Here is a 47,944-nt window from a genome sequence, read left to right on the forward strand (position 1 = left end):
CCTGGTCGATGCCGAGGCACCAGTGGCGCGCATGGTCCATCAGCTTGTAGTACTTACCGTCGGTCCGGGTCGGATTGTTCTCGCCGCACAGTGTCCACTGCTGGTGGGCGGCGTCCTGCCACGGCTCCTGGACGATCGAGCCGTTGTCCCACGACGCATGGGACCAGCCGAGCACCATCCGGTCGCTCGCATAGGTGTACGGGGTGAAGATGCGGTACCCGCCGCTCTCGCAGGTGAAGCCGTCCAGCGGATTCGCCGCGTGCGCGGCCGGCGCCGCGACGGTCAGCAGCGAGCCGACGAAGGCGACGCTGCCGAGCACGGCTCCGAGTCGGTGGGTGGAGCGCTTGCCGGACTTCGCCATGGTCTTCCCTCCTGGGTGGGACGCGGTCACGGGTCAGTGCTTGCAGAGTTCGAGGCGGGCCGCCTCGCGGACGGTCCCCGCCGGCTCGGGGTACGAGCAGAGCACCACGCCCTCGCTCGCCGCCCCGTACGTCGTGTAGTAGCCGGTGCCGTTCGGGTTGGCTTTGATCCAGTACCCGGTGCCCTGGCCCGAGCGGGCGCACAGGTAGCGGGTCCACTCGCCGTCGACGCGCAGGAACCCGCGGAAGATCCCGTAGTTGCCCGGCGCGTTGATGTTCACCGTCCGGGAGGTGTCCGTGGTCCGGGTGTTGGCCCGGCTGGTCTCGACCTGGAATCCGGTCTTGAGGCCGACCTGCCCCAGGGCGGAGCTGTAGCTGAGGTTGAAATCGGCACTGTTGTTGATCTTGGTGGTGATCATCGCCACCTGGGTGAGCCGTTGCTGCTGCTGCCCCGTCGTCCCGGGGACGACGTTGAAGGACGTGAACTCGGTGACCACCGGGGTGACGGTGGCCGTCACGATGTCGTCCCAGACCTGCTCGATCTCGGGGTTGCAGGTGGCGCGCGGCGGCGCGTCGGCCTGCGCGGGGGCGGCGGTGAGGCCCAACCCGGCGACGGCGAAGAGGGCGGCCAACCCCGAGGTGAAGACGGTCCGTCGACGCCTGGGTGATGCTGTCATGAGGAGATCCCTCCGGTAGGGGGAATGGTTCCGGTCCGACCTCCCGGAAGCCTCGCGTGCGGCCTGACGCCCTGTCCATCCGAGATATCTAGGGGGGTCCTGCGCACACGATGGTTTTCGGCCGGGGGACCCGGCGGGTCTGCGGGACGGCATCGGGGATCGGCAGGGGCGGCAGCGGGTCCCAGGCGGCGGCCGTCGTGGGCGGCTCCCAGCCGTCGCCGCTTGCCGGTTCGTGGGGTAGGAATGGGGGCTGTACGAACCGGGGGAGGGGTGCGGATGAGAGCGGCGCGAATCGCCGTGGTGGTGGCGGGCGCGGTGGCGCTGGTCGCGGGGTGCGCTTCGGGAGGTGCGGGGGGTTCCGGGGGATCCGGGGAGCCCGGGGGGATGTCGGCGCAGGCGCACGGCTACCTGTCGGAGGCGTTGGACCTGTTGCAGCGGGAGTCGTTGAACACCGGGACGGTGGACTGGCCGAAGCTGCGGGGCGAGGCGTTCGCGCGGGCGGCCGGGGCGCGGACGGCGGCCGACACCCATCGGGCGGTCGGCGGCGCGGTGGCGGCGCTCGGGGACGGCCACAGCCGGTTCTACCCGCCCGGTGAGGCGGCGGCCGTGGACGCCGACCCCGCGACGGTCGACGCCCCGACGGTCGAACAACTTCCGGGCGGCATCGCCAGGTTGAACCTTCCGGCGGTGAACGGCTCGGAGCGCACCTACGCCGAGTACGTCGCCCGCGGCCGCTCCGCCGTCGCCGGGGCGAGCGCCTGCGGCTGGGTGGTGGACCTCCGCCGGGAGAGCGGCGGCGGGATGTGGGCGCCGCTGGCCGTGGCGGCTCCGCTGCTCGGGGACGGTCCGGTGGGGGCCTTCGTCACGGCGGACGGCACCCGCAGCGTCTGGTCGGTGCGCGGGGGCGTGCCGTTCCTGGACGGGGCCCCGCAGGCGGAGCCCCCCGGGGACGGCGCGGACGCGTGGCCGGGCGCGCCCGTCGCCGTCCTCACCGGCCCGGGGACGGGCAGCGCGGGCGAGGCCGTCACCATCGCGTTCATCGGCCGCCCGGACACCCGCAGCTTCGGCGCGCGCACCTACGGGGTGCCCACCGGCAACGCCGCGCACCGGTTGTCGGACGGTGCGGTCGTCCTGCTCACGGGCGCCGCCGAGGCGGACCGCACGGGCCGGATCCACGCGGGGCCGATCGAGCCGGACGAGGCCGTGGACACCCGTAAGGAGGGGGATCCGTCACTCTCCGCCGCGACCGGCTGGCTCGGGCGGCAGGCGTCCTGCCGGAGCACCCCGTAGTACCCCGTTGTCCCGTGGCAGCCGGAGCGATCGTCCGTGTCCGTCATGGCGCGGCCGGGGCCGTACGGGACGCGCGGTGCCGTGCGCCGGTGACGACGAGGGAGACGTTCTGCCCGCCGAAGCCGAAGGAGTTGCTGAGCACGGCCTCCTGGGGGACGTCCCGTCGCTCCGCGACGACGTCGAGACCGATGTCGGGGCCGATGCCCGCCGCGGTGAGGTTGCGGGTCGGCGGGATGACGCCGTGCTCCACGCTGAGGACGGCGATGAGCGCCTCGATCGCGCCGGCGGCGCCGAAGAGGTGGCCGAGAGCGGCCTTGGGGGCCGTGACGGTGGCGCGGCCGAAGACCTCCCTGATCGCGTGCGCCTCGGCGGCGTCGCCGACCGGCGTTCCGGTGGCGTGGGCGTTGATGTGACCGATCTGCCCGGGGGTCAGACCGGCCTGGGCGAGGGCCTTGCGCATGGCGGAGACCTGACCGGCACCGTCGGGGGCGGGCGCCGTGATGTGGTGGGCGTCGGCGGCGATGCCGGCGCCCGCGAGCACCGCGTGGACGCGCGCGCCCCGGGCGGCGGCGTGCTCGGCGCTTTCGAGCACCAGGACGGCGGCGCCTTCGCTGAGGACGAATCCGCTGCGGTCCGCCGCGAACGGCCGGGACGCCGAGGCGGGATCGGCGGTGTGCCCCGACAGTGCCTGGGCCCGGGCGAACCCGGCGACGGTGATCGGGGTGGTCGCGGCCTCGGTCCCGCCCGCGATGACCACGTCCGCCTCGCCGGCCCGGATGAGACGGGCCGCCAGCGCGATCGCCTCGGCCCCGGAGGAGCACGCCGAGACGGGCGTATAGACCCCGGCCCGCGCGCCGTACTCGATGCTGATCAGCGCCGCCGCCGCATTGGGCATGAGCATCGGCACCGTGCGGGGTGAGACGCGCCGGGCTCCGGCCGTCTCCAGGACGTCGTCCTCCCTCAGCAGCGTGCCCACGCCGCCGATGCCCGTGCCGATCGCGGAGGCGAGCCGGTCCGGGTCCACCTCCGGGGCTCCGGCATCGGCCCAGGCTTGGGCCGCCGCGGCGAGGGCTGCCTGCTGCGAGCGGTCGAGCCGCCTCGCCTGTACCGGCGGCAGCAACGTGGCGGGGTCGACCGCCATCGTCCCCGCGACGGTGTCGGGGAGGCCGAGTCCCTCGTGGGCGCGCAGGACGCCCCCGCGGATGCCCGACTCTCCGGCGAGCAGGGCTTCCCAGGTGGACGCCACGTCGGCCCCGAGCGGGGTGATCGCGCCGAGTCCGGTCACGACGACTTCGGTCCGGTTCATGCTCCTCAGCCTTTCTTGTATGCGATACAAGTGAACGCGGGGCAAGTTGTATCACATACAATTCCGGGATGGAGAACGAGCGAGTGGAGAAGGGGCGCGTGGAGGAGACGGAGCGCGTGGGGAAGAAGCGAACCGGAGCCCGACCGGCCCCGGGCCGCTCGCGGGACCGCGGTCGCGCGACGAGGATCCGGCTGATCGAGGCGACCGCGGAGCTCTGCAAGGAGCGGCCCGGCGCCGAGCTGAGCGTCGCGGAGATCGCGGGCGCGGCAGGCGTCTTCCCCAACCAGGTCACCTACCACTTTGGTTCCAAGGACTCACTGCTCGTGCACGCCGCCTTCCTCGGCCTGCTGCACGACGCCCGACGGATCGAGCGCATCGGCCGCCAAGCCCCCGACGCGGCGACGTTCCGGCGCAACATCGCCCGCGCCGTCCTGGCCATGCCCTCGCTCCCGTCCGTCACGCGGGCACTCGCCGCCGGGATCTCCAAGCCCGAACTCGCCCCCGTGGTCGACCGGCACCTCCAGCTGCTGTTCCGGCAGTCCGAACGCTTCGTCGGCCAGCTCGTCGACAGCCGCGGCTGGACGGCCCGCCGACCGCTCGCCGTGGAGGCCAGGACGTTCTGGAGCACCGCGCTCGGCGCCGTGCTGCTCGTCCGCGCCGGAGCGCACGGCACCGTCGCCGACCTCGACCTCGCCGGATCACTGACCATCCACGACGAGCCCGGTCCCGGCTGAGCGGGCGTGTCGTCCGGGACGGCTACGCTTCCGGACCATGTGGAGACAAGCGGCCCGCGAGGCGTTCCCCGACGCCGGTTTCGCGGAGCCCGCCGACGCGTCGGTCCTGGCGGCGGCCGAGCGCAAGCTGGGGGAGGAACTACCCTCCGAGCTCAGGCAGTTGCTGCTGGAGAGCAACGGAATCATCGGGCGGACCAGCGTGGACACCGTCTGGACCGTCGAGCAGATCGCCGAGCAGAACCTCCACTTCCGTACGGACGGTTCCTTCGCCCGGCCGTATATGCCGTTCGACGCACTCCTGTTCTTCGGGGACAACGGTGGCGGCGACCAGTTCGCCTTCGTGCGGACGCCGCGGAGGCCGGACGTCTTCGTCTGGGAGCACGAGACCGACAGCCGCCGCTGGGTGGCCGGCGGTCTCCGGGACTACCTCGGACGCTCGCTCGCCTTCCCTGTCAAGTGAGCGTGTTGGGAAGCGAAGCCATCTGCTGACTCAAGGTCGCTGGACCGAGTAGTGCTTTGTTAGGTCGGGGCTGGTCTTGGTCTGGGCAGTGGTCGTTGGCAGGTTGGAAACCCAGTGGTGGGACGGCTTCGGCAGGTGGGCGGGCCACTGGGCCGGCAGTCGGCACGCGGGAACGGTGCCGTCCTCCTCGATCCGGGGCCGGTGTCCGGCCAGCCGGACCCGTAGAACGATGAAGTCGCTGGTCAGGTGGTCGCGGGAGCCGTGTCGCCAGGTGATCGTGCGGGCCGCCGCTCGGCCGGCGGCCCGCACGTGCCCGGCCGGCGGGACAGGTCGGGTGCGGTAGCGGGGTTTGGGGCGGGGGCCGAGTCCGCCGTAGGGCGGCTGGCGGGGGACCGCGTCCGGCGGGTGGGCGGTTGCCAGGCCCTTGACCCGCACGATCCAGTGCAGGCCCGGTTCGTCGAGGGCGTTGCGGAAGTGGGCGTTGTCACCGTGGTCGGCATCGGCGACCACGACTGGCGGGGTGAGGTGCCGGGCGGCGAGCTCGTCGAGCATCTCCACCGCCAGGCGCCGCTTCGGCCGGTGGTCCTCATCCGCCGGGATGCGGCAGTGGGCCCGCCGCCGCCCGGTGCGGGCGGCGGCGGCCTCATCCGCAGCATGTTCCGGGTCCCGGGCAGCGGGCAGGAACAGGCGCCGGTCGAGCGGACAGGACGCCGTGTCAGTGACCGCGTGGACACTCACCCCGATCTGGCAGTTGCCGATCTTGCCGAGTGTTCCGGAGTACTGGCGGGCGACCCCGGGCGAGGCCGTGCCGTCCTTCGGGAACCCGGTGTCGTCGATCACCCAGGCGGCCGGTGTCAGCGCCTGCACGGCCCGCCGGGTGATCCGGGCGCGGGCCTCCTCGACCGGCCAGGTCGAGGAGGAGATGAACTGCTGCAAGCGCTGGTGGTCGACGCCCAGGCGCTCGGCCATCGGCTGCATCGACTTGCGCCGCCCGTCCAGCAACAGGCCACGCAGGTAGCTGGCGCTGACGTTGCTAAAGGTTCTTCCTCGGTCCGATCCTCCTCGACCCGTGAAGCGGGCTACCACGCTCTCGACACCCGCGCCGGTCCGTGACTTCCTGAACAACCTCGGCTCGAATCCCGCCGCGGCCAGGTGGGTGAGCTCGCGCGTCTGGCGAACGTGGCGAACTCGTGGTCGGTGATCGTTCTTCTCACCCTGCCCTACCGTCCACCTGGCGCGAGTCCGGCCCCGAAGGCGATGATCGCCAGGTGGACGCGGTCCCGGGCCTCGAGCTTGGCGAACAGACGCGCGACATGGGTCTTCGCCGTCGCCGCGCTGATCACCAGCCGCTCGGCTATCTCAGCGTTCGACAGCCCCTGTCCGACCAGTGCCAGTACCTCGCGCTCCCGGTCGGTGATCCCCGCGATGGGACTCGAGTCCGCGGCGGCCTCGGTGTCCGGTTCGGGGGCCGTGGGGGTGGCGGGGGTGGCGGAGGTTCCGGCGAAGTCGGCGATCAGCCGTCGGGTGACGCTCGGCGCGATCAACGCGTCGCCGGCCGCCACCACACGGATCGCGTCCAGGATCGCGTCCAGGGCCATGCTCTTGAGTAGGAATCCGCTGGCGCCGGCGCGCAGAGCGCCGTAGACGTACTCGTCGTCGTCGAAGGTCGTCAGCACCAGCACCTTGGGCGGGTCCGGCTCGGCGGTTGCCTGCCGGGTCGCCTCGATCCCGTCCATGCCCGGCATCCGGATGTCCATCACCACGACGTCCGGCCGCAGCTCACGCACCAGGCGCACCGCCTCGCGGCCGTCGCCGGCCTCGCCCACCACCTCCAGGTCGTCGGTGTCGCCGATCAGGATCCCGAGCCCGACCAGCATCAGCGGCTGGTCATCGACCAGCAGCACCCGCACGCTCATGCCGGGAGCCTCGCCGTCACCCGGAATCCGCCCTCCGGACGCCTGCCCGCGCTGAACTGGCCGGACAGCAACGTCACTCGCTCGCGCATGCCGAGCAGGCCGAAGCCGCTCCCGCCGGCCGCCGCCCAGGGCCTCGGACGGCCGGGCCCGCCGGGACCGTCGTCCCCGTCGTCCACCACCTCGATCCTCACTCCTTCCGGCTCGTAACCGACCTCGACCCTGCACGTCCGCGCACCGGAATGCCGCACCACGTTCGTCACCGACTCCTGGATGATCCGAAATGCCGACAGTTCGATCTCCGGCGGCAGCGGACGCCGCTCGCCCCGCCAGTCCACGTGGACCCGCACCCCGGCGTCGGCCGTACGTTCGGCGAGCCGCGGGACATCGGCCAGGCTGCCGGCCGGCGCCAGCGGAGCGGCCCCCGGCATGGCCTCGTCCGGCTCGGCGCGGCGCAGCGCCCCGAGCATGCGCTGCAGCTCCAGCAGCGTCTGGCGGCTGGTGGACTCGATGCCGCTCAGCGCCTGCCGCGTCTGCTCGGGCTTGGTGTCCACGACCCGCGCCGCCGCTCCCGACAGCACCGTGATGATCCCGATGCTGTGCGCGACACTGTCGTGCAGTTCGCGGGCGATCCGCAGCCGCTCGGCCATGACGGCGCGGGCCGCCTTCTCCTCGTGCAGGGCTCCGAGGTACTCACGGCGCTTGCGGTACACCCCTCCGAAGATCCACGCGACCGCGAACCACAACGCGAACCCCCCGGCCCACTGGACCGCGTCGCCGACGGACTGCTCGCGGTCGTGGATGTCGTTGACGAAAGCGGCCACGACGCCCGCGACGGAGCCGACGGCGGCAACCTTCGGCCGCCGGGCGGCGAGGTACCCGCCCAAGGCGACGAGCAGGACCAACATGATGACGGGCCGGGCGCCGAAGGCGTCGCCGAGGACCGATTCGCCCAGGATCACCGCGAAGACGGTCGCCGGCAGACGGCGCACCAGCAGAACCGGAAGGGCGAGCACGACATACAGACCTAGCATCTGGACGGGCTCAAGGTCGGGGAACCCGAACAGGGAGTGCTCAGGATCCGGGGTCCCCATCGTCAAGGGGATCATCAGCGCGTACAGGCCGGCGGTGGCCAGCACCACGGCCTGTGACGTCAGCCAGGTCACGCGCTTCGATGTCGAGAGACGTTGGAGGAGCTCTTCCACGCGGAGATCGTATTCAGTGGCGTGGGCTCCGCGCGTCGCCCCGGGGATGTACGCGGGGTACACCCCCGGGCCGACGGCCTGGGGAACGCGAAATCCACCGGCCGACGCGATGGATCATGGTCCGTTCCTAGGTTCATGGCCATGACGAATCCGCCGATGATCGCTCTCCAAGACGCGATAAAGCAGTACGACGACGGCCCGCCCGCGGTGGCCGGTGTGACCTTGTCCGTGGCGTCCGGTGGTTGTGTGGCGATCCTCGGCCATTCCGGCAGTGGGAAGTCCACGCTGCTGGACCTGAACGCCGAGGGCCAGACCATCGTGCTGGTGACCCACGACGTGCAGCTGGCCGCCACCACCGCGCACCGCACCATCGAGTTGGTGGACGGTGCGGTCGCGCGGGACGTCGTCAACAGTGGCAGCGGTGCCGGCCTGGCCGCCCACGCGCGGCTGACCCGTCCGGCGGGAGCGCTCGGATGACGCTGCGCAAGCCGCCGATGCCCCGACGCCTCTTCGAGGCCGGATTCCACGCCATGGCCCGCATGCTGCCGCCGGTGAGCCGGTGAGCGCGCTCGGCAAGGTCGTACGCTCCGGCGTGGGCCGGCGTCGGGCCCATTCCCTCGTCATGGCCTTGACGACGTTCACCGCGATGTTGTCATCAGTACTCTCCCTCGGCCTGCTGACCGGCGTTCATTCGCTCCGTCTGGTCCGCGTGGACGCCGGTTCGGGCTCCGGTGTCCCGCGGATCCTTCCGAAGGCCGCGGCCGCTTCCACGTTCCCTCTGCTGCTTCGCCGGGCGGCCACGGTCCTCACCGTGCTCGGGCTGGCGATGATTCCCTGGCTGGTCTTCCTGCACACCGGGCTGCCGGCCACAGCCCAGGCCTCGCACTGGGCCTGGACGTGGACGGGTCTGGACAGCTTTGAGGCGCTCGGCCTGCTCTCCACCGGACTGCTCCTCAGGCGCGGCGACTGCCGGGCCTGCCTGACCTCCGCCGCGACCTCGGCCGTGCTGCTGGTCGACGCCTGGTTCGACACCATGACGGCTGCCCCGGGTTCGGACTTCAAGCTGGCGGCGCTGATGACGGTCTTCGCCGAGTTGCCGCTGGCGGTGGCCTGCGCGGCTCTCGCGACCAGGACCTTCCCTCGGCCGGGCCGCTGAGCGGAAGAGCTCGTGACGTGAGCCCGTCGACGACCAGGTGGAGTTTGCCGGTCAGCCCGCCTCGGGAGCGGCCGAGCGCCTGGTTCTGGGTTCCCCTTTTCGTGCCCCGGCGGCACTCTGGCGGGCTCGCACGACGGTGGAGTCGACCGATACGAGCCAGTCGATGTCGCCGGCCGCGTCCGCCTGCGCTTGCGCGGCCCGCAACATCCGCTCGAAGGTTCCGTCCTCGGCCCAGCGCCGGAATCGGGTGTGCAGGGTGGCCCAGGAGCCGTACCGCGGCGGCACATCCCGCCAGGCCACCCCGGTCCGGAACCGTCGTAGGTCCAGCGGTAGGGCTTGGCGTCGTGTTCGTCGTAGGCCAAGACGAAGGTGGCGCTCGACGATGCCGGCGAAGGGAACCCCGCGCCGCACGACATACTCCCGGCGGATTACTCCGGTACCTCGCCGGGGCTACGAACGACACCAGAATGGTTACATCCACGGGCCGATTCGATACGGAGCCGCGGAACCTAGCGTCGATCCCATGAAACGCAATCGCCGTATCAGCGCCGTCGCGGCGCTGGCGCTCGCCGCCCTCGTCACCGGAACCGGCGCCGGTTTCGCCGCCACGATCACACCGTCGGCCACACCGATGGCCACGCACGCGTTCGACACCGCACCGGCCACGGCCACGGCACCCGCGCGGACCTTCCAAGGCACGCTCCCCGCGCCGACCGGCCCCTACGCCGCCGGCGAGGACGTCATCCACCTCACCGACGCGAGCCGTCCCGACCCGTGGATGCCGTCATCCGGCCCCCGCCAACTGACCGTCACGATGGTCTACCCGGCCGTCCCCGGGACCGGGACTCCGGCCCCTTACATGACCCTCGCCGAGGCAGCCGGAGCCATCCAGCTCCGGAAGATACCGGCGAGCTCTGGCATCACCCCACAGAACCTTTCCAGCGTCGCCACTCACGCCTTCGACGGCGCGCGGCCGCGGAGCGGCAAGTATCCGCTGGTAGTCCTCTCGCCCGGGTTCGAGCACCCGCGCATGATGCTCACCTCGCTCGCGACCGACCTGGCCAGTCACGGCTACGTCGTCGCACTCGTCGGCCACACCTACGAGGACAGCGGCGAGACGCTGGCGAACGGCCAGACGCCGCCGTGCGCGATCTGCGATGACCCGAACCTCGACATGGGCACGGTCACCGCCAGCCGCGCGCTGGACGTGTCCTTCGTGATCGACCAGTTGACGCATGGCAATACCGCGTGGCGCCTGGCACACCTCATCGACGAGCACGAGATCGGCATGGCCGGACACTCCCTCGGCGGAGCGGCGGCCGCCACCACGATGATCGCCGACCCGCGCGTACGGGCCGGCGTGAACATGGACGGCACCTTCGCCCCGGCCCCGATGCCCGGCCAGATCAACCGGCCGTTCCTCATGCTGAGTTCGCCCGGCAACCACCCGGCCGGCGGCGGCGACACCACGTGGGGGCAGGCCTGGGACGCCCTCGGCGGCTACAAGAAGTGGCTGACGGTCGCCGGCGCCGACCACACCAGCTTCACCGACCTGGACCTGCTTCTGGAGGAGGCCGGGTTCCCGACGCCGCCCCTCTCCCCGGCACGCGGGGTGGAGATCACCCGCGAGTACGTGACAGCGTTCTTCGACCGGACGCTGAAGGGGATCCACAGTCCGCTGCTGGACGGCCCCTCGCCGAACAATCCGGAAGTACTCTTCCAGCACTGGTGCAGCGCCGCGTCCGCTTGCCGTTGACCGACAAGGTCCGGATGGTGACGGTGGCTTCCTGGGTTGCGATCTCCACGTCGGGAGAACGCCGGACAGGGCGGTCGGCTGCGGCTGTCGGTCCGGGTTCGCGCGTTCAGGTGACGGTTCTAACGCGGAGGGCGCTGGCCGATGGGGACGACCGTAGGGTCGTCGGCGACCACACGGGCGCGCAGGCTCTGGTTCTCGGGCACGGTCCGGGTCGGCGGGCGACGGCGCCGGTGAGGTCGTGGGTCTTGTTCATCGCGTCGAGCTGCTTGCCGGAGGCGCCGGTGCGGGCGAGGACGTATTCGCGGGCCAGCCGGATCGCCCCGTTCTCCTCGTTCGCGGGCAGGGAAGTCCGGCGGCCAGCAGCGGTTCGAAGAAGGAGCGCAGTGCGGCCTTGCCGGCCGGGGTGGACCTGTTGGACCTGGCGGTCCTGCTGCGCAGGTGTTCGCCCTCGCACCAGGCCGCCAGGATGTCGTCGGAGAGGTCCTCGACCATCCGGACGGCCCAGACCAGCAGGGGACCCATGGTCTCCGCGGCCAGCGGCTCGCGCGCGTTCTCCCCACCCAGTGAGCCCGCGGCCGGCAGGTAGTCGTCAACGCCGAACTCGTCCCACGGGGGCCGGGCGATGCCGGCCGGGAACCCGCTGAGTCCGTCGAACACCCACAGCCGGACCAGCGCGGTGAGCGGCCTGGTCGCGGCCTTGCGTGACGTGGCGCTCTCCCGCAGGTGGAGCCCGTAGTCGTGCAGCACCTGCTGGTCGCACGCGGCCAGCGACTGGATGCCGCGTTCGTCGAGCCAGGTGGCGAGGTGCCGCCATGTGTCGATGGTCTCGCGCACGAGCGCGGGGGACAGGCGGGTGCGCATCTTGATGCCGCGCTGCTTGACGAAGGTGGGCCGCAGCTCACCGTTGATCAGCGTCCACGCGGCCAGCCGGATCTCCTCGCGCAGGTGGATGGGGAACTGCTGCCAGGTGACGGAGCGCAGGCTCTCGCCCGGGTTGGCGATCAGCGGGGCGAGAGACCATACCCGGTCCGCATAGCGCGAGTTGAAGTGGGCGTGCTCGGGCGTGCTCGGGCGTGATCAGGTGGTCGGGCACGACGGGCGTGGCCGGGCCGGGTACGGCGAGGCGGAAGCGGTCGGTGGCGGCCTCGGTGGTCACGGGTCGAGGTCTCCGGCGAGCAGGTGGTCGATGATGGTACGGCCGCCTTCGGTAAGGCCGGTCAGTGCCTGTTGCCAGGCCGGGGCGCCGACCTGCTGGCGAAGGTCTTCGAGACGGGCGTGGGCGTCGCCCCACCCTCGGCCCACACGTCGGCGGGCAGCACCGAACGGGCGTTGCCGAGGGCCTGGTGCAGGTGGGCCAGCCGGGGATGATGCCCCGGGTGGACACGGGCGTTGCGGCAGCCCAGGCAGAGCAGGAACGAGGCGGCGCAGCCGCCGGCCGCGTCGGGGGTCGGAACTGGCCGACCGCTTCGCCACACGCCGCCCGGTCAGCAACGACCCCGCCTCCTGCTTCCGCAGCCCCGACGACGTCACCGTCCGCACGAACGCCACGTTCCGGTCCTCCAGCCGCCCGGCCCAGCCGTACGCCGGCCGGCTGTCCCCGTCGAGCCCCGCAAGCCGATGTCCGTCCACAGTCGCCAGGTCCGCGGCGTCAGCCACCGCACGTTCGACGACCGCGCGTCCTTCGCCCGCGCCTGTGGAACCTCCGCCACCGAGCCGTCCCGGCCGACAACCTCCCGCATCTCCACCGGATTGGAGGCGATCCACCCCGCCCACTTCGCCCAGCGGAACAGCGCCGTGAACGCCGCAAGCTCGCGATTCCACTTGGCCCCGCCGATCTGACCGAGGTTCTCCGGAGCACAGGTCCGCCAGAACTCGTAGTCGTTCAGATCTCGTCCCTCCGCCCGGAGCCACGACTTGCCCCGCCCCCACAGAAAGGTCAGAAGCAATGCGATGTCCGTCGCGTAGTTCCTCTTCGTCTCCACCTCGTAGAACCGGAACGCCCTCGACTGCACGTAGAGGCTCAGTACCGGATCGACCTGGTGGTCCGGCGACAGGGAGATCGGGTCCCCCGGGTGAATCCCGCTCGCCGCCTCCCGCGCGCTCAGGTCGTCCCAGCCGGCCAGCAGCTTCGACCGGACACCGGCACGGTTGCGGGCGTCTGGGACCCAGAACACCTTCCAGCCTGTCAACGAGCACCCCTTCGGATCGCCTTCAACAGGCACACTCCAGTAGGGAAATGGACGACGGCGGAGATGACTGGTACCGGTAGCCCTCCGGCTCACCGGGACATCGGCGTCCCGGCGCCTCTTCCCCAACGCCACCGCCCCGGCCTCCCGAGTGGTGGGAGGCCGGGGCGGTGGTGCGGTGCGGGTGCGCGGGTGCGCGGTGTCAGCGCGCGTCGCGCAGGAAGACGGAGCGCTGGACGGACTGGTGGCCGTTCGACTCCGCGCTCACCCGGATGTCCACGTCGGCGCCGTACTTCGGGGCCTCCTTGAACGTGGCCCGGAAGGTGTACTCGACCGTGTTGCCGTCACGGACGCCCGGCACGTTCGGGTCGACCGTGACCAGGCCGCACTCGTCCTTCAGCTCGACCGGCTTCCACACGTCGCCGACCCGGGCCTCCACCGTGACGTCGTTCGGCGTCGGCCCCTCGGAGCTCCAGACGGTCACCCGGGGGCGCAGGCCCGCGGTGCCGTCCGGCGAGGAGACCCGGAAGCTGAACGGGATCGGGTCCGTGGTGATCACGCCCTTGGCCGGCGGCATCACCGAGAGCATCTCCGGGCTGTGGCTGTCGACGACCGTGGCGTTCAGCTCGGCCTTCGCCATGTCCAGGTAGTTCTTGGAGTGCGGCACGGGGGCGTCCGCCTCGATCGTGATCTGCCCCGGGCGGTTGGCCAGGGACAGTCGCATCCGGAACTCGATGGTCCGGCTCTCGCCGGCAGCCAGGGTGAAGGCCGCGTCGTCGGCGGTACCCGCGTAGTCCATCCCGCCGCCCTGGCTGAGGTGGTCCAGCGTCTTCCAGCCGGAGGCGTCCTTGCGCTCCAGGGTGCCGTCCGCCATCGCGAGCACCATGGTGCAGGGCGCGCCCTCGTACTGCTGGGTGGCCACCACCGGGGCCACGCTGCGGGTGCCGGTGGCGTCGTTGTTCTTCCAGGTGACGGTGAAGGGGACCAGGTCGTTCAGCCCGATCTTCCCGCCCTCGCTCAGGCCGCCGAAGGTGATGCCGATACCGCTTCCGCCGGACGGGGCGGGGGCCTTCGGCGCGGCGGGCTTGGCCGCGGCCTTCGCGGCGGCCTTGACGTCGGTCTTGGCCGTCGCGGCCCCGGCGGCGGGGGCCTGCCCGGCCGGGGTGGCGGCGGCCGGGGCCGCCTCGGCGGTCGGCGCGGCCGGGGCGGGGACGGTCGGGACGGCGCCCGCACCGGGGGTGGCCGAGGAGGTGGTGGCCGGGGCGGAGGCGGGAGCGGAGGCGGCGACGGAGGCCCCGCCCTCGGTCGGGCCGCAGGCGGTGACGCCGACGGCGGCGACAACGGCCAGCGGGACGATCTTCGCAATACGGGCGATAACGGACGCGTTCATGTGACAGTCCCCCCAAGGACATGGTGATGGTGGTGATCGGATGAGCGGGCGCCTACTGTCGCGCCCCGAGGAGTCGGCCCGAGCCCCCCGGCTCCGCCGGCTCGCTCTCCCCGCCTCTCACCCTGATAGACGTCCATCCCGCCGGGGGGTTGCAGCCGGGTTCGAAGAAATTTTTCCCGGCCCCGCACCCGCCCCCGCCCCTGGACCGAGGGCGGCGTCCAACGCCCCGGCCCGCGACGCGTTCGCGCAGGTCCTGGACGCGGTGCGAGCGGAGCCCGGCGCCGACCCGGCTGCCGCCACCGCCATCCAACAGCCTGTGCGAGTTCGCCCTGACCAACCCTGCCGGGGGCCATCCGCCCAAGCACGGCGGTGAGTTCACCTTCGGCGCCCCCGGCACCCGGGGCGACGGGCAGGCTGTCACCTCCACCGCGCCCCACCGCCGTATGGAGGTCCTATGTCAGCCGGAGCACCGGAGCCTCCTCCGGTCTCTGAGCCTCATCGATGACCGGGTCAAGTCTCGACGCCAACGGTTCCGGAACGCGCGCGCCCGGCGCCTCCCTGCGGGACGCCGGGCGAGCACCTGGGCCCCGAGGCTCAGTAGACCCGGTCGCACCGCTGGGAGCCGTAGCCGAAGCTCCCGTCCGGATGCTTGTACATCATCTGGACGCACACGAGGCCCGCGCCACGGCCGCCGAAGGTACTCGTGTTCTCGAAGTCGTACCACCGCTTGGTCTCGGTGTCGGCGTGGAGCCCCGGGCCGCTGAAAGCGAAGAAGCCCTCGAAGGTGGAGGCGCCGGCGGCCGAACTGCGCTTGTAGGCATGCGTTGCGTACCCGTCAGGGCCGCCGGTGACGAACGGGCACACCAGTTCGGTGCACTGCATGGACTCCGCCTGGGCCGGAGCGGACAGCAGCCCGACCGAGGACACCGCAACCAGTCCCGCCGCGGCCAGGCCGCTCTTCAACCTGGTTGACCACTGACGGATGGCTGTTCGGGATGATCCAGTGCGCATCGCTCGTCTTCCTCTCCTGGACCCGGCACCGCAGTACCGGGAGGAAAGCCCTGCCTCGACGCGAAACAGGGCTCGGATCCTAGAAGTTGATGAATCGCCACCGCTGATCGGCAGGAGGGTTGGTGCTGTAGTCGCAGGTGGCCTGCAGGATCGGGACGTTCAGGTTCGTGTTCTGGGGGACCAGACACGTGCCTGTCGCCCTGTTCACGAGACGCTTCCACTGCGGGTCGGCCGCATTGATGGTGTCTATGTACCAGTCGGCATCCGCTCCGGCGGCCCCGCAGTCTATCTGGCGTGCCTCTTGTTGGGATCGTGCGAGCAGGCAGAGCCGACTGTTCACGTTGGCGAGGAAGTAATAGTTCTCGCCGAGGTACTGGTGCTTCTCCCACTTCTGGTCCGCATACCCGGCACACTCCACCTGTGCGAGGCCGGTCTCGCTTCCATGGCCGGGCCCGAGAATGCACCGCTCACTGTTGTAGTTCTGGATGTTGTACGGGGTCCAGGACGACACAGCCGCCGGAGCGGCAGCGGTCGTGCCGGGAACGCCGAGGACCGCCAGTGCCCCTGAACCGAATACTGCCAGTACCGCCGTGAGTCTCTTCATGACGTACCCCTTTCGGAAGGAAATCCGCCCGCCCGGCACGCCCGCGGAACCCGTCCGGTGCCCTTCCGGCACCGCGGAACCGTCCTTCGTAGCCGCCTCATCGAGCACGGGACTTGCCGGGCCATGGGCAGTCTCTCCGGGAACTCAAGGGAATCCCAAGGCGCAATCAGGCCAACGTGACAAGTCCTTTGCTTACGTTTCGGAATGACACCCAATCCCCGTGGGATGCAAAGTGGACCGAACCAGCGGGAGTAAGAGGCGGTGCAGGCGGCAGCCGTATGCGTGGCGCGCGATCAGCGCCCTGAGTAGACCCCGTTGGACCCCGGCACACGTGGTGGCGCCGCACGCCGCCGATCATCCGGTGAGGGCGCACTGCGTCAGTTCGCCCTGGCGAACTCCAGTCACCCGAACCACACGGTCCAGAGCCGTGTGCTGCCCGCCTGTCTACGGTGGCGTGACGCCAACGCCCGCCACCACGACGTCCCGGCCGCCCAAACACAAGGGGCGAGCCCGCATCCGCGGCGAGAAGGGCCTGCGCCGGGGCGGCAGGCCCTCCTCGCCGCGTGATCAAGCAACCCGGCGAACGAACTCGCAGTGCTAGAGCTGGCTCAGGATCGTCGGGTCCGTGATCTTCGTGTCCTCGGCCAGCATCATCGCCTTGCTGAGGATCACGGCCAGCAGGCGGTCGCCCTCGAAGGGGAGGTAGCCGGTCTGCGGGGCGGCCGCGGCGGACTTCGGGACGATGCACAGGTACTGGTCGTTCGGCGTCATCAGGATGTTCCCCGAGCCGAGGTGGATCTTGTACGTGTGGCGCTCGCCCTTCACGTGGAGGAAGCGGCCCTCGAGGGTGCAGCGGTCGGCTATCGCCAGCCGGGGCACGAGCCGCTCCAGCAGCATGCGGCGCGTCTCGGCACCCTGGCCGAGCTCACCGAAGCCGTACGACCTCCAGTAGTCCCTGAAGCGGCCCTCCGGTCCGCCGTCCTGCCAGGCCGGGTCGTTGCCGATGCTGGCCACGCCCACGAACAGGTCCACGTCGCGCAGGACTTCGGACAGCACGAGCGGCGGGACCTCGGCGAGCTGGACGGGCTCCACCGGCCCGGCGCCGGCCTCCGGCCACATGCGGTACTCACCGCCGTAGCAGTCCGCCGCGTTCTCCGGCGCGTCGATCGGGTAGAAGCGGACCTGGTCGGTGGCCAGACGCAGGTAACTGCCCGACTCGGTGGTGTCGTCCCCGTACTCGTCGCCCTCCCCGTGGATCCAGTACTCGGCGCGCAACCCCCACTGCGGCAGCGCACGGGTGGCGGGCGGGGCCGAGTCGTCGACCATCAGGCGCAGCTTGTTGCGCCACCCCCGGGCCGACGTCAGGGAGTGGAACTGGTGCTGGCGCAGGACGTGCGCGGCGAAACGGTTGGAGTACGTCCCCGTCGCGCGCTCGGCGTCGGTCAGCAGGTACACCTCGCGGTGGGCCTGCTTGAACGGCTGGGTGATCTCGTGCCGCTCCAGCCAGTCACGCCAGGCCACGACCTGGGCGGGCTCGTGGCCCACCGGGTGCCAGAGCCGGACCTCGGCCCCTTCCCGCACCGGGTCGTCGGCGAGGGTGCGCAGCTCGCCGTCCGCGAATCCGACGGTCGTGCCGTCGACCGTCCACAGCAGCCGTCGGGCCAGGGTGCCGACCAGGGGGTGGTCGAGGTACCGCTCGCGCCAGGCGGTGTACGGCCAGGTGCGGCGGCCGAGGAACTGCCGGTCCAGACGCTCGCTCTGGGCGGAGAGCATCTTGTCGATGTCCTTGACCGCCGTCTTCAGCTCCTTGAGCTGCTCGGCGTGGTCGCGCTTGACGGCGGCGGGCACGCTCTTGACCTCCTTGCCCGCGGCGTTGCGCCAGCCGAGGAACACCCTGGTGCCCCGGACCTCCAGGACCGCCGTGGCCTCGCCCAGACGCGGCTCGGCCCGGCCGACCCCGGTCAGCCCGTAGGCGGGGACGGCGATCTCCTCGACCTCCTCGCGGGACAGGCCCAGCGCCTCGGCCCGGGTCCGGAGCGCGGTGTCGAGCAGCTTGAGCGTGCCCTTGTACGTCACGCGGGTGGCCAGGCGGGCGAGTTCGGCGAGGGCCGCTTCGCCGTCGATGCGGGAGAGCGCGGTCGTGGCGGCGTTGGCGACCTTCGGGTTGCGCGGGCCGAGCCCGGGGATCTTCCTGAGGGAGGTCTCGACCAGCGCGCCGAGGGCGCGGGCGGTGTCCGGATGGGCCGGCAGCAGGGCGAGCATCCAGGTCAGTCCGCGCAGGGCGTTGGCGTTGTACGGGTCGTAGGCGCTGTGTCCGTCGGACCCGAGGAGTTCATGGTTCAGCGCGAAGGTGCGGCGGCCGACGAGGGCGAGCCAGGGCAGCAGGGTGGTCCGGACGCGGTCGGCACCGAGGGGGAGGATCAGGCGTTCGGCCCGCTGCTCCCACGGGCGGGAGGGCTTGGCGGCTGTGGCGGTCGTCGCGTGCCGCAGGAGTGCCTGCCAGTCGGGGTCGTCCAGGGTGTCCCGCAGGGCCTGCTCGGCCCATTCCTCACCGACGTTGAGGACGGGCTCGGTGAGCGTGCCGGCGAACTCGACGAGCGGCTTCCTGCCGTAGGTGTCCAGGGCCGAGCGCCGGTAGACGGCCACGACCTCGGGAGTGAGGGGGCGGCCGGCCCCGAGCTCGGCCTCGGCGAGGAGCAGGTGACGGCCGCTGTGCACCACGGAGTTCTCGTGGCCGAGCTCGTCGAGCTTCTCCGTGCGCTCCGCCGGGAGCCGGTCGCCGGGCAGACCGTGCGCGACGACAGCCAGCAGGATGAGAACGTTCCCGCGGGCGACCGGGCCGGCCTCGGCCGAGTGGTACTGCCCGACCAGCGCGTCGGCGAGCGCGGTCCGGGCCTCGGACGGCAGCGCGCGCAACTCGGCGAAGGCGCCGTCCCACCGTCCCTCCCAGTAGCCGCTGTGCCTCCCTGTTCCCAGCTTCAGCAGCTCGACGGCGAGGTCATCCGCCTCTCCTGCGTACTGCCGGACCAGCTCCGTGATCTCCTGGAAGTCCATCACCGTCATCCCCCCACCAGCGGAACGAGCTTCAGGAACGTGACCTCGGTGCCGAGGCCGAGCTCGACCTCCTCCTCCGCGTCGGTGACCTGGCGTTCCCCCACCAGCACCAGGAAGCCGTTGCCCGCGAACGCCCGGAGCGCCAGCTCGCTCTGCGCCTCCGGATCGATCCGGCGCGGCGTGCGCAGGGCGTACCCGTTCAGCACCCGCTCGGCATCGTGCGGCCGCACCAGCCCCTGGAACACCTGTGGTGCCTTCGCGTTGTACTCGGCGACCTCCTGGAACACCCTGCGCCGGATCAGCTCACGCACGGTGAGCCTCTCCTCGAGAACCTCCAGTTCCCACCCGTCGCTCCGGTCCCCAGCCGTCGTCTCGTCGACGAACATCACGATTGCCATGCCGTGAACAGTACGGGCCTACTCTGACACTGACGTTCGACAGAGTGGTGCGGGACTGCTGGAGCCGAGCCACCCGTGCCTTGGCCGGCAGGCCGACCGGACCGGAGGGTGGGGCGCCCGGAGGGGTGCCCCACCCGTGCGGCCCGCTAGCCGGCGTGGAGGGCGAGGGTCGGGGAGAGGCGGGCGGCCCGGACGGCCGGGTAGAGGCCGGCGACCGTGCCGATGAGCAGGGTGGCGGCGAAGCCCCCGGTGACGGCCCACGGGGGGACCACCCAGGGCAGGCCGCCCGAGGCGGCGAAGGCGTAGGTGGCGGCCGCGCCCAGGGCCACGCCGGCCAGTCCGCCCAGCCCGGAGAGCAGGAGGGACTCCGTCACGAACTGGAGGCGGATCTGGCCCCTGGTGGCGCCCAGGGAGCGGCGCAGTCCGATCTCGTGGCGCCTCTCCAGCACCGAGATGATCATCGTGTTGGCGACCCCGACGCCGCCGACCAGGAGCGCCACCCCGCCCAGCCCGAGCAGGAGGTCGGTGAACGCCCCCTCGGTGGCGGCCTTGGCCTGGAGCGCCGAGGAGGGGTCGGTGACCTGCACGTTGTGCGGGTTCTGCGGATCGACGGTGCGGGGGATCAGCTCGCGGACCGCGCTGACCGTCCGGTCCGTCGACCGTTCGTAGATCTGGGTCGGGTGGCCGTCGAAGCCCAGCAGCGTGCCGGCGCCGTCCCAGCCGACCAGGGCGGCCCGCTCGATCTCGGGGGCCAGCGGCAGCGGGTCGAGGATGCCGATGACGGTGAAGTACCGGCCGCCGATGTGGACCTGCTGGCCGGGGGCGGTGATGCCCAGGCGCTGGGCCGCGACGTGTCCGAGCACCGTCGACGGGTAGCGCCCGTTGGCCTCGTTGAGCCAGGTGCCCGAGCCGACCGCGCCGCGTACGACGTCCAGCAGTCCTTCGGTGGCGGCCTTCACGGTGATGCCGCCGGTCTCGTCGTCGGGGATCTTCTCGCTGCGCCGGACGGACTGCGCCAGGTCACCGGTCGCGCCGACCTGCTCGACCCCGGGGACGCGGCTCAGCATGCCGACCGACTCCTCGGGCAGCTTCACCTTCTCGCCGAACAGCCCCTGGCCGGGGGAGGCCACCAGCAGGTTGGTTCCCAACCGGTCGAGCTGACGCAGGAGTTGGGCCTTGCTGGAGGAGGAGATGCCGACCACCGCGATCATGGTGGCGATGCCGATGGCGATGCCCAGCGCGGACAGCACCACCCGCAGCGGCCGGGTGCGCAGGCCGGCCGAGCCGACGTGGAGGACGTCACGGGGGCCGAGCCGGGCCGGGGAGAGCCGTGTGCGGCTCATCGCTCCCCACCCCGATCGGCCGGGACGGCGGCGCCGGTGCGCAGGTCCGCCACGACGCGGCCGTCGCGGATCCGGACCTGGCGGGGCAGGCTGTCGGCGATCTCGCCGTCGTGGGTGATCACCGCGATGGTGGCACCGTCGGCGTTGAGGTCGTGCAGCAGCTCCATCACCGCTTCGCTCGAGGCGGAGTCCAGCGCGCCGGTCGGCTCGTCGGCCAGCAGCAGGTCCGGCTCGCCGACCACCGCCCGGGCGATCGCCACCCGCTGCCGCTGGCCGCCCGACAGCTCGTGCGGCCGGTGGTGCATGCGGTCCGCGAGCCCGACCCGCTCCAGGGCCAGGGCCGCGCGCCTGCGGCGCTGGGCGCGCGGCAGGCCCGAGTAGAGCAGGCCCTCGGCGACGTTGTCCCGGGCGCTGACCCCGGCCACCAGGTGGAAGGACTGGAAGACGAAGCCGATGTGCCGGGCGCGCAGGGCGGACAGCCTGCGGTCGGAGAGGGCGGCGACGTCGTGGCCCGCCAGGGTGACGGATCCGGCGCTGGGCCGGTCCAGGGTGCCGACGATGTGCAGCAGGGTGGACTTGCCCGACCCCGAAGGGCCGACGATGGCGAGCAGTTCGCCGCTTCCGATGCGCAGGTCCACCCCCTGCAGCGCCACGACCCCGCCCGGATACTCCTTGGTGACCTGGTTCAACTCGACCACCGCGCTCATGACGTGGGCACCCCGACCTTCATTCCCTCGGCCAGGCCGGTCCCGCTGACCTCGACCCGGCCCTGTCCGAACATGCCGAGCTCGACCGGGACTTCGCGCGCCTTCCCGTTCTCCACGACCTGGACGCCGAAGCCCCCGCCGGTCAGCGCGAGCAGGGCGTTGACCGGTACCGTCAGCACGTCCTTGCGGACCTCGCCCTCGAGCTCGACGGTGACCGGCGCCCGGTCGAATCCCTCCGCCTGCCCCGGGTCGTCGAAGACCACCCGGGCGGTGATCTTGGCGGGCTTGTCCTGGGAGCCCTGCTCCTTGCCGTCCTCACCGATGGTGCGGTCGACGGAGGCGACCCTGCCCTTGGCCCTGCCGCCGCCGGGCAGAGCGACCTCGACCCGGGTACCGGGCTTGGCGAGGTCGGCCCGGGAGACCTCGATCCTGATCTGCACCTGCCGTTCGGAGCCGGTGGTGGTGAGCACCGGCTTGCCTGGAGCGGCCTGGTCGCCGACGGCCGCGTCGTTCTTCTTGATCCGCACCGGACCGGGCGAGAAGGCGATCTGCTCGGGGCCGATCTCGCCGGTCTGGGCCAGGCCGTGGGCCTTCTGCCAGCGCTTGACCGCCTCCACGGTGCCGGGGGTGAACTCCTCGTCCGCGGCCAGCCCCTTGCCGTGGCCCAGGGCGCGGAGGTTCTCCTTCAGCTGTCTGACGTCCGGCCCCTTGTCGCCGGCCTTCAGCGTCCGGTACACGGGACGCTCGCCGACCATGAGCCGGACCTTCCGGCCGTCGACCTCGTAGAGGACCCCGTCGCGTTCCACCAGCGCGCCGGCCTCCGGGAGCCAGGTGAGGGTGCCCGTCACACCGGCGTTGAACCGGCGCTCCTCGGCGTACCCGAGCGTCCCGTCCACCTGGGTCCGGCTGCTCAGGTCCTGCCGTTCCACCGAGCCCGTGCTCGGCGGCAGCCCGTCCGTGCGGTCCGTGCCGGCGCTCGCGCCGCCGCCGGTCTGCGAGAGGGCCGTGACCCCGCCCACCAGCGAGACCGAGGTGACCAGCGCGGCGATCAGGTACGTTCGGCGGCTCCGCCCGCGCTCACTCCGCATTCTGACCACTGCACGCCTTGTTCGCCTTGTCGAACCTGTCCTTGTCGGGGCCCTCCGGGACCTTCATCGCCTGTCCCGACATCGCCGAGTCGCCGTCGAACTTCGGGTCCGGCATGTCCACACCGTTACCGCGCATGCACTGGGCGAACTTGAGAGCCCTGTCCTTGTCGGCCTGGGACATCTTCGCGCCGCCCGCCCCACCGGCTCCACCGCAGGCCTTGAGGGCTTCCGCCATCTTGTCCTGGCCGCCCTCGAGGACCAGGCCCCGCGGGTCCTGGCCCGGCTCCGGCTCCTTCACCTGGGCGCCGTGTTCGCGCAGGCACTTACGGTGCTCGTAGGCCTGGTCCGCCGCCGCGCCCCTGCCCGACGAGTCCGAGCCGCCGCCCCCGCCGGAGCCCGTGGCGCCTCCGCCACAGGCCGCGGTGAACAGCGCCATCCCCGCCACCAGCACGGCCGCCGCGCCGTACCTGTGGTTCCGCATGTGGTTCCGCATGGAATTCCTCCGTGTCCGATTGCGAGTGGCCGGCCACCGTGTCCGATACGTCTCCGATACCGGGTGACCGACGACGCAGAGGCTGGCACGCACCCGCGTTTCGCCGCTGTCAGCCGAGACCTTTACGGCGACGAAAGGTGGCTTTCAGGTACACCTGATGTCATGCGTGTACTGATCGTGGAGGACGAGGAATTCCTGGCGGACATGATCGCCGAGGGATTGCGGCGCGACGCCCTGGCCGTCGACGTCGTGTACAACGGCGCCGACGCGCTGGAACGGCTGCGCCTCACCGACTACGACGTGCTCGTACTCGACCGCGACCTGCCCGGAGCGCACGGCGACGAGGTGTGCCGGAGCGTCGTCGAGCAGCGGCTGCTGACCCGGGTGCTGATGCTCACCGCCGCCGGCACCGTCCGCGACCGCGTCGACGGCCTGGACCTGGGCGCGGACGACTACCTCACCAAGCCGTTCGCCTACGAGGAACTGCTGGCCCGGGTCCTGGCCCTCGGCCGCCGCACCCACCCCGCCCTTCCGCCGGTCATCGAACGTGCCGGCATCACCCTCGACACCGCCCGCCGCCAGGCCTTCCGGGAGGGCCGCTACCTCGCCCTGTCCCGCAAGGAGTTCGGCGTCCTGGAGGTGCTGATGCAGGCCGAGGGCGCCGTGGTCAGCGGTGAGGACCTGATCGACCAGGTGTGGGAGCGGAACATGGGATACCGCACCAACGCGGTCCGGGTCGCCCTCAGCAAACTCCGCGCCAAGCTCGGCGAGCCCTCGGTCATCGACACCGTGCCCGGCCACGGCTACCGCATCGGCGTCCCGGCGTGAGGCGCTCCGCCCCGGTCGGCCCGAACCGCCTTCCGCTGCTTCCGCTGCCGGGCAGAGCACGCCCGCGGCGGCCCGGCAGAGCGCGCCCGCGGCTACCGGGCAGAGCTCGCCCGCGGCTGCCGGGCGGGGAGCGGGGCCGGCTGACCATGCTCTACGGCGGGCTGCTCGTCCTCGCCGGGGCGATGCTCATCGTCCTGGTCAACTTCCTGGTCCGGGAGGGGCTGTACACCTCGATCAGCACGGCCGTCGCCGTCGAACCGCGACTGGCCACACTGGCGACCCCGGACCCGGCCGCGGCGGCGAAGACCCTCATGGTGGGAACCGCCGCCCCCGCGAACGCCCCACCCGGGAGCGCCCCCGCCGGAACCGACCCCGCCGACGGCGGACAGTCCCACTTCCAGGCCGTCAAGGTCGTCACCCAGGCCGCCGAGCAGGCCGCCCAGAACCAGCTGCTGACCGTCTCCCTGATCGCCCTGGCCGCCTTCGCCGTCATCTCGATGGCACTGGCCTGGTGGATGTCGGGACGGGTGCTGCGCCCGGTGGCGGTGATCACCAACACGGCGCGGCGGCTCTCGGGCGAGAACCTGCACGAGCGGATCGCCCTCGACGCACCCCCGGGCGAACTCAAACAGCTCGCCGACACCTTCGACGACATGCTCGACCGCATGGAGCAACTGGTCGGTGCGCAGCAGCGGTTCGCGGCCAACGCCGCACACGAACTGCGCACCCCGCTCGCGGTGCAGCGGGCCGCGGCCGAGATCGGGCTGGCCACCGGGGACCCGGCCGCCGTCGCCCGGGTCCGCCGCAAACTGATCGAGGTCTCCGAGAGCAGCGAACGGCTCATCGAGGGCCTGTTGTTGCTGTCCGTCTCCGACCAGAGGCTGGACCACCGCGAACCGGTCGCACTGGACCAACTGGCCCGCGCGGTGGCCGCCGAGTGCGCCGCCCCGGAGGAAGCCCGGGCGAACGGCGTCACCGTCCGGACCGACACCGCCCCCGTGTCCGTCGAGGGTGATCCGGTGCTGCTGGCACACCTGGTACGCAACCTGGTCGGCAACGCCCTGCGCTACAACCACGACGGCGGCCGGGTCGACGTCGACGTGCGCGACGGCGTCCTGGAGGTCGCCAACACCGGCCCCCAGGTGCCGCCGGAGACGGTCCCCTACCTCTTCGAGCCCTTCCGCCGCCTCCAGGAGCGTCGGCACAGCCCGCGTGAGGGCGCGGGCCTCGGCCTGTCCATCGTCGCCTCCATCGCGCGCGCCCACCACGCCACCGTCACCGCCGACCCCGGCAGCACGGGCGGACTGCGCGTCCGGGTCGAGTTCCCCACGGCCTGACCCGGCGGCCAGGGGCACCCGCAGGGCACGCGATCGGCCTCGCCCACCGCCCCAGCGCCTACTGGGCGCTGGGTTCCCGGGTCGCCGTGCGGTAGAAGTTCAGCGAGACCGGTCCCTTCGTGCTGGTCGCCTCCGGGCTCTTGCCCGTCATCTTCCGCTTCTCGGCAGCGTGGTACCGGAGGTCCTTGACGCTGTCCGCCGGCGGGACCGGATTGTCGGCCTCGAAGAGCTGGGAATGTCCCGAGTCGGCCACGACGAAGGTGTCCCCGTGCATGTTGGCCTGGCTCTCGCCCGCGTCGCCGAAGTTCGCCGCCACCAGGATGTGGACGCCTTCGTACGGTTCGTTCCAGAGGCTCTCCGCGGCGTTGTCCGAGCATATTTGGAGGCGGACCTGAACGCCCTTCACGGTGGTCTCGAAGTTCTCCTGCCCGATGGCGAAGAAGCCTTGCTCCATCTCCTCCTGTGAACGGTCCGGAGCTCCTCCCCAGTCCGGCGCCTCGAAACGCTTCGTGTAGGTCTTCGGATCCTGGCCGCCCTGGAAGACACGCGCGTAGTTGTCGAACACGGTCACGTTGCCCGACCCGTCGGGGTCAGGTCCTTGCTCCCAGATCTCCTCCAGCTCCGCTACCGAGTCCTTGGCGTATCCGTTGTCGGCACCCATGTTCTCCTTGAGCCGCTTCCGGCCCTCCTGCTGGTCGGCGCGCGCCTGGTCCGATTCGTGCGCGTCGAGGGAACGTCGGCGGCCGATGGTTCCCGGCACCACCAGGTAGTTGCTGGGCAGGATCGCCAGGCGGTCGGCGAGCCACTCGTCCACGCCGGCCGCCTGGTCCCCGCTCAGGAAGTGGGTGCCCTGGCCGCTGAAGTAGTACTCCGGCGCGGTGAAGATGTACACCTGCTCCGGGTCGTACCGCTTGCTCCATTCGAGGAACGCGGTGTCCAGGGCCTCGCCCAGGAGCTTTTTCTTCTTCTCCAGCTCGACGGCCGACCACTGCGCACCCGCTTTCATCACCTTGTCCGTGGGGGCCTGGACGCTGGCGATGTGGACACCGGTCCTGTCCGCGCCGATCTCCGTGTCGTGGGGATCGAACGTCTCGCGCGCCCACGGCTCGGTGCTCCCGAGGCGCCCGCCGGCGGCCTCCGCGAGGTTCGCCGCGACCTCGCGGTCCTCCTCCGCCGTCGCGCGCTGCACCGCTACGTCGGTACGGGTGCCGACGGCGGCTCCGCCCTCGGTCCGCGCCGGCGGAAGCACCGACCGCCGCATGACGCGAACGGCGTTGGCCTCGGCCTCGCGTTCGAAGCGGTCGGAGGGGTCGGAGACCTTCAGCCCGGTGCCGTCGTCCGTTCCGGCGACGGGGCCCTGGCGCTGCTGGATGACGTGGGTGAGTTCGTGGGCGAGGGTGTGCTTGTCGCCGCCGCCCTCGCCGATGACGACGTGGTGGCCGGAGGTGTAGGCGCGGGCGCCCACGTCCACTGCCGAGGCCCGCGCGGCCGCGTCCGTGTGGATGCGGACGTCCGAGAAGTCCGCGCCGAGCCGGCCTTCCATCTCGGCGCGCGTGCCGTGGTCGAGCGGACGCCCCGGGGAGCGCAGCACGTCCTGGACGGTGGAGCGCTGAACGGCGTGTTCGGTCTGCCCGTAGTCGAATTCGTCGCCCTGCCTGGGCTCTTCCTGAGCCCCTGGCCGTCCGGTCCGGCGGAGCATCCGGACGACCGCCGCGTTGCCGACGCTGCGCTGGAGGGCCAGGAGAGGCGGCGCGCCCCCGATCGCGGGCTTGCTCGCCGGTGGACGGCTGCGCTCGGCCTCATCGGTCTTCGCGCTGTGCTGGGCGTGCATGGTCTCCCTCTCGCACGGCAGGCGGTCACCCTCCTGACTAACAGACGGGCAGGAGCTCCACCAGAGGCGCGAAGGCAGTCCGGGCTGCCTGATCGGGCACGACGCGCTGCCCGTCGCGCAGACACGGCCACCGTTCGGCCGTACGCCATCGCCCTGCGCGAGGGCCTGTTGCGGCACCCGGCCTCCGGTGCGGGCCGCACTTGCCCCCGGGTGGGCTGCGGGACGAGGCTGGAGGGGAGAGGGAAACGGGTGCGGGAGGCGTCGCTCGTGGACGGAGACGAGCCTGCCGGCCGGTCCGCCGGCGGGCACCGGAGTGTGCCGCACACGGCCGACCTGCGGGTCGAGGCCTGGGCGCCGACGGCGGAGGGCTGCATCGGCGAGCTGGTGCACGGCGTCGTCGGCAGTTTCGCCGACCTGGCCGGCGCGCGGATCGTCGGTGAGCGCGGCTGCACGGTCCTCGCGGTGAGCGATCCGGACCTGCTGGCGGGCGTCCTGGAGGAGGTCGTCTACCGGATGGACGTCGACGGCGAGCTGCCGGTGGCGGTGGCGGTCGGCCCGATCGAGGGCCTGGACGGCGCCCGTCGGGTGGCGGTCCGGTTCCGGATGGCCGACGCCGCCACAGCCGCCCTGGTCGGCGCCGTGCCGAAGGCCGTCTCACTGCACGACCTGGACCTGAGCGCCGGGCCGGACGGCTGGACCTGCCAGGCCACGGTGGACGTCTGAGCCCGGTCCCGGCGCGGTGGGCCGGAGCCGCGGGAGCGGGGTGAGCGAGGTGGAGATCGCACTGACCGAGGCCGGCCGGTACCGCTGGCGGATCGAGCCGCGCCCGCCGATGCGGGTGCCCGGGGTGGTGTTCGCGAGCGCCGCGCTGCTGCCGCAGGCCGCCGGGGACAAGGCGCTGGAGCAGGTGGCGAACGTGGCGGCGCTGCCCGGGATCGTCCGCGCCTCCTTCGCGATGCCGGACGTGCACTGGGGCTACGGCTTCCCGATCGGCGGGGTCGCCGCGACCGACGTCGAGCGGGGCGGGGTGGTCTCGCCGGGCGGGGTGGGCTTCGACATCTCCTGCGGGGTCCGGCTGCTGGCGGCCGGGGTCAGCCGGGACGAACTCGACCCGGAGCGGATCGGCCGCCTGATGGACCTGCTGGACCGCACCGTCCCGCGCGGCCTGGGCCGGGGTGGCCTGTGGCGGCTCGGCGGACCGGAGGAACTGGACGAGCTGCTGCTCGGCGGCGCCCGCTACGCCGTCGAGCACGGCCACGGCGTGCCGCGCGACCTGGAACGCTGCGAGGACCGCGGCGTGCTGGCCGGCGCGGCCCCCGGGGAGGTGAGCACCCGGGCCGTCGAGCGCGGGCTGCAGCAGGTCGGCAGCCTCGGCTCGGCCAACCACTTCCTGGAGGTGCAGGCCGTCGACCGGGTGCACGACCCGCGGACCGCCGCCGCCTTCGGACTGCGGCCGGGACAGGTCTGCGTCATGATCCACTGCGGCTCGCGCGGCCTCGGCCACCAGATCTGCACCGACCACGTCCGCGCCATGGACCGCGAACTGCACCGCTACCGGATCGAGCTCCCGGACCGCCAGCTCGCCTGCACCCCGGTCGACTCCCCGCGCGGCCGTGCCTACCTGGGCGCCATGACCGCGGCCGCCAACTACGGCCGGGCCAACCGGCAGCTGCTCGCCGAGGCGGCCCGCCGCGCCTTCGCCACGGTGCTCGGCGTCGGGCTGGAGCTGGTCTACGACGTCTCGCACAACCTCGCCAAGCTGGAGACCCACGAGGTGGACGGCGAGCTCCGGACGCTGTGCGTGCACCGCAAGGGCGCCACCCGGGCGCTGCCGCCGGGCGACCCCGACCTGCCCGCCGACCTGGTGGAGGCCGGGCAGCCGGTGCTGGTGCCGGGCACCATGGGCACCGCCTCGTACGTCATGGTCGGCCTGCCCGGCAACGAGGCCTTCCGCTCCGCCTGCCACGGCGCCGGGCGGGTGCTGAGCCGCCACCAGGCGCTGCGCACCGTGCGCGGCGAGCGGCTGAAGGGCGAGTTGGAGGCGCGGGGGATCGCGGTGCGGCCGGCCTCCTGGCGGGCGCTGGCCGAGGAGACCCCCGAGGCGTACAAGGACGTCGACGCGGTGGCCGCCGTGACCGAGGCCGCGGGGCTCGCCCGGCAGGTCGCCCGGCTGGTGCCGCTGGGGGTGTGCAAGGGGTGAGACACCCTCCGTTTCGGCCGCGTCCCTCGACTCGCCCGGCCGAGCGCGCTTGGATGTCGGACGCGTCCGTCACCGGGGCGCGTCCGGCGACGGATCGCATCCCGTCGCCGGAGCCCGTCCGGCACCGTCGGGCGCGTCCCTCACAGGAGGTGGTCATGCCGGGAAGCCCGGATCCAGCCGTCGACCGCCGGGGCACCGGAGGCGGTCCGGTGATCGAACTGCGGGCGCTCACCAAGCGCTACGGCAGTACGGTCGGCATCGAACAGCTGGACGTGTCGGTCGAGGCCGGCGAGGTGTTCGGCCTGCTCGGCCCCAACGGCGCCGGCAAGACCACCACGCTGCGCTGCCTGGTCGGCCTGCTCGGCCCCAGCGACGGGCAGGTGCGGGTGCTCGGTCTGGACCCGGTGGCCGACCACGGCCTGCTCGCCCCCTCGATCGGCTACCTGCCCGGCGAACTGCGGCTCTACCCCGAACTCACCGGGCAGCAGACCCTCGACCTGCTCGCCGCCCTCCAGGGCGCCCCGGTCCCGCGCCAGCGCGAGCTGTGCGAGCGGCTGAAGCTCTCCCGGGCCGACCTGGCCCGGCCGGTGGGGCAGTACTCGCGCGGCATGAAGCAGAAGCTCGGACTCGTCCAGTCGCTCCAGCACCGGCCGCCGGTGGTGGTGCTGGACGAGCCGAGCGAGGGGCTCGACCCGCTCGTCCAGGAGACCTTCTACGAACTGCTCGCCGAGGAGGCCGCGGCCGGGCGGACCGTCCTGCTCTCCAGCCACGTGCTGCCCGAGGTGCAGCGGACCTGCGGCCGGGTCGCCATCGTCCGCCACGGCCGGCTGGTCACCGTCCGCTCGGTGGCCGAACTGCGCCAGGCCCGGGCCCGCCGGGTCCGGCTGCTCCTCGACGACGGGCGGGGCGCCCGGCCGCTGGGCGCCGCCGAGCGGTGGTCCCCGCGCTGGGACGGCCTGCGGGTCGAGCTGCTGGTGCCGCCGGACGAGGTGGTCGCGGCGGTGCGCAGCCTGCTCGCCGAACTGCCGGTCGCCGACCTGACGGTGGAGGAGGCGGGCCTGGACGAGGCCTTCCTCGACCTCTACCGGTCCGTCGGGGCCGAGGAGCCTTCGACCGGCGGCAGCCGGCCGGAGCGGGAGGAGCGGCCGTGAACCCGGGCACCGTCAACCGCCGCCTCCCGCTGGTCTGGCTCGCCCTGCACCGGCGGCGCCGGATGCTGCTCTCCCTGCTGTTCGGCATGGTCGTCTTCGAGGCCCTGATCGTGGTGATCGCCGGGACCATCCCGCCCGGCGACCTGTTCGGCGGCGGCCGCACCCCGCCCGGCGCGTTCAAGGCCTTCAGCGGTTCCAACGGCGACGTCTCCATCGCCAGTTACCCCGGCCTGCTCGGCGCCGGGCTCACCCACCCGTTCTGGATCGCCCTCCAGCTGACCGTGATCGGCTCGCTCGGCGCCGCCGCCGTCGCGGCCGACGTCGAGTCCGGCACCATCGAGCTGCTGATGACCCGCCCGGTCTCCCGCCGCCGGCTGCTCGCCGAGCGGACCGGCGCCCTGGTCGCCGCCTCGGTGCTGCTCAACGCCGCCGCCACGCTGACCCTCGCGCTCGGGGTGGCGGTCTCCGCGCCGCTGCGCGAGGCCGTCCCGGAGGGCGCGGTCTTCACCGCCGGACTGCTCGGCTGCGCCCTCGCGTTTTGCCTGACCGGACCGGTGCTGGCGGTCTCCGCGGTCAGCCGGCGGCGGGCCCATGTGGTCGGCGCGGCCGTCGCCTTCGGCGCGGTCGGTTTCGCGCTCAACTTCGTCGCGCTGGCCTGGTCCCCGGCCCGGCCGTTGCGCTACCTCAGCCCGTTCCACTACTACGCGCCGGGCGACGTGCTCGGCCACGGCGGGGTGCCGTGGGCGGCGTTCGGCGTGCTGCTCGGGGTGGGGCTGCTCGGGCTGGTGGCGGCCTTCCGGCTGCTGGAACGGCGGGACCTGGCGGTCTGATCCCGGGGCGCGGTGTGTGGCTGGTGGGCGGCCGGTCGGCGGGGCGCGGCCGGTCAGCCCCAGGTGCGGGCCGCGGCCAGCAGGTGTTCGCGGACCAGGGCCACGTGCGGGTTGGCCGAGCCGGCCGGGCGGCGCACCAGGTAGGCGGTGTTGATCGGCGGATCGGCCGGCTCGTGCAGCAACCGCAGGGCCCCGGAGGCGAGTTCGGCCCGGCACAGGTAGCCGGGCAGCACGCTCCAGCCCGCGCCCGCGGTCACCGCCGAGAGCAGCGCCCGCAGGTCCGGCACGGTGACCGCGGCCCGGGCGTGCAGCCGCCGGTCGAAGACGTGCCGCCAGTAGCGGCGGGCGATCGGCAGGTCCTCGGCGTAGCTGAGCAGCGGTGCCTCGGCCAGCGCGTCGGGCAGCTCCCGGCCGGCCAGCCGCTCGGCCCAGACCGGGGCCGCGACCAGGACGAACTCCTCGTCGGCGAGCGGTTCGGCGAGCAGCGTCCGGCCGCGCGGACGCCGGGTGGCGACCACCAGGTCGTGCTGCCCGGCGCGCAGTTCCGCCAGCAGCGGGTCGGTGAGCCCGCCGGTCACCCGCAGCTGGACGCCCTGCGCGACCAGCGGGGCCAGCTCGGCCAGCAGGACGGTGCCGAGGAACTCGGCCGGCCCGGCCAGGTGCACCGGTTCCGGCGCGCCGCCGCAGCGTCCGTCGGCGAGGCCCGCGAGCCGGTCCAGGGGCCCGGCCAGGCGGGCGGCGAGGTCGTCGGCGTACGGCAGCGGGCTGACCCCGCGGGCCCAGCGTTCGAACAGCTCCCGGCCGAGCCGCTGCTCCAGTGCCCGGATCTGCGCGGTCACCGTGGACTGGGAGAGGCCCAGCAGGTGCGCGGCTGCGGTGAAGGAGCCCGCCCGGTGCACGGCGAGGAAGGTCCGCAGCTGGTTGAGGTCCAGCGGGCCGGAGCCGGTGGCCGGGCGATCGCTCATGCCCGTGAGCGTACGGGATTCCGATGGCTCGGCGGTGGGCCCTGGGGTGGGCCCGATGGTGGATTCCGTGGTCAGTTCGGTGCTGAGCTTGGCGACCGGCTCGACGGTCCGGGTGAGGTATCGGAATTCCGATGCCTCGTATCGCGTGGCCCATTGGTTCCCGCGGGCCGGGCGCGTCTAGCGTCGACCGCGTGAGCGCCGCGGCGGACCGTCGTGGCGGAGACCGCGGCACCCCCGGAGGCACACCCCCATGGCCGACATCCTGTTCGTCCTGACCGGTTCGAAGGTCTGGACCCTGAACGACGGCACCGAGCACCCGACCGGCTTCTGGGCGGAGGAGGCGCTCGTCCCGTACCGCGCCTTCACCGAGGCCGGCCACCGGGTCGCCGTCGCCACCCCCGGCGGTGTCGTCCCGGTCGCGGACCGGGCCAGTCTGACCGACCCGGCGATGGCCGAGGAACTGGCGGGGATCGCCGAGTTCCGGCAGCCGCTGGTGCTGGCCGAGGTCGACCCGGCCGACTACGACGCCGTGTTCTACCCCGGCGGCCACGGCCCGATGGAGGACCTGGCGGTCGACGCCGACTCCGGCCGGCTGCTCACCCGGGTGCTCGCCTCCGGGCGCCCGCTCGGAGTGGTCTGCCACGGCCCGGCCGCGCTGCTCGCCGCGCGGACCGAGGACGGCGGCTCGCCCTTCGCCGGGTACCGGGTGACCGGCTTCACCAACGCCGAGGAGACCCAGGCCGGCCTGGCGGACCGCGCGCCGTGGCTGCTCCAGGACCGGCTGGTCGGGCTCGGCGTGGACTTCGAGGAGGGCGAGCCCTGGGCGCCGCACGCGGTGGTCGACCGCAACCTGGTGACCGGTCAGAACCCGGCCTCCTCGGCTCTGGTGGCGACCGGGCTGCTGCGGCTGCTGAAGGACTCGGGGAAGTAGGGGAAGTAGCGGCGGAACGGCCGGTCCGTGCGGTCGCCCGTGCACGGGAGCTGCCTGAACGGGTGAGGAGCCCACGGCGGGTACGGCGCGGGCATGCGCCCGCGCCGTACGGCCGTCCACGGCACCCGCCCTCGGACTCCCCGTCCGGCCGGGCCCCGTCAGTGCAGGTCGTAGGCGGTGAGGGGGTGCCCCGCCCAGATCCGGCGGGCGGCCTGTTCCGGGTAGCGGACGGTCTCCGAGCGGGCGTCCAGGACGCGGGTGAGCTGCAGCTCCGGATCGAAGGCGGGCCACCCCGGTTCGCCGGTGGTGGCGAACCGGACCCAGGCCCGGCGCAGCTCCGCCGAGACCCGGACGGCCTCCGGCGGGGGCGGGTCGCCGAGCGACTGCCGCGCCGTCGGGCTGTCCAGGCTGCCGAACGCGAGCGGTACGTCCAGGCCGTGGCAGGCGCCGAGGACGCCGCCGAGGGCGGGGGCGGGCAGGGCGAGCTCGAAGAGGTACGAGGTGCCGCCGGCGGCCGCGTTGGCCTCGGCCAGCCGGAGGGACGGCACCCGGAACAGGGCGTCGGAGCCGACGGCTTCGAGGAGTTCGGAGGGCGTCGCGCCGGGGAGGGCGGACCGGTAGGCGTCCGGGCCGCCCGGCGTCGGCGCGAACGCCTTCAGCATGCGCTGCGCCTCCTCCTCGGTGAAGCCGCCGTGTCGGCCGCTGAGGACGCTGAACAGCCGGAACTCGTCCCGGGTGTGACCGACCAGCAGGTCCACGCCGGCGGTCAGCGCCGACCACGGGGAGCCCGGCAGGATCTCGCCGTCGACCACCGGGACGGTGGCGATGCCGCTCCGTGCCAGTCGGCCCCAGCGTGCGACGTGGTCCGGCAGCGCGGCATTCAGCTCGGTGACCGCCGAGGCCAGGCGCCAGGGGTGCACTTCGGCCAGCGCGGCGGCGGTGGGGACGGTGCCGAGCAGCTTCGCGAGCTCGGCGGTGACCTCGGCGGCCAGTGCGGGCGTGCAGTGGTTGCCCGGCACCGAGTGGGCGACGGCCCGCCGGAACAGGCCGCGGGCCGGGTCCATCGCCAGCAGGGCGGCGACCGAGCCGGCGCCCGCGGACTGCCCGGCGACGGTCACCCGGGCCGGGTCCCCGCCGAACCGGGCGATGTTGCGCCGCACCCAGTGCAGGGCGGCGATCTGGTCCAGGAAGGCCCGGTTGGCCGGGGCGCCCTCCAGCAGGGCGAAGCCCTCGGCGCCCACGCGGTAGTTGACGGCCACCACGACGAGCCCGGCGGAGGCCAGGGCGGTCGGGTCGTACAGCGGGTCGCCGGCGGTGCCGGACATGAACCCGCCGCCGTGGATCCAGACCAGGACCGGCAGCCCGGCCGCGCTCGGATCGGGCGTGCAGACGTCGAGCGTCAGCCAGTCGGTGTCCTCGGACGGCTCGCCGGACCCGGCGGGCATCGGCCCGGACTGGGGGACGACGGGGCCGAAGGCGATGGCCTCGCGGACGCCGTCCCACGGCTCGGGGGCGGCGGGGGCGGCGAAGCGGAGGGCTCCGACGGGCGGCTGGGCGTAGCGGATGCCGCGGAAGACGGCGAGTTCCCGGCCGCCTCGCTGCTCGTGGTGCTGCTCCGGGTGCTGTTCCGGCTCGCGCCGCGGCTCCCAGCGGCCGCGGACGAGTCCTTCGGTGGTGCGGATGACGGGCTGCTCCGACACGTGGACGCTCCTCCCTCGGAAGGCTTCCCACGTTATAGGTCAGCTGTATTATGTCAAGCGTATGGAAAAGATCCCGCAGGGTCCGCGGCTTCCGCGGCCCGCGGGCAGTCCGAGGAGCCGCCGCCGATGCCCAAGCAGGTCGACCACCGGGAACGCCGCGAGACGATCGCCCGCGCGCTGTGGCGGGTCGTGGAGCGGCGCGGCGCCACGCACCTGACGATGCGCGAGGTCGCCCAGGAGGCGGGCATCTCGCTCGGGCAGCTCCAGCACTACTTCGGCTCCCGGGCGCAGATGCTCACCTTCGCGATGGACTTCGCCGGCGAGCAGAGCGGGCTGCGGGTCGGCCGGGCACTGGCGGAGCTCGGCGAACGGCCGCACCCGCGCGACGTGCTGCGGGCGATGCTGGTCGAGCTGCTGCCCCTGCACGCCGACGCGCGGGCGACCAGCCGGATGAGCGCCGCCTACGTGCTGGAGGCGCTGCACGACGAGGAGGTCCACGCGCGGGCGCGCGACGGACTGCTCCAGGGGCGGGCGATGGTCGAGGGGATCGTCCGGCAGGCGATCGCCGACGGGCAGCTCGCGGCCGACCGCGACCCGGTGGTGGAGACGGACCTGCTGCTCGCGCTCACCGGGTTCACCACGCTGCTGGAGCTGGACGTGGTCGAGCCCGCCGCCGTGCTCACGGCCGTCGACCGGCACCTGGACCGGCTGTTCGCGGCGCCGGGTGGTGCGGGCGGTGCGGGCGGTGCGGGCGGTGCCGTCGGCGGTCGGTGAGGGGGCGGCGGTCGGTCCGGGGCCCGGGGGCCCGGGGCGGGGCGTGGCAGGCTACCCGGGTAGCACCGCCGCCCGCGACCAGGAGCACCGCCATGGACCGACCCGCCGCCCTCCGACCCGCCGCCCTGCGCCTCGACGCCACCGCCTCCGGACACCCGGCGGGCATCCTGGACGCCGCCGAGCGGGCCGAACGCCGGGGCATGGACCGGCTGGTGGTCGCCGAGACCGCGTACGACCCGTTCCTCCAGCTCGCCCGGGCGGCGGACCGGACCGAGTCGATCGAGCTGGCCACCGGCATCGCGGTGGCCTTCGCGCGGACCCCGATGACGCTCGCCTACCAGGCCTGGGGGCTGCACGCGGCCTCCGGCGGACGGGCCGTCATCGGGCTGGGCTCGCAGGTCAAGCCGCACATCGAGAAGCGCTTCGGGATGCCCTGGGACCGTCCGGCCGCCCGGATGCGCGAGTACGTGCACGCGGTGCGGGCGATCTGGCACAGCTGGCAGACCGGCGAACGGCTGCGCTTCCGGGGCGAGTTCTACACCCACACGGTGATGACGCCGGTGTTCTCGCCGGATCCGGTCCCGTCCGGGGTGCCGCGCATCCTGTTGGCGGGCGTCGGGCCGCTGATGACCCGGACCGCTGGGGCGGTGGCCGACGGCTTCCTGAGCCACCCGTTCTCCTCCACCGCCTACCTGGCCGAGCAGGTGCTGCCGCGCCTGACCGAGGAACGGGCCCGGGCCGAGGCGGAGGGCGCCGCGTGGACGGGGCGGCCGTTCGAGATCGTCGGCAACGTGCTCACCGCCACCGGCCGCACCGAGGAGGAGCTGGCGGCCAACCGGGCCGCCACCCGCGAGCGGCTCGCGTTCTACGCCTCCACGCCGGCCTACCGCCCGGTGCTGGCGCAGCACGGCTGGGAGGGGCTCCAGGAGGAGCTGCACACCCACTCGGTTCGCGGGCGCTGGGCGGAGATGGCCGCGCTGATCGACGACGAGGTGTTCGACGCCTTCGCGGTCTGCGGTCCGGTCGAGGAGGTCGCGGGGGAGATCCACCGCCGCTACGCGGGGCTGGTCACCCGGCTGTCCGTCAGCCTCCCCGAGGACGCCGACCCGGAGCTGGGCCTGGACGTCCTGGCGGCGGTGCGGGCGCTGGGCCGACCGGAAGCGGACGCCGGATGATCGGGATGGACGGCCGACCGGGCACAGGGTGATGAAGTCCGGGCAGATTCGTGCAACGCGTTTCCGGTGGTGAGGGCGGGCGGCAGGATCGCGGTGGCAGGCAGGGCCGTCCCCGCGAGGACCGGCGGCCCCGGACCTGCCGCGTTGTGCGGGGCCTGTCGTGCCGTGCGGACCGTTGCGCCGTACGGCCTGTCATGCCTCGGCCACCCGTTGCCGATCGTGGGGGTGTCCGCGTGTCCGTGTCCGACAACCGTCCGGCCGACTACGACCTGGCGGAGCGCTGGGACCCGGGAGCGAAGGCGTACGTCGACGCCCTGGCCGACCCGGACGAGTTCCTCCGCGTCTGCGCCGAGCTGACCGGCTTCGACGTGCCCGAGCTGCGCTCCACCGGCATGGCGGACGAGCACCACCGCACCACGCTGGCCCACCGGGTCCGCGACGAGCACGCCCTGGTCCACCTCTGGTACGTCGGCGCCTGGCCCGGCGAGGCGCCCTCCTCCGCCCGCGCCCACGACCAGGGGCTGGTCTGGCGGACCTTCCACGCCGTCCCGCCCGGCGCCGCCGCCCCCGGGCACGGCAGCTGGGCCGGCGCGCCCCGGGGCGCCGAGGTTCCGGGCCCCGAGGTCCGGGGAGGGGCGGAGATCCTGGGCGGGGCCGGGACGTCGGGAGGCACCGCATCGCGGGGCACCGGGGCAGTGGCACCGGAGAACGGCGGTGAGGGCCGGTGACCGCCCGTTGGGACGCCGTCGTGGTCGGCGCGGGCTTCGCCGGGACACTGGTCGCCCACCGCCTGGGCGCACAGGGCTGGCGGGTCCTCGTCCTGGAGGCCGGCCGGGCCGCGCCCACCGGCGCCGAGGCCGCCACCGCCCACCGAGCGGCCGGCGGCGGACCGCCCACCTCGCCCTACTCGCACAGCCCCGAGGCGCCGTCACCCGACGTCACCGACCTCACCGGGAACCCGGACGGCGGCTTCACCGCCACCGGCCACCTCCGCCAGTACGGGCCGCTGCCCTACGCCAGCGGCTACCTGCGCGCCAACGGCGGCACCGGGCTGCTCTGGACCGGACTCACCCCGCGCATGCACCCCGAGGACTTCCGCACCGGCGACCTCGGCCACGGCCGCAACTGGCCGATCGGCTACCACGACCTGGAACCCCAATACCGCGAGGCCGAACGGGAACTCGGCGTCGCCGCCGACGCCGAGGAGCAGCGCCGTGCCGTCGGACTGCCCATCCCGGACGGCTACGACTTCCCGATGCGGGCCATCCCGGCCAGCTACCTCGACCGGCAGCTGGCCCGGGCCCTCGACGGCCGGACCGTCCGCGATCCCGCCGTGCCCGGCCCCGCCCGGCTCGCCGTCACCGCCACCCCGCACGCCCGCAACGGCGTGCCGACCAGGCCCGGCTCCGCCGACGGGCCGCTCTGCGCGGGCAGTTCCAGCTGTGTCCCGGCCTGCCCGAGCGGGGCCAAGTACACCCCGATGCGTACCCAGGCCCGCTGGGCGGCCGGGGTCGAACTGCGAACGGAGGCCGTCGTCAGCCGGGTGCTGGCCGACCCGGAGACCGGGCGGGCCCGGGAAGTCGAGTACCTCGCCGGCGGCACGACCCACCGGGTGACGGCGGACCTGGTCGTCCTCGCCGCGCACGCGATCGAGAACGCCCGGCTGCTGCTCCTCTCCGGTCTGGCCGACCGCAGCGACCAGGTCGGCCGGAACCTGATGGACCACCCGGCCCTGCTCACCTGGGGGCTGATGCCCCGACCGGTCGGCCCCTACCGGGGGCCCGGCTCCACCAGCGGCCTGGAGGCGTTCCGCTTCGGACCCGGGCGGGACCGCCGGGCGCCGTTCCGGATCGAGATCGGCAACTGGGGCTGGTCCTGGGCGGGCGGCGCGCCGGAGGCCGAGGCGGCGTCGCTGCTCGCGGCGGGCCTCCGGGGCAAGGAGCTCCGGGAGCGGCTCGGCGACCGGCTGGGCCGTCAGTTCTCGCTCCAGTTCGAGCTGGAGCAGCCCGCCGACCCGGCCAACCGGGTCACCCTCGACCGGGACCGGCGTGACCCGCTCGGCCTGCCGAGCCCGGCCATCCGCTACGACGTCTCCGAGTACGTCCGCGAGGGCATGGCCTCGGCCCGGGCCGTCTCCGACCAGCTGTTCGCGCTGCTCGGCGCCGAGGACCACACCGCCTACCCGGCGGCCGGATGGCCGGGACGGCTCGAACACCGGGGAACCGTCCACGGCTACCGGGGCGCCGGCCACGCCGGTGGCACCCACATCATGGGCGACTCGCCCGCCAACTCGGTGGTCGACCACTGGCAGCGGTGCTGGGAGCACCCCAACCTGTACGCCGTCGGCTGCGGGTCGATGCCCTCTCTCGGCACCTCCAACCCGTCGCTCACCATGGCCGCCCTCGCGCTGCGCAGCGCCGAGCGGATGCACCGCGACCTGCTGGAGCTGCACCGCCCGGCGGCGGTGGCGCCCCCGGCCGCCAGCCGTGTCCCCGTAGCGCCCGTGTTCTCACCCGCGTTGACCCCGTCGTCGCCCCCCTTGCCGTTCTCCTCGCCGTCCTCCTCGTCCCCCTCGTCCCCCTCGTCCTCGGAGCCCTCATGACCGGCCTGCCGCTGCCGCCCGTACCGGAGCCGTACCACCTGCCCTTCCACTACGGTGCGTTGCACAACGTCGGTGTCGACTACTTGGTCGACCGTGCGCGGGCGAGTGAACTGCTCGCCAAGCGCCACCCCGGGCTGAGCGTCGCCGCCTTCGACGGCGGGGCCTGCGTCTCGCTCAACTTCCAGCTCTACTTCGCCCAGTATCCGAACGGCGGCGGCATCACCCAGGAGCTGGAGATCAACCTGATCGCCCACCCGGTCTTCGCCGAGGAGCGGATGCCGGTGGTCAACTACGGCCAGTACGCCCGGGGTTACGACCAGACCAAGCTGCTCGGCATCGCGCGGCTGCACGTGCTCTGCGACAACCCGCTCGCCATCGACGCCGGGCGCCGGCTGTACGCCGAGCCCAAGCACCCGGGCTGGTTCGAGACCACCCTGCCCTCCCTCAACGCGCCCGACGTGCGCGAACGCTGGTCGGTCTCCTGCCGTCGGGCCGCCCTCGGGCCGGACGGGCTGAGCCGCCACGACGAGGAACTCCTCGCCCTGGACGTGAACCTGGTGGGCCTCACCCCCGAGTCCGTCAACAACACCCCGATCACCGGCTACGGCACCGACGACGAGGGCAAGCTGCTGGCCGGCCCGCTCAACGTCTACCAGCCCTACCGCTACTACGCCCTGGACGACCGCACCGCCGACCGCGTCCGGCTCGACCTCGGCAACCCCGCCGAGGAGTCCGCCCGCGACCTCGCCCACCTGATCGCCGACGCCCCGGCCGCCGGAGTCTGGACCTACCAGTCCCCGCCCGTCGCCGCCCACAACCGCGCCTACTACGTCCGGTGACGGCCCCGGGCTCGGCTACCGTCTTCGCCCCGGGCGGCACCGCCGTACGGCGGGATGTCGCCCACGGCCGGGTCTGGTCGGCCATGCCCTACACCGTGCTCGTGGACAACGGCGACGTCCTGACCCTCACCGCCCGCCCGGGGACGGAGAGCCTGGCCCCGGCCAGCTGGACCGTCGCCGCGTACGCCGGAGACGACGCCCTGCGCCTGGACTGCGTTCACGACCTCGCCTCCGGCCGGTGGGAACTCGACCACTGGACCTGGCGCGACACCGTGGTGCTCAGCCGCTTCACCGCCGGAGTGCCGTTCAGCGTGCACCGTTTCCTGACACCCGACGGCCGGCCGCTGCGCTGGTACGTCAACTTCGAGCGCCCGTACCGCCGGACGGCCATCGGCATCGACACCCTCGACCTCTTCCTGGACCTCGTGATCACCCCCGATCTGTCGTCGTACAGCTGGAAGGACGAGGACGAGTACGCCCAGGCCCGGCGCCTCGGCGTCGTTGACGAGGCCACCCACCGGCAACTGGACCGGGCCCGGGAGCTCGCCCTCGCCCAGCTCCGGGACCGCACCGGCCCGTTCGCCCCCGACCCGGACGCCTGGACGCTCCCGCCGGAGGGACCGCTGCCCACCGTCCCGGCCACCGCCCTCAGCACCCCCGCCGGAAAGTGGGATGAGGGCGGATCAGTGGACTGTTAGGGTCGCGCCCCTGCACGAAGGACGGCGAGGGGCAGACGTGACGGCCGCGGCGGACAGGATGGGCATGGCGGACACGACGGACGACATGGAGGCGCTCAAGCACCTGCACGACGGCGGCGACTACCGGCGGCTCGCCGAACGGACCTCGAATCCCGACGTCCTGCGCCGACTGGCGATCGGCGAGTACCCGTTCGTCTGGCACGCGATCGCCGACAACCCGGCCGCCCCCACCGACCTGCTGGCGGTGTTGGCCGGGCGCCGGCAGCAGGTGTGGAACAACAATCGCCTCCTTCGCTTGGTCGCGGCCCACCCCGCTCTCACAGGCGAGGCGTTGGACGGCCTGGTCGATCTCGTCGGGGACCGCCTGCGGGAGGGCGACCGCCCGTACGCGGCCGTCCTGGAGCTGGCCCGCCGACCGGAGCTGTCGGCCGAGCGGCTGCGCCCGTTCGGCCGACAGCCCGGGGCCTCGGCCAGGCTGCGCCGGGGGATCACCCGGGCGCTGGCGGAGCGCCCGGACCGGTGAGCGCGGGCGGGACCGAGCCGGGTGCCGCGCCGCCCGCCGCCGCCCGCGACCAGCGACCGGCGAGGACGGTGCCGACGATCAGCTGGAGCTGGTGGTAGAGCATCAGCGGCAGCACCATCAGCCCGGCTTGCGCTCCGAACAGGACGGTGGCCATCGGCAGGCCGTTGGCCAGGCTCTTCTGCGAACCGCAGAGCACCGCCGCCACGGTGGCCGACCGATCGAGCCCCAGCAGCCGGGCACCGAGCCCGGTGGCCGCCAGGGCGGCGGCGAGCAGGGCGAGAAGTACCGCGAGGAGCCCGAGCAGTGCCAGCGGGGTGGCCAGGCCCCAGATGCCCTGGGACACCGCCGCGCTGAACGCCGTGTAGACGACCAGCAGGATCGAGCCGCGATCCACCGGCGTGAGCACCCGTTTATGCCGGGACAGCGGACCGCCGAGCCACGGCCGCAGCACCTGTCCGAGCAGGAAGGGCGCGAGCAACTGCAGCCCGATCCGCAGCAGCCCGTCGGCGGACAGCTCGGTGTGCGAACCCAGCAGCCAGGCCGCCAGCAGCGGTGTCAGCGCCAGACCCGCCAGGCTGGAGTAGGTGCCGGCACAGATCGCCGCCGGGACGTTGCCCCCGGCGGCGCCGGTGAGCGCCACCGAGGACTGCACCGTCGAGGGCACCAGACAGAGGAACAGCACCCCGGTCTGCAACGGCCCGGTGAGCGGGACGGGCGTGAGCAGCGCGGTGGCCACGCCGAGCAGCGGGAAGAGGACAAAGGTGGTGGCCACCACCAGCCCGTGCAGCCGCAGGTGGCGCAGCCCGGCCAGCGTCTCGCGGGTGGAGAGCCGGGCGCCGTAGAGGAAGAACAGCAGCGCCACCGCGAGGTCGCAGGCCACTTCGGCGACCCGTGCCGAGGCGCCGGAGGCCGGGAACAGCGCGGCCAGCCCGACCGTTCCGGCCAGCGCCGCCATGTACGGGTCCAGCCAGCGCGGCAGCAGTCTTCGGGAGCGGGGCCCGGAGCCGCGTCGCGTCCGCGCCCGTACCTCGAGCGCCTTTGCCCCACGGGGCCGCTCCCCGCGCGCCCGGAGCCCTGGTGGCTGCTCCGGGCGCGCCAGGCCGTCGGTCACGGGCCGCCTCCCGTCACCGGGCGGAGGGCGGGCCCGGAGGAGGATCCCGGGCCGAGCAGGCCGCCCACCAGCGAGCCGGCGCCGTCGTGGTCGCTGCCCGCGGAGCCGCTGCCGTTCTGGAGGTTGGCCGTCCGGTCGATCTCCAGCCAGGAGTCGGCGTTCGAGTTGTCCACGACCGTGATCAGCCCGCCGCCGGCGGCTGCGGGCGCCGCGGCCCCCGCGAGCAGGGCGCAGGCCCCGGCCAGCCCCAGTGCGGTGGCCCGCAGGGCGGCGGCCGCCGAGGGCTGGGCCGACGAGGGCAGGACGGGCGAGGGCCGGGCCGGCCTGAGCTGCCCGGCCCTCATGCCGTCACCGCCATCAGCCCCCTGGGGCGCGCGATGTTCCGCTCCAGCAGCTCGGTCGACTCCCGCACGCCGACCTGCTCACGCCCCCCGGACGGGGTGGGCAGCCGTCCGTCGGCGCTCTTCAGCTCGGACAGGGCGTCGTCCATCGCCCGGTGCGCGGCGAACAGGCACGGGGTGCTGTAGATGGCCACGTCCACCCCCAGGGCCGACAGCTCCGAGAGCGACAGCCGGGGCGACTTGCCGCCCGCGATCTGGTTGAACAGCAGCGGCTTGTCGCCGACCACCCGGCGGATCCGGCGGATCCACTCCTCGCTGCGCACGCCGTCCACGAGCACCACGTCGGCGTCGGTGGCGGCGAGCGCCCGGGCCCGCCGCAGGATGTCGGCCTCCTCGGTGGCGTCGGTGCGCGCGACCACCACCAAGTCCGTCCGGTTGGCGAGGACGAGCTCCAGCTTCTCCAGGTACTCCTCCAGCGGGAGCACCAGCTTGCCGTCCGCGTGCCCGCAGCGGCGCGGCCGCTTCTGGTCCTCCAGGATCACGCCCGACGCGCCGATCCGTTCGAGCTTGCGCACGACGTGGCAGGCCACCTCCGGATCGACGTAGCCGTCGTCGATGTCGACCAGCAGGTGGTGCCGGGGAAAGGCCCCGCGCAGCCGTTCGACGAAGCCCACCATGTCGGGCCAGGCGATGAAACCGATGTCCGGCAGCCCGTAGTAGGAGGCCGCGAAGCCGAAGCCGGAGACGAACATGCCGTCGTAGTGCTCGGCCGCGATGGAGGCCGAGTACATGTCGTAGACGCCGATCAGCGGCGTCGCCCCCGGGCCCGCGATCTCCGCGCGCAGCCGCTGCCCGGGGCTGTCCGTTGCCGTGTTTCCGTGGAACAAGGTCTTCTCCTCACTGGGGATGACTTTGCCTGAACTTGGTGCTTACCAGACCGAACTGAGGTGTCATCACTATGCGCTCTTTAAGGTTCCGTGGGCAAATCTTTAAGTGAGATTCACTCGCGAGAGTGAAGAAATGTCGAAGATATGAAAGATGCTGATATGCATATCGGCTAAATGCTGTGACGCTCCAGCAAGGTGGTCGGGGTCGGCGCCCCGGAGGCAGGGCTGTCGGAGTCGACTGCCGTCACGTGAATCGCCGGGCGAGCGGTTCTCAGGCCCGGTCGACCATTTTGCCCGTCATGAGCTGCCCTTTCAGCAAGGTGCGTACCCCGCCGCCGACGCTTGCGAATATGCCCCCATCGGCATTCCTGCGGACTTCCACCCGCAATCTGGAGAAGCCGAGTTCGGTGGTGCCCTGGACGATGTCGAACACCACGGGCTTGTCGATCGGCCCCGTGTGCGCCAGCCATCCGGCCATTGCCAGTGCGGCCGAGCCTGTAGCGGGGTCTTCCGCGCAAACCGGCTCGGGAACGAAGACCCGAGCGCGGACTTCGGGCAGTTGCGGAACGAACACTGCCACCCCGAAGACGCCGGCCAGTCCGGGCACCCTCTCGGCGAGCGCCGCAACCCTGTGCGGCAGGGCCTCGGCCGACTCCAGGTCGGCGGCGCTCACCGGGAGGCAGGCGAACCCGAGCCCGGCCGATGCCAATCTCACGGGCCCCACTGCCGCGTCCGGAGCGAGCCCAACCGCTTCGCATACGAGATCCGGAACGACGGGCGGACCCACCTGGCAGGCCCGTTCCTCCAGTACCGCACTTTCCCCTGTCGGCCCCACCTGCGCGTGAACGATTCCGCCCCGAGTGCGCAGCGCCACCCGGCCGGGCTGGGCCAGGCCCTGCCGCACCGCCACTGCGGCTGCTCCCACGAGTGGATGACCTGCGAAGTCCAGCTCGACGTAGGGAGTGAAGATCCGCACCTCCACCTCTCCTTCGTCATCCCGGCGCAGGAAGACGGTTTCGGGCATGGCCAGGCGGGCCGCCAGGCGTTGCATCAGCGCATCGTCACATGAGGCAGCGCACGTGACCACTCCGAGTGGCCCTCCGGTCAGCGGCTCATTCCCGAATACTTCGACCAGTTCGAATTTCATGCACCCGTCATCGCCGGAGACGGTCGAGTTGTCGCTCGCGAGTGTGGGGAGCGCAGGGGTGCCGGCGGAGTGGGTCGTCATCGCGGTTCTCTTTTCGAGTGGCTCTGCTGTCGTCGGCTGGGCTGTCGTCCGTGGCTGCCGGGGTCGACATTGAGCATGGTGATCATCGGACCGGCGGGGTCGGTTCGTGGAGGACGGCCGAGGCGAGTGCCGAGTCCAGGGCGCCCAGGTCTGCACGCGCGGATCCGTGCGTGCGTCAGGGCTCCTCATGGATTGGACGTTATATCCAGCCTGGACTAAGTGTCCACCAGAGTTGCCTTCTCGCGAACGGTCCGGTGCGAGAGCAAGGTCGATCACGGGGTGCCGGACCCCTGCCGGCAAGCCTGTCCGAAGTGCGCCGACCAACCCGGACCCGCCGAGCCCGGACGTCCGCACCGCCCACTCCGCGCGTCCACCCTCGAAGGGCACGCGGCCCGCAAGGGCAAGGACAGCGGCCGACCGCCCGTCATCACCGACGACACGGTGCACACCGTCCTGCGGCGCCGCGCGGGCGGCGGTCGGTCGAACAGATCCAGCCCGGCCTGATCATCCCCGCCGGCAAGCGGAAGGGGCGGAACCCCTCCGTCGCGAGCATCTACCGGGCGCCGACCGAGCACGCCAAGCGCGAGGTGTGCCCCGAAGCCGTCGAACAGGCCCACATCGACTTCGCCGTCCTTCAGGTCGGCCAAGTCCCCGGTGCCCGCCTGGCTGTCCCGGGCCGAGTGCCACTCCGACTGCAGAGCGCTGTTCCTCGCTTCGCCGTGGCTTCGGGGGAACAGGGCCGTGTACGGGGCGAAGCCGGCGCCGGGGCCCGGCCGGTGGGGAGTGGGCCCCGGCGCGTGAGGGGTCAGGCGCGCGGGAGCGGGGGCGCGGCGCGGCGTTCGCGCAGCGTCCGGAGCATCCGGCGGGTGGCCTTGGTCGCGACCGGGGGCAGGAGCTCCAGGGCGAGCCGCCGTGAGGTGGAGCGCTGGATCGGGCCCTTGACCTGGTAGTTGAGGCGCATCACCCGGGCGCCGGCGATGGTGTCCTCGTCGACGGTGTACCCCTCGGCCGGCCAGTCGCGCTCCCGCAGGACGGCCTGGGCGGCCGCCGCGTCGCCCCAGGTGCCGTAGAACTTCATCGGGGTGAGCAGGACCGGCCGCAGTCCGCCGGTGAAGACCGCCTCCCAGACCGCGGCGGAGACGCCCGGGGTGTGCTCGGAGCGGTAGTCGTCCAGGGCGACCACGCCGTTCTCGCCGAGCGCGGCCCGGGCGACCGCGATGTCCCCGGCGACGTGCTCGTAGAGGTGGGAGGCGTCGACGTGGACGAAGCGGCAGCTGTCCGCCCGGACGCGGCCGTCGGCCAGCACCGAGGTCGGGGCCTGCACTATCTCGGGCAGCTCGCCGTGGAAGGCGAGGTAGTTGGCCTCGAAGGCGCTGCGGGTGAGGGTCTTGCGGTAGGACATGTTCATCTCGGCGGCGTTGTCGGCGTCGCCCGCCTCGGAGTCGAACAGGTCGCAGACCGTCAGCCGCTCACCCGGCTGCAGGTGGTCGCCGAGCAGGACGGCGCTGCGGCCGAGGTAGCTGCCGAGCTCCAGGATGTCGCCGGTGACGCCGGCCGCGGTCTGGGCGGACAGCAGGTGGCTGAAGGCGGCCCGGTCGAGGCTGAAGAACCAGCCGGGAATGTCGTCCCGCTTCAGCGGCGCGGAGTGGACTGCGGCCTCGACCGCGGTCTCGGACATGGGCACGGCGGCCTCCAGGGGGACGGCGGGGCGCGGTGGCGGGTCACGCCCGCGGAGGGGGACGCCGAGGACGTGAGGCGGATCATCATAGCGACGCCGGGGCGGGGGAGAGCCAGATGCGGAACGGCCTAAATCCGGCTCTTCGCTCTGCCGTTCGGCAGGGGTTCACGCCTTCGTTTTCGCTCCCGAATCGCCTGGTCGGCCTGGGTCCTCTCTTTCGGATCATGCCGGGCGCACGACGCCGGAGCACGCACCTCGCCGCGTTGTCGTCGGTCGCCGATGCTCCGCATGGACTCCCTCCTCCGCCTTGCGATGCACGCACCCCGACGCCGCACGCTGATCCGACGTGATCCGAAAGAGAGGACCTAGCCTTCCGAGAGCTCCGCCCCGCCCGGTCGTTCCAGCTCCGCGACGGTCTCGGACAGCCAGGCCCGCTCGGCCGCCGTGGAGGCCCGGGCGACGAGCAGCATCCCGCGCCGGAAGGGGTTCGGCTCGCGCTCGGCGGTCACCGGCTGCCCCGTCCCGTCGTAGAAGAAGCTGCTCGGAGCGTCCAGGAAGGCCAGTCGGCGGCGGAGCACGGCGGCCTGCCGGGTCGGGTCGGCGAGATGGTGCAGGAACGTGGTGACGGTGAAGAAGCGGATCTGGTCGGTGATCTCGGCCTGCTCCGGGTCGGCCAGTCGGCGCAGCAGTTCGGCCCGCCCCTGCGCCGTCAGCTCCAGGGTCTGCCGCGGTGCGGCGCCGCTGCCCGGTTCGGTGCGGCGGTGCAGCAGTCCGGCCTTCTCCAGCCGGGCGATGGCGGGGTAGAGCGCGCCGTCGCTCACCGGTCGGACATGACCGGTCAGTCCGGTGATCCGGGACTTGAGCTCATAGCCGTGAAGCGGCTGGTCGTACAGGAAACCGAGGATCGCGAGCGTCAACACGGCTGGAGCCCTTCGGTCGGAGTGCGCCCTGTGGAGTCGTCATGTTACCTCTTGTCGATGTGCCTCGAAACGATGTATCTCTATTCGAGGCAGGTCGAGAGGGCCGCAGCCGAGCGAGGAGAGCCGAGGCGGGCCGGGGCCCGCCCGGTCACGTACGAGCACCACAGGGGAAGGGAGATTCCCAATGATGTTGTCAAGCCAGGGCGGTGACGCCTCGTGACTGCCTTACTGCGCTGGGGCGGCGTTCTTGGGCGCAACTGCATCG

The 47,944-nt window shown here is 72.8% G+C and carries 47 protein-coding genes and 1 pseudogene (1 of these 48 cut by a window edge); 21 read left to right on the forward strand and 27 right to left on the reverse strand.

Translation table 11 applies throughout. From position 1 onward, the window contains the following. Positions 1–361: the 5' portion of an RICIN domain-containing protein gene (locus tag ACFVU7_RS36210; protein WP_388049675.1), read on the reverse strand. Its footprint begins 215 nt before the window's first position; 361 of the gene's 576 nt are visible here — the first part of the coding sequence; it begins with the start codon at positions 359–361; the stop codon falls past the left edge of the window. 33 nt (positions 362–394) lie between these two features. Then, on the reverse strand, positions 395–1,036 hold the full coding sequence (locus ACFVU7_RS36215) for a hypothetical protein (RefSeq protein ID WP_147409029.1): 642 nt from the start codon (positions 1,034–1,036) through the stop codon (positions 395–397). A 384-nt stretch (positions 1,037–1,420) separates the two neighbouring features. Here ACFVU7_RS36215 and ACFVU7_RS36220 point away from each other — a divergent pair, with 384 nt between their 5' ends. Next, positions 1,421–2,326 (forward strand): S41 family peptidase, encoded by a 906-nt coding sequence (locus ACFVU7_RS36220; RefSeq protein ID WP_388049678.1) that lies wholly within the window; start codon positions 1,421–1,423, stop codon positions 2,324–2,326. Between the two features lie 43 nt (positions 2,327–2,369). On the opposite strand, the gene ACFVU7_RS36225 is transcribed toward ACFVU7_RS36220, so the two are convergent. Continuing rightward, a complete protein-coding gene (locus ACFVU7_RS36225; protein WP_388049681.1) occupies positions 2,370–3,632 on the reverse strand; it encodes a beta-ketoacyl-[acyl-carrier-protein] synthase family protein in 1,263 nt (420 codons plus the stop codon). 68 nt (positions 3,633–3,700) lie between these two features. Between ACFVU7_RS36225 and ACFVU7_RS36230 the strand changes: the two genes are divergently transcribed. Further along, complete coding sequence (locus ACFVU7_RS36230; protein ID WP_388049684.1) at positions 3,701–4,366, forward strand: TetR/AcrR family transcriptional regulator C-terminal domain-containing protein; 666 nt, start codon at positions 3,701–3,703, stop codon at positions 4,364–4,366. A gap of 37 nt (positions 4,367–4,403) precedes the next feature. Further along, positions 4,404–4,826, forward strand: coding sequence for an SMI1/KNR4 family protein (locus ACFVU7_RS36235; protein ID WP_388049686.1), 423 nt, complete (start codon positions 4,404–4,406; stop codon positions 4,824–4,826). Positions 4,827–4,856: 30 nt separating this feature from the next. On the opposite strand, the gene ACFVU7_RS36240 is transcribed toward ACFVU7_RS36235, so the two are convergent. The 3 genes from ACFVU7_RS36240 to ACFVU7_RS36250 form a co-directional block, all read right to left on the reverse strand. Next, positions 4,857–5,912, reverse strand: a complete 1,056-nt coding sequence (locus ACFVU7_RS36240) for an IS701 family transposase (RefSeq protein ID WP_388049754.1) — start codon at positions 5,910–5,912, stop codon at positions 4,857–4,859. 134 nt (positions 5,913–6,046) lie between these two features. Continuing rightward, positions 6,047–6,742, reverse strand: coding sequence for a response regulator (locus tag ACFVU7_RS36245; protein WP_388049689.1), 696 nt, complete (start codon positions 6,740–6,742; stop codon positions 6,047–6,049). Next, positions 6,739–8,007 carry a sensor histidine kinase gene (locus tag ACFVU7_RS36250; protein WP_388049692.1) on the reverse strand — a complete coding sequence of 423 codons (1,269 nt, stop codon included), beginning with the start codon at positions 8,005–8,007 and terminating at the stop codon, positions 6,739–6,741. The genes ACFVU7_RS36245 and ACFVU7_RS36250 overlap by 4 nt, the downstream gene beginning before the upstream one ends. A gap of 93 nt (positions 8,008–8,100) precedes the next feature. Here ACFVU7_RS36250 and ACFVU7_RS36255 point away from each other — a divergent pair, with 93 nt between their 5' ends. Then, the gene (locus ACFVU7_RS36255; protein WP_388049694.1) at positions 8,101–8,421 is read left to right on the forward strand and encodes an ATP-binding cassette domain-containing protein; all 321 of its coding nucleotides are present in this window, start codon (positions 8,101–8,103) and stop codon (positions 8,419–8,421) included. A gap of 145 nt (positions 8,422–8,566) precedes the next feature. Next, complete coding sequence (locus ACFVU7_RS36260; protein ID WP_388049696.1) at positions 8,567–9,100, forward strand: hypothetical protein; 534 nt, start codon at positions 8,567–8,569, stop codon at positions 9,098–9,100. Between the two features lie 51 nt (positions 9,101–9,151). On the opposite strand, the gene ACFVU7_RS36265 is transcribed toward ACFVU7_RS36260, so the two are convergent. Continuing rightward, on the reverse strand, positions 9,152–9,511 hold the full coding sequence (locus tag ACFVU7_RS36265; protein WP_388049699.1) for a transposase: 360 nt from the start codon (positions 9,509–9,511) through the stop codon (positions 9,152–9,154). Between the two features lie 112 nt (positions 9,512–9,623). On the opposite strand from ACFVU7_RS36265, the gene ACFVU7_RS36270 reads away from it, so the two are divergent. Next, on the forward strand, positions 9,624–10,856 hold the full coding sequence (locus tag ACFVU7_RS36270; RefSeq protein WP_388049757.1) for an alpha/beta hydrolase family protein: 1,233 nt from the start codon (positions 9,624–9,626) through the stop codon (positions 10,854–10,856). 249 nt (positions 10,857–11,105) lie between these two features. On the opposite strand, the gene ACFVU7_RS36275 is transcribed toward ACFVU7_RS36270, so the two are convergent. The 5 genes from ACFVU7_RS36275 to ACFVU7_RS36295 form a co-directional block, all read right to left on the reverse strand. Then, positions 11,106–11,717 carry a hypothetical protein gene (locus ACFVU7_RS36275; protein ID WP_388049701.1) on the reverse strand — a complete coding sequence of 204 codons (612 nt, stop codon included), beginning with the start codon at positions 11,715–11,717 and terminating at the stop codon, positions 11,106–11,108. A 665-nt stretch (positions 11,718–12,382) separates the two neighbouring features. Further along, positions 12,383–13,045, reverse strand: a complete 663-nt coding sequence (locus ACFVU7_RS36280) for a site-specific integrase (RefSeq protein WP_388049704.1) — start codon at positions 13,043–13,045, stop codon at positions 12,383–12,385. Between the two features lie 199 nt (positions 13,046–13,244). After that, positions 13,245–14,432: a hypothetical protein gene (locus tag ACFVU7_RS36285; RefSeq protein ID WP_388049707.1), complete on the reverse strand. Its 1,188-nt coding sequence runs from the start codon at positions 14,430–14,432 to the stop codon at positions 13,245–13,247. 594 nt (positions 14,433–15,026) lie between these two features. Continuing rightward, the gene (locus ACFVU7_RS36290; protein WP_388049710.1) at positions 15,027–15,359 is read right to left on the reverse strand and encodes a hypothetical protein; all 333 of its coding nucleotides are present in this window, start codon (positions 15,357–15,359) and stop codon (positions 15,027–15,029) included. Between the two features lie 163 nt (positions 15,360–15,522). Beyond that, positions 15,523–16,047, reverse strand: coding sequence for an RICIN domain-containing protein (locus ACFVU7_RS36295; protein ID WP_143204584.1), 525 nt, complete (start codon positions 16,045–16,047; stop codon positions 15,523–15,525). A 366-nt stretch (positions 16,048–16,413) separates the two neighbouring features. Here ACFVU7_RS36295 and ACFVU7_RS36300 point away from each other — a divergent pair. After that, positions 16,414–16,648: pseudogene (locus tag ACFVU7_RS36300) on the forward strand (hypothetical protein); the annotation flags it as partial. On the opposite strand, the gene ACFVU7_RS36305 reads toward ACFVU7_RS36300, so the two are convergent. From ACFVU7_RS36305 to ACFVU7_RS36330, 6 genes are all read right to left on the reverse strand, one after another. Then, positions 16,645–19,101 carry a DUF4132 domain-containing protein gene (locus ACFVU7_RS36305; protein WP_388049760.1) on the reverse strand — a complete coding sequence of 819 codons (2,457 nt, stop codon included), beginning with the start codon at positions 19,099–19,101 and terminating at the stop codon, positions 16,645–16,647. The pseudogene ACFVU7_RS36300 and the gene ACFVU7_RS36305 sit on opposite strands and share 4 nt — an antisense overlap. Positions 19,102–19,106: 5 nt before the next feature. Next, the gene (locus ACFVU7_RS36310; RefSeq protein ID WP_074003552.1) at positions 19,107–19,499 is read right to left on the reverse strand and encodes a hypothetical protein; all 393 of its coding nucleotides are present in this window, start codon (positions 19,497–19,499) and stop codon (positions 19,107–19,109) included. 146 nt (positions 19,500–19,645) lie between these two features. Next, on the reverse strand, positions 19,646–20,842 hold the full coding sequence (locus ACFVU7_RS36315; RefSeq protein ID WP_388049714.1) for an ABC transporter permease: 1,197 nt from the start codon (positions 20,840–20,842) through the stop codon (positions 19,646–19,648). Next, on the reverse strand, positions 20,839–21,549 hold the full coding sequence (locus ACFVU7_RS36320) for an ABC transporter ATP-binding protein (RefSeq protein WP_074003550.1): 711 nt from the start codon (positions 21,547–21,549) through the stop codon (positions 20,839–20,841). The genes ACFVU7_RS36315 and ACFVU7_RS36320 overlap by 4 nt, the downstream gene beginning before the upstream one ends. Beyond that, the gene (locus ACFVU7_RS36325; protein ID WP_388049717.1) at positions 21,546–22,637 is read right to left on the reverse strand and encodes a peptidoglycan-binding protein; all 1,092 of its coding nucleotides are present in this window, start codon (positions 22,635–22,637) and stop codon (positions 21,546–21,548) included. Before ACFVU7_RS36325 ends, ACFVU7_RS36320 begins: the two co-directional genes overlap by 4 nt. Further along, a complete protein-coding gene (locus ACFVU7_RS36330; protein WP_117486478.1) occupies positions 22,627–23,130 on the reverse strand; it encodes a hypothetical protein in 504 nt (167 codons plus the stop codon). Before ACFVU7_RS36330 ends, ACFVU7_RS36325 begins: the two co-directional genes overlap by 11 nt. Before the next feature lie 162 nt (positions 23,131–23,292). Between ACFVU7_RS36330 and ACFVU7_RS36335 the strand changes: the two genes are divergently transcribed. Next, positions 23,293–23,958 carry a response regulator transcription factor gene (locus ACFVU7_RS36335; protein ID WP_049650922.1) on the forward strand — a complete coding sequence of 222 codons (666 nt, stop codon included), beginning with the start codon at positions 23,293–23,295 and terminating at the stop codon, positions 23,956–23,958. 146 nt (positions 23,959–24,104) lie between these two features. Then, positions 24,105–25,295 carry a sensor histidine kinase gene (locus tag ACFVU7_RS36340; protein WP_380741682.1) on the forward strand — a complete coding sequence of 397 codons (1,191 nt, stop codon included), beginning with the start codon at positions 24,105–24,107 and terminating at the stop codon, positions 25,293–25,295. Between the two features lie 58 nt (positions 25,296–25,353). Here the strand turns inward: ACFVU7_RS36340 and ACFVU7_RS36345 are convergent, their stop codons facing one another. After that, entirely contained in the window at positions 25,354–27,126 is a 1,773-nt protein-coding gene (locus tag ACFVU7_RS36345; RefSeq protein ID WP_388049720.1) for a DUF4157 domain-containing protein, read from the reverse strand. A gap of 315 nt (positions 27,127–27,441) precedes the next feature. Here ACFVU7_RS36345 and ACFVU7_RS36350 point away from each other — a divergent pair, with 315 nt between their 5' ends. The 4 genes from ACFVU7_RS36350 (at position 27,442) to ACFVU7_RS36365 (ending at position 31,307) form a co-directional block, all read left to right on the forward strand. Continuing rightward, positions 27,442–27,849 carry an archease gene (locus ACFVU7_RS36350; protein ID WP_234348327.1) on the forward strand — a complete coding sequence of 136 codons (408 nt, stop codon included), beginning with the start codon at positions 27,442–27,444 and terminating at the stop codon, positions 27,847–27,849. A 49-nt stretch (positions 27,850–27,898) separates the two neighbouring features. Then, positions 27,899–29,326, forward strand: a complete 1,428-nt coding sequence (locus ACFVU7_RS36355; protein WP_388049723.1) for an RtcB family protein — start codon at positions 27,899–27,901, stop codon at positions 29,324–29,326. 155 nt (positions 29,327–29,481) lie between these two features. After that, the gene (locus ACFVU7_RS36360) at positions 29,482–30,477 is read left to right on the forward strand and encodes an ABC transporter ATP-binding protein (protein WP_388049726.1); all 996 of its coding nucleotides are present in this window, start codon (positions 29,482–29,484) and stop codon (positions 30,475–30,477) included. Beyond that, positions 30,474–31,307 carry an ABC transporter permease subunit gene (locus ACFVU7_RS36365; protein ID WP_074003543.1) on the forward strand — a complete coding sequence of 278 codons (834 nt, stop codon included), beginning with the start codon at positions 30,474–30,476 and terminating at the stop codon, positions 31,305–31,307. The genes ACFVU7_RS36360 and ACFVU7_RS36365 overlap by 4 nt, the downstream gene beginning before the upstream one ends. Before the next feature lie 53 nt (positions 31,308–31,360). On the opposite strand, the gene ACFVU7_RS36370 is transcribed toward ACFVU7_RS36365, so the two are convergent. Then, positions 31,361–32,272, reverse strand: coding sequence for a LysR family transcriptional regulator (locus tag ACFVU7_RS36370; RefSeq protein ID WP_388049729.1), 912 nt, complete (start codon positions 32,270–32,272; stop codon positions 31,361–31,363). A 250-nt stretch (positions 32,273–32,522) separates the two neighbouring features. On the opposite strand from ACFVU7_RS36370, the gene ACFVU7_RS36375 reads away from it, so the two are divergent. Continuing rightward, positions 32,523–33,203 carry a type 1 glutamine amidotransferase domain-containing protein gene (locus tag ACFVU7_RS36375; protein WP_388049732.1) on the forward strand — a complete coding sequence of 227 codons (681 nt, stop codon included), beginning with the start codon at positions 32,523–32,525 and terminating at the stop codon, positions 33,201–33,203. 158 nt (positions 33,204–33,361) lie between these two features. Here ACFVU7_RS36375 and ACFVU7_RS36380 read toward each other — a convergent pair whose 3' ends face one another. Next, the gene (locus ACFVU7_RS36380) at positions 33,362–34,903 is read right to left on the reverse strand and encodes a carboxylesterase/lipase family protein (protein ID WP_388049735.1); all 1,542 of its coding nucleotides are present in this window, start codon (positions 34,901–34,903) and stop codon (positions 33,362–33,364) included. A 126-nt stretch (positions 34,904–35,029) separates the two neighbouring features. Between ACFVU7_RS36380 and ACFVU7_RS36385 the strand changes: the two genes are divergently transcribed. The 7 genes from ACFVU7_RS36385 to ACFVU7_RS36415 all read left to right on the forward strand — a co-directional run bounded on the left by ACFVU7_RS36385 (position 35,030) and on the right by ACFVU7_RS36415 (position 41,514). Continuing rightward, the gene (locus ACFVU7_RS36385; RefSeq protein ID WP_388049737.1) at positions 35,030–35,677 is read left to right on the forward strand and encodes a TetR/AcrR family transcriptional regulator; all 648 of its coding nucleotides are present in this window, start codon (positions 35,030–35,032) and stop codon (positions 35,675–35,677) included. A gap of 92 nt (positions 35,678–35,769) precedes the next feature. Continuing rightward, positions 35,770–36,852, forward strand: coding sequence for a TIGR03617 family F420-dependent LLM class oxidoreductase (locus ACFVU7_RS36390; protein ID WP_388049740.1), 1,083 nt, complete (start codon positions 35,770–35,772; stop codon positions 36,850–36,852). Positions 36,853–37,085: 233 nt separating this feature from the next. Beyond that, positions 37,086–37,580 (forward strand): hypothetical protein, encoded by a 495-nt coding sequence (locus ACFVU7_RS36395; RefSeq protein ID WP_388049743.1) that lies wholly within the window; start codon positions 37,086–37,088, stop codon positions 37,578–37,580. Continuing rightward, entirely contained in the window at positions 37,577–39,454 is a 1,878-nt protein-coding gene (locus ACFVU7_RS36400; RefSeq protein WP_074003537.1) for a GMC family oxidoreductase, read from the forward strand. The genes ACFVU7_RS36395 and ACFVU7_RS36400 overlap by 4 nt, the downstream gene beginning before the upstream one ends. Further along, a complete protein-coding gene (locus ACFVU7_RS36405; protein ID WP_049652491.1) occupies positions 39,451–40,293 on the forward strand; it encodes a hypothetical protein in 843 nt (280 codons plus the stop codon). The genes ACFVU7_RS36400 and ACFVU7_RS36405 overlap by 4 nt, the downstream gene beginning before the upstream one ends. Beyond that, the gene (locus ACFVU7_RS36410; RefSeq protein WP_388049747.1) at positions 40,290–40,991 is read left to right on the forward strand and encodes a DUF402 domain-containing protein; all 702 of its coding nucleotides are present in this window, start codon (positions 40,290–40,292) and stop codon (positions 40,989–40,991) included. The genes ACFVU7_RS36405 and ACFVU7_RS36410 overlap by 4 nt, the downstream gene beginning before the upstream one ends. Before the next feature lie 64 nt (positions 40,992–41,055). Further along, positions 41,056–41,514, forward strand: a complete 459-nt coding sequence (locus ACFVU7_RS36415; protein ID WP_380741669.1) for a hypothetical protein — start codon at positions 41,056–41,058, stop codon at positions 41,512–41,514. On the opposite strand, the gene ACFVU7_RS36420 is transcribed toward ACFVU7_RS36415, so the two are convergent. The 6 genes from ACFVU7_RS36420 to ACFVU7_RS36445 all read right to left on the reverse strand — a co-directional run bounded on the left by ACFVU7_RS36420 (position 41,480) and on the right by ACFVU7_RS36445 (position 47,679). Continuing rightward, positions 41,480–42,469 carry a bile acid:sodium symporter family protein gene (locus ACFVU7_RS36420; RefSeq protein ID WP_380741668.1) on the reverse strand — a complete coding sequence of 330 codons (990 nt, stop codon included), beginning with the start codon at positions 42,467–42,469 and terminating at the stop codon, positions 41,480–41,482. The genes ACFVU7_RS36415 and ACFVU7_RS36420 overlap by 35 nt on opposite strands. 152 nt (positions 42,470–42,621) lie before the next feature. Continuing rightward, entirely contained in the window at positions 42,622–42,969 is a 348-nt protein-coding gene (locus ACFVU7_RS36425; protein WP_375877347.1) for a hypothetical protein, read from the reverse strand. After that, complete coding sequence (locus ACFVU7_RS36430; protein ID WP_375877348.1) at positions 42,966–43,853, reverse strand: oxaloacetate decarboxylase; 888 nt, start codon at positions 43,851–43,853, stop codon at positions 42,966–42,968. Before ACFVU7_RS36430 ends, ACFVU7_RS36425 begins: the two co-directional genes overlap by 4 nt. Positions 43,854–44,124: 271 nt before the next feature. Next, positions 44,125–45,081: a PhzF family phenazine biosynthesis protein gene (locus ACFVU7_RS36435; RefSeq protein WP_388049751.1), complete on the reverse strand. Its 957-nt coding sequence runs from the start codon at positions 45,079–45,081 to the stop codon at positions 44,125–44,127. Positions 45,082–45,886: 805 nt separating this feature from the next. Beyond that, on the reverse strand, positions 45,887–46,759 hold the full coding sequence (locus ACFVU7_RS36440) for a class I SAM-dependent methyltransferase (RefSeq protein ID WP_375877350.1): 873 nt from the start codon (positions 46,757–46,759) through the stop codon (positions 45,887–45,889). A 365-nt stretch (positions 46,760–47,124) separates the two neighbouring features. Next, positions 47,125–47,679: a PadR family transcriptional regulator gene (locus ACFVU7_RS36445; RefSeq protein WP_074003532.1), complete on the reverse strand. Its 555-nt coding sequence runs from the start codon at positions 47,677–47,679 to the stop codon at positions 47,125–47,127. Positions 47,680–47,944 lie beyond the last annotated feature (265 nt).

Source organism: Kitasatospora sp. NPDC058046, assembly GCF_042885595.1.
Classification (GTDB): Bacteria; Actinomycetota; Actinomycetes; order Streptomycetales; family Streptomycetaceae; genus Kitasatospora.

Excerpts from the sequence above, each read along its gene's own strand:
- ACFVU7_RS36215 (WP_147409029.1), bottom strand. The coding sequence starts at position 1,036 with ATGACAGCATCACCCAGGCGTCGACGGACCGTCTTCACCTCGGGGTTG.
- ACFVU7_RS36220 (WP_388049678.1), top strand. The coding sequence starts at position 1,421 with ATGTCGGCGCAGGCGCACGGCTACCTGTCGGAGGCGTTGGACCTGTTG.
- ACFVU7_RS36225 (WP_388049681.1), bottom strand. The coding sequence starts at position 3,632 with ATGAACCGGACCGAAGTCGTCGTGACCGGACTCGGCGCGATCACCCCG.
- ACFVU7_RS36230 (WP_388049684.1), top strand. The coding sequence starts at position 3,701 with ATGGAGAACGAGCGAGTGGAGAAGGGGCGCGTGGAGGAGACGGAGCGC.
- ACFVU7_RS36235 (WP_388049686.1), top strand. The coding sequence starts at position 4,404 with ATGTGGAGACAAGCGGCCCGCGAGGCGTTCCCCGACGCCGGTTTCGCG.
- ACFVU7_RS36245 (WP_388049689.1), bottom strand. The coding sequence starts at position 6,742 with ATGAGCGTGCGGGTGCTGCTGGTCGATGACCAGCCGCTGATGCTGGTC.
- ACFVU7_RS36255 (WP_388049694.1), top strand. The coding sequence starts at position 8,101 with ATGATCGCTCTCCAAGACGCGATAAAGCAGTACGACGACGGCCCGCCC.
- ACFVU7_RS36260 (WP_388049696.1), top strand. The coding sequence starts at position 8,567 with ATGGCCTTGACGACGTTCACCGCGATGTTGTCATCAGTACTCTCCCTC.
- ACFVU7_RS36270 (WP_388049757.1), top strand. The coding sequence starts at position 9,624 with ATGAAACGCAATCGCCGTATCAGCGCCGTCGCGGCGCTGGCGCTCGCC.
- ACFVU7_RS36275 (WP_388049701.1), bottom strand. The coding sequence starts at position 11,717 with ATGCGCACCCGCCTGTCCCCCGCGCTCGTGCGCGAGACCATCGACACA.
- ACFVU7_RS36285 (WP_388049707.1), bottom strand. The coding sequence starts at position 14,432 with ATGAACGCGTCCGTTATCGCCCGTATTGCGAAGATCGTCCCGCTGGCC.
- ACFVU7_RS36295 (WP_143204584.1), bottom strand. The coding sequence starts at position 16,047 with ATGAAGAGACTCACGGCGGTACTGGCAGTATTCGGTTCAGGGGCACTG.
- ACFVU7_RS36305 (WP_388049760.1), bottom strand. The coding sequence starts at position 19,101 with ATGGACTTCCAGGAGATCACGGAGCTGGTCCGGCAGTACGCAGGAGAG.
- ACFVU7_RS36310 (WP_074003552.1), bottom strand. The coding sequence starts at position 19,499 with ATGGCAATCGTGATGTTCGTCGACGAGACGACGGCTGGGGACCGGAGC.
- ACFVU7_RS36315 (WP_388049714.1), bottom strand. The coding sequence starts at position 20,842 with ATGAGCCGCACACGGCTCTCCCCGGCCCGGCTCGGCCCCCGTGACGTC.
- ACFVU7_RS36320 (WP_074003550.1), bottom strand. The coding sequence starts at position 21,549 with ATGAGCGCGGTGGTCGAGTTGAACCAGGTCACCAAGGAGTATCCGGGC.
- ACFVU7_RS36325 (WP_388049717.1), bottom strand. The coding sequence starts at position 22,637 with ATGCGGAGTGAGCGCGGGCGGAGCCGCCGAACGTACCTGATCGCCGCG.
- ACFVU7_RS36330 (WP_117486478.1), bottom strand. The coding sequence starts at position 23,130 with ATGCGGAACCACATGCGGAACCACAGGTACGGCGCGGCGGCCGTGCTG.
- ACFVU7_RS36335 (WP_049650922.1), top strand. The coding sequence starts at position 23,293 with ATGCGTGTACTGATCGTGGAGGACGAGGAATTCCTGGCGGACATGATC.
- ACFVU7_RS36340 (WP_380741682.1), top strand. The coding sequence starts at position 24,105 with ATGCTCTACGGCGGGCTGCTCGTCCTCGCCGGGGCGATGCTCATCGTC.
- ACFVU7_RS36345 (WP_388049720.1), bottom strand. The coding sequence starts at position 27,126 with ATGCACGCCCAGCACAGCGCGAAGACCGATGAGGCCGAGCGCAGCCGT.
- ACFVU7_RS36360 (WP_388049726.1), top strand. The coding sequence starts at position 29,482 with ATGCCGGGAAGCCCGGATCCAGCCGTCGACCGCCGGGGCACCGGAGGC.
- ACFVU7_RS36370 (WP_388049729.1), bottom strand. The coding sequence starts at position 32,272 with ATGAGCGATCGCCCGGCCACCGGCTCCGGCCCGCTGGACCTCAACCAG.
- ACFVU7_RS36375 (WP_388049732.1), top strand. The coding sequence starts at position 32,523 with ATGGCCGACATCCTGTTCGTCCTGACCGGTTCGAAGGTCTGGACCCTG.
- ACFVU7_RS36385 (WP_388049737.1), top strand. The coding sequence starts at position 35,030 with ATGCCCAAGCAGGTCGACCACCGGGAACGCCGCGAGACGATCGCCCGC.
- ACFVU7_RS36390 (WP_388049740.1), top strand. The coding sequence starts at position 35,770 with ATGGACCGACCCGCCGCCCTCCGACCCGCCGCCCTGCGCCTCGACGCC.
- ACFVU7_RS36405 (WP_049652491.1), top strand. The coding sequence starts at position 39,451 with ATGACCGGCCTGCCGCTGCCGCCCGTACCGGAGCCGTACCACCTGCCC.
- ACFVU7_RS36415 (WP_380741669.1), top strand. The coding sequence starts at position 41,056 with ATGGCGGACACGACGGACGACATGGAGGCGCTCAAGCACCTGCACGAC.
- ACFVU7_RS36420 (WP_380741668.1), bottom strand. The coding sequence starts at position 42,469 with ATGGCGGCGCTGGCCGGAACGGTCGGGCTGGCCGCGCTGTTCCCGGCC.
- ACFVU7_RS36425 (WP_375877347.1), bottom strand. The coding sequence starts at position 42,969 with ATGAGGGCCGGGCAGCTCAGGCCGGCCCGGCCCTCGCCCGTCCTGCCC.
- ACFVU7_RS36435 (WP_388049751.1), bottom strand. The coding sequence starts at position 45,081 with ATGACGACCCACTCCGCCGGCACCCCTGCGCTCCCCACACTCGCGAGC.
- ACFVU7_RS36440 (WP_375877350.1), bottom strand. The coding sequence starts at position 46,759 with ATGTCCGAGACCGCGGTCGAGGCCGCAGTCCACTCCGCGCCGCTGAAG.